The sequence below is a fragment of the Acidovorax sp. BL-A-41-H1 genome (genome assembly GCF_051942715.1).
This window is the reverse complement of sequence record NZ_JBPVJQ010000008.1, coordinates 111,814-155,361: the sequence shown is the minus strand read 5'-3', so window position 1 is coordinate 155,361 and position 43,548 is coordinate 111,814. Positions and strand designations below refer to the sequence as shown.

At 66.7% G+C, this 43,548-nt stretch carries 35 protein-coding genes, 1 tRNA gene and 1 pseudogene (1 of these 37 only partly in view); 11 read left to right on the top strand and 26 right to left on the bottom strand.

The genetic code is table 11. From position 1 onward, the window contains the following. Positions 1-10: 10 nt before the first annotated feature. On the bottom strand, positions 11-499 hold the full coding sequence (locus ACTPOI_RS22905) for an Lrp/AsnC family transcriptional regulator (protein ID WP_440113193.1): 489 nt from the start codon (positions 497-499) through the stop codon (positions 11-13). Positions 500-599: 100 nt separating this feature from the next. Between ACTPOI_RS22905 and ACTPOI_RS22900 the strand changes: the two genes are divergently transcribed. Further along, positions 600-1,502 carry an EamA family transporter gene (locus ACTPOI_RS22900; protein ID WP_440113190.1) on the top strand — a complete coding sequence of 301 codons (903 nt, stop codon included), beginning with the start codon at positions 600-602 and terminating at the stop codon, positions 1,500-1,502. Positions 1,503-1,541: 39 nt separating this feature from the next. Here ACTPOI_RS22900 and ACTPOI_RS22895 read toward each other — a convergent pair whose 3' ends face one another. The 15 genes from ACTPOI_RS22895 to ACTPOI_RS22825 form a co-directional block, all read right to left on the bottom strand. Beyond that, entirely contained in the window at positions 1,542-7,127 is a 5,586-nt protein-coding gene (locus tag ACTPOI_RS22895; RefSeq protein ID WP_440113187.1) for a DNA repair ATPase, read from the bottom strand. Positions 7,128-7,214: 87 nt separating this feature from the next. Continuing rightward, entirely contained in the window at positions 7,215-8,624 is a 1,410-nt protein-coding gene (locus ACTPOI_RS22890) for a hypothetical protein (protein ID WP_440113185.1), read from the bottom strand. Positions 8,625-8,682: 58 nt separating this feature from the next. Next, on the bottom strand, positions 8,683-9,255 hold the full coding sequence (locus ACTPOI_RS22885) for a zf-TFIIB domain-containing protein (RefSeq protein WP_440113182.1): 573 nt from the start codon (positions 9,253-9,255) through the stop codon (positions 8,683-8,685). 111 nt (positions 9,256-9,366) lie between these two features. Continuing rightward, a complete protein-coding gene (locus tag ACTPOI_RS22880; RefSeq protein WP_440113179.1) occupies positions 9,367-11,493 on the bottom strand; it encodes a hypothetical protein in 2,127 nt (708 codons plus the stop codon). A gap of 103 nt (positions 11,494-11,596) precedes the next feature. After that, positions 11,597-12,241, bottom strand: coding sequence for an OB-fold-containig protein (locus ACTPOI_RS22875; RefSeq protein ID WP_252659094.1), 645 nt, complete (start codon positions 12,239-12,241; stop codon positions 11,597-11,599). A gap of 68 nt (positions 12,242-12,309) precedes the next feature. Then, positions 12,310-12,750 carry a hypothetical protein gene (locus ACTPOI_RS22870; RefSeq protein ID WP_440113176.1) on the bottom strand — a complete coding sequence of 147 codons (441 nt, stop codon included), beginning with the start codon at positions 12,748-12,750 and terminating at the stop codon, positions 12,310-12,312. Further along, positions 12,747-13,490: a PspA/IM30 family protein gene (locus ACTPOI_RS22865; RefSeq protein WP_252659096.1), complete on the bottom strand. Its 744-nt coding sequence runs from the start codon at positions 13,488-13,490 to the stop codon at positions 12,747-12,749. Before ACTPOI_RS22865 ends, ACTPOI_RS22870 begins: the two co-directional genes overlap by 4 nt. A gap of 63 nt (positions 13,491-13,553) precedes the next feature. Further along, complete coding sequence (locus tag ACTPOI_RS22860; protein ID WP_440113173.1) at positions 13,554-14,030, bottom strand: YjfI family protein; 477 nt, start codon at positions 14,028-14,030, stop codon at positions 13,554-13,556. 192 nt (positions 14,031-14,222) lie between these two features. Then, positions 14,223-14,297: transfer RNA gene (locus tag ACTPOI_RS22855), tRNA-Arg, on the bottom strand. Positions 14,298-14,351: 54 nt separating this feature from the next. After that, positions 14,352-18,671: a translocation/assembly module TamB domain-containing protein gene (locus tag ACTPOI_RS22850; RefSeq protein ID WP_440113171.1), complete on the bottom strand. Its 4,320-nt coding sequence runs from the start codon at positions 18,669-18,671 to the stop codon at positions 14,352-14,354. 5 nt (positions 18,672-18,676) lie between these two features. Then, positions 18,677-20,617: an autotransporter assembly complex protein TamA gene (locus tag ACTPOI_RS22845; protein ID WP_440113169.1), complete on the bottom strand. Its 1,941-nt coding sequence runs from the start codon at positions 20,615-20,617 to the stop codon at positions 18,677-18,679. Between the two features lie 134 nt (positions 20,618-20,751). Then, positions 20,752-21,939 carry a vWA domain-containing protein gene (locus ACTPOI_RS22840; RefSeq protein ID WP_094291382.1) on the bottom strand — a complete coding sequence of 396 codons (1,188 nt, stop codon included), beginning with the start codon at positions 21,937-21,939 and terminating at the stop codon, positions 20,752-20,754. A gap of 21 nt (positions 21,940-21,960) precedes the next feature. Continuing rightward, positions 21,961-22,551, bottom strand: a complete 591-nt coding sequence (locus tag ACTPOI_RS22835) for a GNAT family N-acetyltransferase (RefSeq protein WP_440113167.1) — start codon at positions 22,549-22,551, stop codon at positions 21,961-21,963. A gap of 22 nt (positions 22,552-22,573) precedes the next feature. Continuing rightward, a complete protein-coding gene (locus tag ACTPOI_RS22830) occupies positions 22,574-22,810 on the bottom strand; it encodes a hypothetical protein (RefSeq protein WP_094291380.1) in 237 nt (78 codons plus the stop codon). A gap of 20 nt (positions 22,811-22,830) precedes the next feature. Next, the gene (locus ACTPOI_RS22825) at positions 22,831-23,685 is read right to left on the bottom strand and encodes an AAA family ATPase (RefSeq protein WP_440113164.1); all 855 of its coding nucleotides are present in this window, start codon (positions 23,683-23,685) and stop codon (positions 22,831-22,833) included. Positions 23,686-23,791: 106 nt separating this feature from the next. Here ACTPOI_RS22825 and ACTPOI_RS22820 point away from each other — a divergent pair, with 106 nt between their 5' ends. Continuing rightward, the gene (locus ACTPOI_RS22820; protein ID WP_094291379.1) at positions 23,792-24,454 is read left to right on the top strand and encodes a c-type cytochrome; all 663 of its coding nucleotides are present in this window, start codon (positions 23,792-23,794) and stop codon (positions 24,452-24,454) included. A gap of 240 nt (positions 24,455-24,694) precedes the next feature. Further along, the gene (locus ACTPOI_RS22815; RefSeq protein WP_440113160.1) at positions 24,695-25,957 is read left to right on the top strand and encodes a putative Na+/H+ antiporter; all 1,263 of its coding nucleotides are present in this window, start codon (positions 24,695-24,697) and stop codon (positions 25,955-25,957) included. A 21-nt stretch (positions 25,958-25,978) separates the two neighbouring features. Here ACTPOI_RS22815 and ACTPOI_RS22810 read toward each other — a convergent pair whose 3' ends face one another. After that, positions 25,979-26,413 (bottom strand): DUF1841 family protein, encoded by a 435-nt coding sequence (locus ACTPOI_RS22810; RefSeq protein WP_063458898.1) that lies wholly within the window; start codon positions 26,411-26,413, stop codon positions 25,979-25,981. 186 nt (positions 26,414-26,599) lie between these two features. Here ACTPOI_RS22810 and ACTPOI_RS22805 point away from each other — a divergent pair, with 186 nt between their 5' ends. Continuing rightward, on the top strand, positions 26,600-26,821 hold the full coding sequence (locus ACTPOI_RS22805; protein ID WP_199865904.1) for a hypothetical protein: 222 nt from the start codon (positions 26,600-26,602) through the stop codon (positions 26,819-26,821). 176 nt (positions 26,822-26,997) lie between these two features. On the opposite strand, the gene ACTPOI_RS22800 is transcribed toward ACTPOI_RS22805, so the two are convergent. After that, positions 26,998-27,798 (bottom strand): IclR family transcriptional regulator domain-containing protein, encoded by an 801-nt coding sequence (locus ACTPOI_RS22800; protein ID WP_094291378.1) that lies wholly within the window; start codon positions 27,796-27,798, stop codon positions 26,998-27,000. A 91-nt stretch (positions 27,799-27,889) separates the two neighbouring features. On the opposite strand from ACTPOI_RS22800, the gene ACTPOI_RS22795 reads away from it, so the two are divergent. The 5 genes from ACTPOI_RS22795 (at position 27,890) to ACTPOI_RS22775 (ending at position 32,405) form a co-directional block, all read left to right on the top strand. Further along, positions 27,890-28,591 carry a 3-oxoacid CoA-transferase subunit A gene (locus ACTPOI_RS22795; RefSeq protein ID WP_440113155.1) on the top strand — a complete coding sequence of 234 codons (702 nt, stop codon included), beginning with the start codon at positions 27,890-27,892 and terminating at the stop codon, positions 28,589-28,591. Between the two features lie 29 nt (positions 28,592-28,620). Next, a complete protein-coding gene (locus ACTPOI_RS22790; protein WP_422847655.1) occupies positions 28,621-29,271 on the top strand; it encodes a 3-oxoacid CoA-transferase subunit B in 651 nt (216 codons plus the stop codon). Between the two features lie 31 nt (positions 29,272-29,302). Further along, on the top strand, positions 29,303-30,514 hold the full coding sequence (gene pcaF, locus ACTPOI_RS22785) for a 3-oxoadipyl-CoA thiolase (RefSeq protein WP_440113152.1): 1,212 nt from the start codon (positions 29,303-29,305) through the stop codon (positions 30,512-30,514). Beyond that, entirely contained in the window at positions 30,511-31,254 is a 744-nt protein-coding gene (locus tag ACTPOI_RS22780) for an SDR family NAD(P)-dependent oxidoreductase (RefSeq protein ID WP_116747855.1), read from the top strand. Before pcaF ends, ACTPOI_RS22780 begins: the two co-directional genes overlap by 4 nt. A gap of 146 nt (positions 31,255-31,400) precedes the next feature. Next, positions 31,401-32,405: a Bug family tripartite tricarboxylate transporter substrate binding protein gene (locus tag ACTPOI_RS22775; protein WP_440113148.1), complete on the top strand. Its 1,005-nt coding sequence runs from the start codon at positions 31,401-31,403 to the stop codon at positions 32,403-32,405. Between the two features lie 123 nt (positions 32,406-32,528). Here ACTPOI_RS22775 and ACTPOI_RS22770 read toward each other — a convergent pair whose 3' ends face one another. Further along, entirely contained in the window at positions 32,529-33,884 is a 1,356-nt protein-coding gene (locus tag ACTPOI_RS22770) for a benzoate/H(+) symporter BenE family transporter (protein ID WP_440113145.1), read from the bottom strand. A gap of 66 nt (positions 33,885-33,950) precedes the next feature. On the opposite strand from ACTPOI_RS22770, the gene ACTPOI_RS22765 reads away from it, so the two are divergent. Further along, the gene (locus tag ACTPOI_RS22765) at positions 33,951-35,450 is read left to right on the top strand and encodes a PLP-dependent aminotransferase family protein (protein WP_440113142.1); all 1,500 of its coding nucleotides are present in this window, start codon (positions 33,951-33,953) and stop codon (positions 35,448-35,450) included. An 86-nt stretch (positions 35,451-35,536) separates the two neighbouring features. On the opposite strand, the pseudogene ACTPOI_RS22760 reads toward ACTPOI_RS22765, so the two are convergent. From ACTPOI_RS22760 to ACTPOI_RS22735, 6 genes and pseudogenes are all read right to left on the bottom strand, one after another. Further along, positions 35,537-36,696: pseudogene (locus ACTPOI_RS22760) on the bottom strand (ISL3 family transposase). Between the two features lie 162 nt (positions 36,697-36,858). Beyond that, a complete protein-coding gene (locus ACTPOI_RS22755; protein WP_440113139.1) occupies positions 36,859-38,100 on the bottom strand; it encodes an ROK family transcriptional regulator in 1,242 nt (413 codons plus the stop codon). Between the two features lie 13 nt (positions 38,101-38,113). After that, positions 38,114-38,566 carry an RbsD/FucU family protein gene (locus tag ACTPOI_RS22750; RefSeq protein WP_440113137.1) on the bottom strand — a complete coding sequence of 151 codons (453 nt, stop codon included), beginning with the start codon at positions 38,564-38,566 and terminating at the stop codon, positions 38,114-38,116. A 13-nt stretch (positions 38,567-38,579) separates the two neighbouring features. Then, positions 38,580-39,386 carry an ATP-binding cassette domain-containing protein gene (locus tag ACTPOI_RS22745; protein ID WP_440113135.1) on the bottom strand — a complete coding sequence of 269 codons (807 nt, stop codon included), beginning with the start codon at positions 39,384-39,386 and terminating at the stop codon, positions 38,580-38,582. Between the two features lie 2 nt (positions 39,387-39,388). Beyond that, positions 39,389-40,348 carry an ABC transporter permease gene (locus ACTPOI_RS22740; protein ID WP_440113132.1) on the bottom strand — a complete coding sequence of 320 codons (960 nt, stop codon included), beginning with the start codon at positions 40,346-40,348 and terminating at the stop codon, positions 39,389-39,391. A 164-nt stretch (positions 40,349-40,512) separates the two neighbouring features. Further along, complete coding sequence (locus tag ACTPOI_RS22735) at positions 40,513-41,526, bottom strand: sugar ABC transporter substrate-binding protein (RefSeq protein ID WP_015015733.1); 1,014 nt, start codon at positions 41,524-41,526, stop codon at positions 40,513-40,515. A gap of 136 nt (positions 41,527-41,662) precedes the next feature. Between ACTPOI_RS22735 and ACTPOI_RS22730 the strand changes: the two genes are divergently transcribed. After that, a complete protein-coding gene (locus ACTPOI_RS22730) occupies positions 41,663-42,721 on the top strand; it encodes a PfkB family carbohydrate kinase (protein WP_440113128.1) in 1,059 nt (352 codons plus the stop codon). A 3-nt stretch (positions 42,722-42,724) separates the two neighbouring features. Here ACTPOI_RS22730 and ACTPOI_RS22725 read toward each other — a convergent pair whose 3' ends face one another. After that, positions 42,725-43,548, bottom strand: the 3' portion of a protein-coding gene (locus tag ACTPOI_RS22725) for an NYN domain-containing protein (protein ID WP_440113125.1). It continues 685 nt past the right edge of the window; the window shows 824 of its 1,509 coding nt (coding positions 686-1,509); its start codon lies off the right edge, out of view; the stop codon is at positions 42,725-42,727.

Below are 43,548 nucleotides of genomic sequence, written 5' to 3'. Positions count from 1 at the left end.
GAGGCTGTAGTCAGATGCCGGGGCCGGTGTCCAGCGGCACCCGCAGCCCCGTCTTCATGCATTCCAGCGCCACCGAGGTCCGAAACCAGCGCACGTTGTCGTCGCCTTCAAACAGGCGCCGCGTCAGCGCCTGGTAGTCGGTCATCGAGGCCACCGTCACCACCAGCAGGTAGTCCGCCTCGCCCGTCACGCTGTAGCACTGCTGCACGGCCGCTTCGGCGGCGATGCGGGCGCGCAGCGGGGCGGTGCGGTCGGGGCGTTCGTTCTCCAGGTGCACCTCCACGATGATGGTCAGGGGCTTGCCGACCTTTTCCGGGTCGAGCACGGCCACGTTGGCGCGGATCACGCCGGTGTTCTGCAGCCGCTGGACGCGCCTCTGCACGGCCGGGGCCGAGAGGTTCACGGCCTGGGCGATCACGCGCTGGGGCGTGGTGTTGTCGGTCTGCAGGATGTCCAGGATGGCGAGGTCGAAGCGGTCGAGTACGGCGGGTGCGGTCATGCGAAACCTCGTGGGAGGGCGAGAACGGGCGAGTGAAAATTGCGTTTGACCCCTCAAATCAGAGTCAAAAACACGGCGTGAGCGAACTATATTTTTGCGCATGCCAGTTTCTTTCTCTACCTCTGCGGTGTTCCACCGTTTTCTCCCTTTTCTTGCCGTGCTCGGCTCCGTCACCGCGCTGGGCATTGGCACATCCTGGGCCAAGCACTGGCTGTTTCCGGCCGTAGGGGCGCAGGGCACCACGGCGCTGCGGGTGGGGTTCTCGGCGCTGCTGGTGCTGTTGCTGTGGCGGCCCTGGCGCTGGCACCTGAGCCGGGCCGATGCGAAGTCGGTGGTGCTGTACGGCGCGGCCCTGGGCGGCATGAACCTGATGTTCTACATGTCGCTGCGCACGTTGCCCTTTGGCCTGGCCGTGGCCATCGAGTTTGCGGGGCCGCTGGCCGTGGCCATCTGGTCGTCGCGCCGCGCAGTGGATTTTGTCTGGGTGCTGCTGGCCATCGCGGGGCTGGGGCTGCTGCTGCCGCTGGGACTCAACGGCAGCATGCTGGACCCGGTGGGCGTGGCCTATGCATTGGGCGCGGCGGTGTTCTGGGCGCTGTACATCGTGTTTGGCAAACGCGCGGGGCATTTGCACGCGGGGCATTCGGTGTCGCTGGGCCTGTTGGTGGCGGCACTGGTGGTGGTGCCGGTGGGCGTGGAGCATGCGGGCGCGGCGCTGCTCTCGCCCAGCCTGTTGCTGATTGGCGTGGCGGTGGCAGCGGTGTCCAGCGCAGTGCCGATTTCGCTGGAGATGATGGCCCTGAAGCGCCTGCCCAAGGAGGCCTTCGGCATCATGATCAGCATGGAACCCGCCGTGGCCGCGCTGGTCGCCATGGTGCTGCTGGGCGAGCATCTGAGCGCGGTGCAGTGGTTGGCCATTGGCTGCATCATGGCCGCCTCGATGGGCAGCGCGCTCACAGCGCGTGCGCCCGCAGCGCCAGGGGCGGCGCCGCAACCGGCCTGAGCACTGGCGCAGACGCAGCGCCTTGCGCGCTGTTCCGGCCTACTTGGCGGGCGGCGCGCCGCGCAGGTTGTCGATCATGCCCTCCAGCCGCTCCACCTCCTGGTGCATCTTGGCGTCGGCACCCACGCGGCTTTCCACTGCGCGCACCAACGGCATGATGAGCTGGCGGTAGGTGACAGATAGGGACAGCAGCGCGTCCACCATGCGTTGGCTCTGGGCCTGGTCGCTGTGGGCGTGCAGGGTTTGGGTGCTGGTCTGCAGGGCCTGCAGCGCCTGGGCCGTGGCGTCCAGGCTGGCGCGCATCTGGGCCTGGGTCTGGGTGGTGCCTTGTTGCAGGTGCTGGGCCAGTTCGGCCAGGCTAGCCAGCGCAGGCTCGATGCGGGCCAGTGCTGCAGCCTGCGCTTGTTGCGCGGGCGTGGGCTGGGCCAGGTGCTGCGCAATCGCGAGCAGGGGCTGGGCGACATGTTGGGTGATGTGCTGCGTGAGCTGCTCGGTGGCCTTGCGGGGCTGCAGGGCTTCCACGCTGCGGGCAATGTCCAGCAGCCCGCGCGTCACGCGCACGCTCGGGTCGTCCTCGGCGCCACCCATCTTGCGCTGGCGCTGGTAGTCGCCCCGGATCTGGTCCCAGCGTTCCTGTTCTTCGGGGGTGGGGCGGCCAATCAGTTGCGCCAGTTGCAGCAGGTTCTCTTCCGCGCCGGTGGTCAGCGTTTGCGCTTCGCCCCGGTAGTGGTCGCGCAGCAGGGCGTCCAGCTCATCGTCCTGCATCAGCGGCGTGACCTGCGGCGCCAGGCGCGACATGTTGCGGTAGCTGCCTTGCAGGCGAAACGGCGGCGCCTCGCGGTAGCGGTCGTCCTGCGCGGCCGAGGCGATGTAGGCCAGGTTCACCTTCAGCAGCACATCGCGCACCTTGAACAGGCGCTGCAGCAGGCCCTTGAGTTCCTGCAGCTCCACCGCGCTGTAGGGGTGGGCAAAGCTGTTGGTGTCGATGGCCTCGCCCTGTGCCATGCGCACCAGCAGGTGCACGTCCTGCGGCTCGCGCGCAGCCAGGGGCTGGGTCACGGGGTGGGCGGTCAGGCTGTTTTCGATGTACGACAGCGCAAACACCGCCTCGCGGCCCGAGAGGACGTCGCCCAGGTTGTAGATGTCGGCGCGGTTGGCCAGCATGTCGGGGATGCGGAAAACGTCGCCCGATTCGGTGTAGGGGTTGCCTGCCATCACGATGGCAAAGCGCTTGCCGCGCATGTCCCAGGTGCGCGGCTGGTCCTGCCACACGCCTTCGATGCGGCGGGTGCCGTCGGCCAGCGCGATGAACTTCTGCAGGAACTCGGGGTGCGTGTGCTGGATGTCGTCCAGGTACAGCATCACGTTGCTGCCCATGGCCAGGCCCAGGTTGAGCTTTTCCAGCTCTTGCCGCGCCGCGCTGTTGGGCGCGGTGCTGGGGTCGATGCTGGTCACGCCGTGGCCCAGGGCGGGGCAGTTGATGCGCACAAACACCAGGCCCAGGCGGTTGGCCACATATTCCATCAGCGTGGTCTTGCCGTAGCCGGGCGGCGAGATCAGCAGCAGCATGCCCATGCGGTCGGTGCGTGCGCTGTCGCCTGCGGCGCCCAGTTGCTTGGCCAGGTTGTTGCCCACCAGCGGCAGGTACACCTCGTCGATGAGCCGGTTGCGCACAAAGGTGGCCAGCGGCTTGGCCTGGAACTGCGCCAGGTGCAGGCGCGCTTTTTCTTGCATCAGCAGCTCGTGCCGCAGGGCCTGCAGCTGCGTGAAGCCACGCACCGAGTGGCTGCGGTGGTGGCGCACGCGGCGGCGGAAGTCGTTGAGATTGAACGCCAGTGCACCGTGCTGGATGCGCGCGTGTTCGCTGCGCAGCCCGGCCACTTGCGCATCCAGCGTGGTGTTGATGCGGCGGCGTGTGCCCTGAAAAGTGAGCGCCGTGGCCGCGTCGTCAATCCAGGCCAGGCCCGGTGTGGTGCTATCGGCCGTGGCTTGTGTGGCCGCAAATGCACGCAGCCAGCCGCGCGCCAGGCGCCAGCGTTCCAGCGGCTCGGCCGCATTCAGATCGCGCTGCCAGGCGCTGGCCAGACCGCCATGGTCCAGCGCGCGCTGCAGGGCTTGCACCAGGTCGGCGCCGGTGTTGCTGATGACCCACTGGGGTGTGACGGGGGACAGCTCAGCGGTGCCGATCTCGGTCTGCGCCAGTTCACGCACCAGGTACGCACCGGCCTCTTCCACCAGGGTGCGCAGCAGGGCCTCGTCGCTTGCATCTTCCGCGTTGCCGGTACTCAGTGCCTGGGCCAGTTCGGGCAGCCATTCCGCGGTCAGCACGGGGTGCTGCTCCACAAACTGGCGCAGGCCTTGCGCAGCTTCGGCCTCCAGCGTGTCGCGCAGGTGGGTCTTTGAAAACAGCTGGGCAATGTGCTGCGCGCTGCGGGCGCGGCGCGCCAGGGAGTGGCGGCTTTCCTCGCGCAAGCCCAGGTGCCAGTAGAGCTTGGCGAGTGCGCGCTCGGCCGGGCCATACACCAGCAGGCCAGCCGCGTCCTGGATGGGCGCCAGCACCCGCACGATGGCCAGGGCGTCATCGTCGTGGATGCCGCGCTGGTAGCCCTCCTGGTAGCGGCTGGCGGCAAAGCGGCGCAGCGAATCCAGCAGCACGGCGGGCGGGGCGGTGGGCTCGGTGCCATCGGTGCTGGCGTGCTCGGCCAGCTGCACCAGCAACTCGCTCCAGCCGGGCTCGGCCTCGCCGCGCTGCTGGGCCTCCAGCCACTCAGCAGCCAGGTATTCGGCGCGCGCCACTTGCGGCGTTTCAGACACCAGCGCCTGCTGCCAGAAGGGGCGCAACGCCTGCAGCCGCGCATCGTGTGCGGGGGCTAGGTAGTCGGTGCCGGTGATCTGCCAGGCCAGGCCGTCACCGTGGGCGACCAGGGTGAGGTCCAGCGGCTGCTTGTTGATGGTGAAGGTATGGCTGCCCAGCTTCAGGCCGCCCTCGGCGCCGGCCGACAGCTCCCGCTGGTCGCGCACCGCACGCACGGCCTGGTCGCGTGCGGTCTTCAGGCGCGTGTCGATGTCATCGGCCACCACGGCCGCGCCCAGGCGGCGCAGCTCGGCCACCTGCTCGCGCAGCTTGGCCAGCATGGGGTCGGATGCAAAGTAGCTGTGCACCTGGGCCAGCTCGTTGAAACCGGCGATGCGGCGCGGCACACCATCCAGCACGCGTGTGGCCGCATCGGCCAGCGCCTTGGCGCGGCGCTGCTGTGCATCCACCAGGCCCTGGCGGCGGGCCGACAGGGCCTCGTACACGCTCTCGCGCTGGGTGGCAATATCGGCCAGAAACTCTTCCTGCTCGGCAAAGCGGCCTTCGATGTCTTCCAACTGCGCGAGCAGGCGCGTCAGCGCTTCATCGCACTTTTCGGGCGTGTCCGACAGCTCCAGCGCGTTCTCCACGGCCTGGCCGAACAGCTTGAACTGCGCGCCAAACTCGGCGCGCTGCTCGGCCGCTCCCAGGTTACGTCGGCGTGCGCGGGCATCGGCGCGCAGGCGGTTGATGTCGGCGTATAGCAGCGCAATGCGGTCGAGGATGGTGGTGCGCTGCACCGCATCGCCGCCGGGCAGGCTGCCCAACTGCTCGCTGAGCAAATCGAGGCTGGCGGCTTCGGAATCCAGCGTGGTCAGGTGTTCTGCCAATTGGCTGGCTGTGGTGGCCTGGGGCAGGGCGGTGGCCACCTTGGTCAGGGCCTGGCGCTGGCCGTCAAAGGCTTTTTCGTCGGACAGGAACTGCAGCGCGCGCTCGCCCACACGCTGCTGCTCGGCCGTCAGTTGCGCGGCCATGGCGTCAATGGTGGCCAGATCGGCATAGCGCAGCTCGCGCAGCAGGTGCAGCTCGCCCTGGCGCTGGCGCAGGCGGTTCAATGCCTCCACAAAGTCACTGGGGCTGCGCCACAGTTGGCTGGCAATGGCGGTCATCAGCTCGCGCTGCTGGCCTTCGGCCTTTTGCAGGGCGCGGGCCGTGTCCTGGCGAATGCTCTCGACTTTTTCAAACTCGCCCAGCGTGGCCTGGGCGGCCTGCTCGATGCCACCCAGGTCGGCGGCTGCGTTCTGTACCTCGCCCGCGTCCAGCCAGAAGTAGGCGTCGCGTGCGCGCTGGCACTGGCGGATCAGGTCTTCGTACGCGGTGCGTGTGGGCACTTGCTCGCGCACCATGCGGGCAATGCCCAGCAGGTCCGAGATGCCGCGCACCAGGTCGGCATTGCCCACGCGGCCAAAGAAGCCCGTGCCTGCGGGCTGGCGGCTGGCATGTTCTTCGGTCGCAAACGGTGTGCGCCACAGCTGCATGGGGTGCACGCGCGTGGCTTCGCCGCGCGCGGCCTGGAACACCAGCATGCGCCCATCGGGGAAGGTGCTGTACCCGTCGGCCAGGATGGGCGGCGCGAGCGACTTTTCGATGAGGTTGTAGGTGAAGATGGCGTAGCAGCCCGCATCCAGCGTGGCCGGGCTGCCCTGGGGTGGTGGCACGGTGCCGTAGAAGATGTAGGCCACGTCCTCGCCGTTGGGCGAGCGCTTCATGCGCGTGAAGCGCAGCTGCTCGGTCAGCTCGGGCGGCAGGTCAAAACGCTTGGTCTCGCCCGACTGCAGGTAGTACCCGCCGGGGAAGATGATGCCGTGGTCCTCCGGCAGCTGCATGCACGACGCACCAATCGCGTCGATGCGCACCACCTGCTGCGTGCGCTGGTTGAACACCAGGTAGCGCGTGGTGCTCTCGCGGTAAGGGCGCACCTGCAGCAGGATCAACAGGCCCAGCTTGGCATACGCAAACTCGGCATCGCCCAGCGCCTGGTTGGCGTCGTCCACGGGCTCTTCGTAGATGCCCAGGCCGGTCTCGGTGTTGTTCTCGACCTTGACGGTGAGCGTGCCGCCCACCGTTTCAACAAACACCGTGTCCAGCACATTGATGTGCGGGTGGGCACCGCCCACATGGTGCTCGCGCGTCAGCGGCGTCCAGCTGAAGTCGTGGCTGGGCGGCGGCGTCAGGTCGCGCTCGCCCCGGTTGTCCACGTACTTCAGCGAGCCATCGCTCTCGCGCCGCCAGCGGAACACGCGGATGTCCTGCGCCTGCTGCCCGATCTGGAAGGCCGCCAGCAGAAACTCCGGCGTGGGCCGCAGCAGCTGCAGCGTGGCCTGCTTGTAATAGGTGTACAGCTCGTTGAAGTCGGCCACAAAACGTGGGTCGTCCAGAAAGCTGCCCACCATGGACACCTGCACCAGTTCATCGCTCTCGGGCGCGCCGTTGGCATCGTGGTGCGCCATCTCGTACAGCGCAAACACATCCTCAACTCGCGTCTCGCGCTTCAGCCCCATGAACACGTTGTAGCCAAACAGCAGCCGGTTGCCGCCGATGTAGGCCAGGTCGCGCGCCACGCAATTGTGCTCGGTGCGCGCACGCAGCCGCATCAGCAGCTGCTGGTCACGCTGGCCGAACTGTTCAATGCGTGCCGCATTCAGCGCCTGGGCCTTGGACAGCAGCTGGTCGCCCTGGGCTTCCAGGCGCTTTTTCAGCAGCTCGTAGCTGCTGCTTTCGGCCACGCTGGTGTCGATGGCGGCGTCTTGCGTGTCGGACTTGGAGGTCATGGCGGAACTTCGTTAAAAAGGCGCTGTGGCGCTGATCCAATGAGCGCTATGCGCTACCAAATTTGTATGCGTTGAGAAGCAAGGCGGCTACAAAATGAATGGCTTGCCTTCTCTCATCGCGGTCGCCAGCCACGGCATTAGTTCTTGCGCGTTGTTAGCGATTTTTTCGAACACTGGCAATTCCTCATGGCTCCAGAAGTAGACGGCGCCATACTCTCCGGTCCCGCCGTCGCATCGCACCAGAAAGCCATCTGGCGTGTGTGTATCACCTAGGATGGGAGCCATGCGTTCGGGATCAATGCCGCTTGCGTGGATGTGTTTCCAGATCTCCGCATGAAAGTCTGGGCTGCTTTTCGCGTGCAAGTTGAGCCACCCCATGAAGTCGGTGTGCCATTCGTTGCTTTGTTGCAGGTTGAAAAGACGGTATTCGTACTCGTCCGTTTCCACGCTTCCCCTCAGATGCGTACTCTGGCCGCTGGAGACCCAGGACAGGAAGTCCTGCGGCAGATTCGGATACCGTGCCCTCCATGCGGCCTGCTCTGTGTCGGCGAGGAGAGGGCTATCGTGATAGCGTAAAACGACACTGGCGCGGCGCTTTTTCTCTTTGGTCTGCGCTTCCTCGGACTGCGCGCGCATGTAGGCTCGATAGCCTTCCGTCTCGGTGACTTCCGGCATGGGACCAATGCCGCGATGATTCAGGGCGTATATCGGCCAAACCTCCTCGTTGCGATCCATAGCCACCAGGGCGCGAATCTGCAGTTCACGCAAGTCGCTGTCCCAGCAATTTGCGGAAATTCCGTATTCGACGATTTCCAGCGCAGCTTGGTACTGCCGCTGCTGTAACCGATGTGTCGCTAAAGTCGCGCATGCGCTGGACACTTGAGAGCCTGCGGTGCTGTAGTCGCCGAAGTAGTAGCAAACATATCTGTTCGGGTACTCATGCAACGACTCCATCTTGCGATAGATGTCAACGATGACTTCTGCATGCTGAACTGCCTGTTGTGCATGCACTTGTGCCAGCGCGCCCCCAGCATCGGTGGCCCAGTTTGCATAAAGACGGCGCAGCACGGTGTGGTGAAACATGCAGTCTGAAGGCTCAACGACGGAGTTGAGAAGGGTCTGGGCAATCTCGTAGTCTCCCAGCTCCACCCGCAACATGGCTTCGTCGAGCAAGAGTTCAGTGGCCGTCTTGCGCCGACCTTGCGGCTCCAAGAAGTACTCGGGAAATAGACCGTTGTTGTTGTCGAACAGCGGAATTGCCCCAGGGTTTGCGGCAATCCAGTCCAGATACTTCTGCACAACGATGCGGTCGCCGTCCGGCTGCGTCAGCCGAAGCACTTCGCCGCTGGGAAAAATAGTGGGGCTCGGAGCTTTTTTAGGTACGCAGCTTGAGATTCGGAAAGAAGCGGCGCCGTTAGCACCATAGGGAGCGATCGAGAGCTGGACAAGCATTGGCGGGTTGTGGCCGGGCAATTGCCAAGTGGATTTGAAGGTCATGCAGCTATCCAGTTCGAATTTCAGGCAAAGGTTGATACGCGTTGCCCGTCGTCTAATTTCAATTTCTCTGTGACGACGCTGCCGCTTCGGGCGCCTGCAGCAGCGCCAGGAGTTCGTCACGGTGCGGCTGCTCGGCCAGCCAGCGGCGGATGCGCAGCACCTCGTCCACGCAGGTGTCGCCGTGGCGCTGGCGCAGGGCCTGCATGCGGGTGGCTTGCAGCCGTTCGGCCTGCAAGCGGCGCTGGCCGCCGTCGGAGAGCAGGGTGTCCAGCTGCAGGGCCAGGCCGCGCTGCACCAGGGCCTGCCATTCGCAGGGGTCCAGCCACACCAGCTGGCAGGGGCCGCAGCGGTCCACGCGGAAGGCTTCGGCGGCGTCCACGGGCAGGCGTTCCATGAGGCGGGTACACGCGGGGCAGGCACGGGCGCGGCCATGGTCTGCGGCGGTGTCGGTGACTGTGGAGACATGCGCAGCGCTCAGCTCGGGAGCGCGGCTGCGCCAGCGGCGCCAGTCATCCATGTTCAGCAGCACTGCGCCACAGTCGGGGCAGGCGGCTGCGGGCAGGCCGTCCTCCAGCGCCACGTTTTTCAGCAGGGAGCGGTGGGTGCAGCTGCAGTGCAGGCGGGTGGTCATGGGTGTGATTTGCTATTGAAATATGAGCTGCTGGCGCTTTATTTCATTGGCTTTCAGGTGAAAGTTTCCTGAAAGCCTTGTGTATCAAGCGCCAGACGCTATGGTTTTTGCTTACTTGCGAAAGCTCTGTGCCAGTTGCTGCAAGGCCTGCTTCTGGCTGTCTGTGCCGGTCTGCATCACCCGCGCGATCAGGGCCGAGACGCTCAGGTTCTGCAGCTCACTGGCCGATCCGCCCGCCGCGCCCAGAATCTGTTTGACGTCTTCGACCACGTCGCGCTCGCCGCTCAGTTGGTCCTTGAAGGCCACCTGCAGCGTGTTGCTCTTGTTCACGGCCGCGTCGATGCCCTTGCCCACCGACAGCGCGCGCACAAAGCTGTCGAAGTAATCGCCCTGGCCGCCAACGATGTCGATGCGCGCGTTCTTCAGCGCCACGCCTAGCACTTCGGCCTGTTCCTTGGCGATGTGTTGTTGCGCCTCGATGTGCTTGAGCGTTTCAAGATGCGCGCGCTCCAGGCGCATGCGGTATTCCTCGTGCTCGCGGGTCTCGGGGCTCATGGCCTTCATGGCCTCGAACTTTTCCTTCAGGCCGCGCGCTTCGGCGTTGAACTTCACGTCGATGTTGTGCGCCTCGGCGTCGCCCATCTTGGCCAGGGCTTCGGCGTCCACGGTGCGCACCAGGGCTTCGGCCTGGCCGACCTTTTCCTTGCCTGCAGCCTCGGCTTCCATGCGGGCACGCAGGCCCATGGCGTCGGCGTGTGCCTGGGCTTCGGTCACCTGGGCTTCGGCACGGCCAATCTTTTCCTTGCCGCTGGCTTCGGCTTCCATGGTGGCCAGCTTGGCGCTGGCGCTGGCCATCTGCACTTTGGCTTCCGCCAGACCGGGCGCGGCGGTCAGCGCTTCAATGCCTTCGGCATCGCGCTTCTTGGCTTCTGCGTCACGTTCGGCGACCTTCAGGCGGGCGTCGGCCAGCACCAGGTCTTCGGCGGCCTTGTGGCGGGCCTTGCGTTCCTGCGCCTCGGCGGTCTTCACTTCCATGATGACCTTCTCTTCGGCTGCGGCCTCGGCGCCAATCACGATGGACTTGCGCGTGCGGTCGGCCTCTGCCACTTCCCGCACTTCCTTGATGGCTTCTTCCTGCTCGGCCACCGTGCGTTCGACCACGATGCGCTCGCGCACCACGTCGGCGATGGCCTTCTTTTGCACTTCCACGGCCTTGTCTTTTTCAATGCGCTGCAGCGTCACTTCCTTCTCGCGCGCCACCACTTCCAGCTCTTGCGCACGGGTTACGCGTTCCTGTTCGATCACCACGGCGCGTTTGCGGTTGTTCTCGGCCACTTCCTTTTCGCGCAGCACGTTTTCCTGCTGCACGGCCAGTTGCTGCTCAGACTGCAGGCGCGCCATTTCGGAGCGGGTGCGCTCCTCGGCCTGGATCTTGGAGGTTTCGGCTTCTTCGCGGGCCTTCACGGTGGCCACTTCTCGGGCCTGGCGCGCGGTGGCGTCGGCCTGCTGGCGTTCCAGCTCCAGCAGGGCTTCCTGTGTCTCCACATTTTTCTTCTTGATCTGCATTTCCTCGTTGCGGCGCAGCTCGTTGGTCACCACGTGTTCTACGGCCGTGAGCTGGGTGATCTTCTTGATACCTTGCGCGTCGAGGATGTTGTTGGCATCGAGCTTGGACAGCGGGGTTTGTTCCAGGTAGTCGATGGCAGCGTCTTCCAGCACATAGCCCGACAGGTCATCGCCAATCTGCTCGATGATCTTGTCGCGGAAGCGGTCGCGCGCCTGGTACAGATCCACAAAGTCCAGCGACTTGCCCACCGTCTTGAGCGCCTCGGAGAACTTGGCCGAGAACAGGTCTTCCAGAATCTCATGGTTGGAGGCGCGTGCGCAGCCAATGCCCTGGGCCACGCGCAGCACGTCTTCGGCCGTCTTGTTCACGCGCACGAAGAACTTCACCTTGATGTCGGCGCGGATGTTGTCCGCGCAGATCAGCCCCTGGTCCCCCGAGCGGTCGATCTCGATGGTCTTGACCGAGATGTCCATCAGCTCGGCTTTGTGAATGATGGGGTAGACCATGCGGCCGGTGAAGGTGACTTCGGGTTCGGAGCGCAGGGTGTTGATGATGAGCGCGTGGCCTTGCTCCACCTTGCGGTAGAACTTCGCGAACATGGCGAACATCGCCAGGATCAGGAAGACAAGAACGCCAACGGCAATCAGGATGACCATGAAGGATTGCTGCATGAGAACACTTTCTGCTGAAAGGGTGGAACTGAAGAGAACAGTGAAAAACGGAAAACAGGGCAACCGGCGTCTTGCGCTGCCCAGGTGCCAGGAATGGGCTCGGTCACTCGGGTGGGAGGGGCATCACCAGGTACCGGTGGGCGCCCGCGTCGTATTCGGTGATCAGGGCGGTGTCGCCGCGCTTGAGTGTGTTGGGGCTGGGTGACCACACGCGGACATTGATGCTGGCGCCGCGCTGGGCCACTTCGGCCCGGCCTTGGCGCTCGTCCACCACGCCGGTCAGCACCTTGCAGGTCTGGCCCACCAGCGAGGCATTGCTTTGCGCCGTGTGGTGCACAAACAGGCCCCGCAGCGGCCGCACGATGCGCGCCGTGATCACCAGCGACAGCGCGGCAGACACGGCGAGGATGGCCAGACCCGCCACCCAGCGCAGGATGTCGGTAGGGATCCACGCCTGCAGCGTGACGGCGGCAAGGCACGACAGCGTCCAGCCCACCAGCACCAGCAGGCTCACCACGATGGAGAACGGAACGCCGCTCAGGCCGAAGGCCACCACGTAGCTGGCGATGGCGCCCAGGTCGTCGGCGCTGGCGTCGGCGTGGGCTTCGATGTCCAGGTCAATGCCGCTGGATTCGAAATCCACCATGCCCACGATGGCCAGCAGCCAATACACCAGCACCACGCCCAGCAGCACGGTGTAGATGGCGGTCGGAAAACTGGTGGCCGCCGCGATGAGATTGGCAAACATGAAATTCCCTCCTGTTCCTCGTATGTTGTGTCTGTGTCGAGGACTGTTTGATGAAATCCGCGCCCGGTTCAGGGCCCGCTTTTTCCTTTTTCCTTGCGTGGCTGGGGGGGGTGTTCCGCGGTTTTGATGTCGCTCCCCTTGGCGGGCTTGCCGGGCCGCGCTGCCTGCGAGGGGGCGGCGGGCACCTGCTCCACAAAAGCGATCAGCTCGCGCGTGGCGGCCTCTTTGATGCCCAGGCGGTCGTCGGGTGCCAGGCCATAGCGCCCGGCGAGCAGCGTGTAGTCACCCGTGTCCAGCGTCACGGTCAGGCGCGGGCGCTTGGGGCGCGCGGCCACGGGCAGTTTCAGCACACTGCGGATCTGGGTGGAGGTGGACACATTGGCGTGGAAGGCCGCGACCCGGATAGCTTCCATCACCGCCTCTTCCACATCAAAGGCGACCTGCACGGCGCGCAGGGCGGGCTCGGAGCCCTGCCAACGCACCGGCTTGCGCGGTGCTGCGGGGCTCATGGTGCGGCGGGGGGCGTGGTGGTGGTTGTTCCGGTGGCAGCGGCCGCTGCCGCCTGCCGCGCCTTCAATCGCTCCATCACCTGCGCAGCGCGCACCTTGTCGCTGTCGCCAATGCCTGCGTCGGCCAGTTTGCGCTCCAGCGCGCGGTGGCCAAACTCCTGGTCCAGCTGCTCGGCGGCGGCCATGCGGTCGGCCAGGTCTTCGTGGCGCTTCTTGATGCGCTCCAGCGAGTCGCGGGCGCTGGTCAGCTGCGAGCCGGTGGCGCCGATGCTCTCGGAGATGCTCTGCGTGGCACGGTACACGCTCTCGGTGGTCTTGGCGATGCCGATCTCGCGCTCGTGCTCGCGCACACGGGTCTCGGCCGCGCGGATCAGGTCCTTGAGGCGCGACACCTGCATGGCGTAGCTGGCGTGGGCCTGGGTCTGCGCGTTCAGTTCGGTTTCGAGCCCCGCCACCCGTTCGGCCACTTCCAGCGCCAGGCCTTCCTCGGCCTTGTTCAGCGCCTGCACAGCCAGGTCTTCATGGCGCAGCAGATCGGCCTTGATGCGCTCGATGTCGCGCGCCGTCTGCATCTGCTTGGCCATCACGCCGGTCAGCTCGGTCTTGGCCTCGGTGATGCTGTTTTTGGCGTCGATGATTTCTTGCTCATAGATGCGCGTGGCGTTGCCATCGACCACGCTCTGGCCCAGTTCACGGGCGCTGCCGCGCAGCAGGGTGACGAGTTTCTTGATGACCGACATGGTGTTCTCCTGTCAATGTCGAAAGAGCTTTGGGGAAGAAAGGTGGGCGGAATGCGCCGGGGCTCAGTGCAGGAATTCCGCCAGCGCGTCGAGTGCATCCAGCGCGTTGTCGCTGAGCACGGCCACTTCGTGCGCCACGTCTTCGGCGCGGGCCGCGCGGCTCAGGGCGCCCACCAGTACGAAGCGGCCATCCACGCGGCCAAAGGCCGACAGGGGCACGGAGGGGTTCAAATCGAGCAGCGCTTCCATCAGCTCGGCACGCCGTTCGGGCCGCACATCGGCGTCGGTCCACAGGTAGCACAGGCAGATCATCTGCATGTCCGAGCAGGTCACGAAGATGGGCAGCTCGTCGCGCCCTTCGATGCTCACCTGCACCACGGGCACATCACCCGCAATGGGCTGCAACTGCACAGCCACACCGCCCATGAGCGCCGAGGTCAGAACGTCCAGGTTGTTGAGTTGTTCCAGCAAAGTGGCCACGGCGTCTCCTTCATCCTGCGGGTGGGGCAGGCGGCCGGAGGAAGGTCCGTGTGCCTGCATGGATCAGGAGAATAGGGATGCAGACATATCATGTCAACATCATCATTTGTGACCAAATGCAAGTGCGGCGAAACGGGGCGCCAGGGATGGCCATCAGCACGTACCGCAGGATATGGGTGCGTGGTTTGCTATCAATTTAATAGCTATAAGCGCTTTATGGTCGCGCGGCAGGGCCGTTTTTTGTCAAGACTTTGGTCCCCTCGACAGGAATCGAACCTGTATCTAGCGCTTAGGAGGCACTCGTTCTATCCATTGAACTACGAGGAGACAAGCCGCCGCGCATTGTAGTGGCGCGCGGGGGCCCCTTTGGCCGCCGAAGCCTCAGTCGTACTTCACCGTATAGATGATGTCCACCGCGCTTTTCTCACCCGTCTGCCCGCGCAGCGTGAGGCGGCGGGAGAGGTCGTAGAAGATGTAGAGCGTGCCCAGTGTGCCCGACAGGCTGCGCTCGTACGTCACGTACAAATCCTTGGACAGGCGCTTGCCGAAGGTGAGGGCGGCGGTGCTGGCGTCGTCGCCCGGGGTGGCGCCGCGAAAACCGATTTCGTCCAGGCCCACGCGGCTGGCGATGTTGGCGGTGCCGGTGTTGCCGCCCTTGCGGCCGAGCAGGGCCAGGGCGGCTTGTTGCAGCACGGCGGCTTCGGCACCGCCTGCGGTGGCGTTGCGGCCCAGCACCACCCACGAGAGTTTTTCGGCGTCGGGCAGGTCGGGGTCGGAATAGAGCTTGACGCGGGGCGCCTGCGCGCTGCCCGTGACCTGTACGCCCGCGCGCACGCTGATGTTGGGGCGCAGCGCCAGGATGTCGAGCGAGGGGTTGTTGTAGGGGCCGTTGAAGCGGATCAGGCCTGTCTCCACGTCCAGCATCTGGCCCCAAGCGCGGTAGCGGCCTTCGTCGGTGCGCACCTCGCCGGTCACGCGCGGCGGGGCGCCGGGCACGGCGCTGCTGCGGATGTCCACCTCGCCCGTCAGCCGGGTGGTGATGCCATGGCCGCTGAGCGCAAAGTCGCGCCCCAGGTTGAGGGTGATGGCGATGTCGGGCGGCTTGGCGGTTTCTGTCTGGGCCGCTACCTGGTTGGCCTTGGCGGCGGCCTGGGCCTTGGCCTGGTCTTCGCGGTCTTTGGCGGCAGAGCGCACGACCACGTCGGAGCCCAGCGTGGGCGCGGTTTCATCGGGCAGGATGATGGTGGCGCGGTCGGTGGTGAGCTCGCCGCGCAGGCTGATCTGGCCCTGCTGCAACTGCGCCTGCAACTGGCCCGACACGCTGACCTGCCGGTCGGCGCGCACCAGCACCTGCAAGGCCTTGGCCTCTGCCTGCAGGGCCATGGTGATGCCCGACAGGCCGGTGGTTGCCGCAGCGCTGTCGCCCCAGCCCACGCTGCCGGTGGCGGTGAGCGTGCCGCCGTCTTGCGGCGCGGCAGTGCGATTACCGCTGAAGCCTGCAATGCGCGCGCCGCTGCCGCGCCCGCCCTGCAGGCGGAACTCGGTGATCTGCAACTGGTTGCCTTGCAGCGTGGCGCGCAGGCGGCCGCCCTGCAGGTCCACGCCATCGACCACGGAGCGCACGGCCATGTCGTCGGCGCCCAGCGTGCCGGCCCAACGCGGCGCATTGCGCGTGCCCGACAGGGTGGCGCTGGCGTCCAGCGTGCCGCGTACGCGCCAGCCGGGTGGCGCCAGGGCCGACCACACCCCCACGTCGGGCAGGCGCGCGCGCAGCGTGCCAGCCAGGGGCGCATCGGGCGCCCAGGCAGGGGCGGACCCTGGTGGAGCACTGGGCGTGAGGCGGGTGCTGACGCTGGCCTGCACCTCGCCAGCCCGATCGCTGGCCCAGGCCAGCTGGGCGCGCAGGGCTTCGCCGTCGATCTCCATGGTGACTTCGGCCTGGCGCACACCGGCGGCGGTGCCTGGTGCATTGGCCGATCCCGCAGGGCTGGCCGAAGCCTCGGTGGCGATCACGGTGGTGGCGCCAGCGCCCATGCCCTGTCCGCTGCTCTGCACAGCGGTGATGGCGGTGGCATCGCCCGCCAGGATGTGCAGGTCGCCACTGGCCCGGCGCAGGCTGGCACTGGCGCGCAGGGGGCCCTGGGTGGTGTCCACATTCCATTGCCCGTCCAGCACGATGCTGGTGGCCAGGCCCATGCGGGCCAGCAGCGGCTGTGTCGGGCGGCCTGCGGCAGAGGGGTTGTCGCCGAGGCCCAGGGCATCGACCCAGGCCATGGGCAGACTCAGCAGCGTGCCTTGGGTTTGCAGTTGCAGCGGGTTGGCACCGGTGGCCATGCGCAGGGGTTGCCACCGCAGCGTGGCGGTGCCGGGCAGGGGGCCAGTCAGGCGGGCCTGGCCTGCCGAGGCCTGCAAGGTGTAGCCCGCCGCTGGCGACGACGCACTGGGGCTAGAAGGGGCGCGCGTGGTGAGGGACAGGGGCTCGGCCAGTTGCAGCGTCCAGGGGCCGGGGCGGGCGGCATCTTGCGCCACCAGCCGCAGTGCGCTGATCTGCACCTGAGCGCGTGGTGCGCCTTGCGCGGGTGTGCCCAGCCCACCGGTGGCGCGGGTGTGCAGGACCAGCCGCTGCATCTGCCGGGGCTGGGATGCGTTCAGGCGCGCTTCGCCGTCCAGCACCAGCGTGGCCTGCGCCAGGGTGCCAGTGAGGTCGGCCTTGACAGCGCGCAGCTGCACGGCGGTGGCGCCGCCTGCTCCCTGGCCCGGAGGCAGGGACAGGTCCAGCTGCGGGGTGACGAGCGCGGCTTGCAGCTCGAAGGGGGTCTTGTCCGATGGTGGTTTATTGCCCGTGCTGGTGCCGCTGGCGGATTCCAGCTGCCGGGCCAGCGTTTGCCAGCCGCCTTTCCAGCGGGCGGTCAGTTGTGCGGCGCCCTGGGCGGTGGCGCCTTGCAGGGCCTGTTGCAGTGGAGTGCCCACCAGCGGCAGGCTGGCCAGCCAGCGCTGGGTCTGGCCCACATCGGTCCATTGCATGTGCAGGTCGCCCGCACCGGTCTGTGGGGCGATGCTGCCTTGTGCGCGTGCTGTGGCGCCCGGCACGGCCAACGTGACCTGGCCCTGGCCCGACAGATCGCCAGGGGCCACGCGCAGCTGGGTGGCTTCGACGCGGGCTTGCAACGCGTCCAGCAGCAGGCGCTCCAGCTGCAAGCTGCCACTGCGCTGGGTGGGCGAAGGCGGGTGCCAGCTGCCTTGGGCGGCGAGCGTGTTGATGCGCAGCAGCGGGGCGCGCTGGGTGGTTGATTTGCCCGATGCCACAACGCCAGAGCCGGTGGCCCGGATGTCTGCCGTAAAACGCACCACCTCGCCCTGCATCTGCGCTGCCACGCGGCCTGCCAGCGGGGCGGCCGCCCAGGCGGTGTGCAGGGCGTCGGGGCGCAGGTTACGCAGTTCGGCCTGGCCCTCCAGCGCGCCGGTGGCGGGGGTGTAGCTGCCGTGCAGGGTGACTGCGCCGGTGCCCGCATTCACCGTGGCGCCGGGCACCGTCCAGCGGGTGCCGTCGTACTTCGCGTCGGCCTGCAGCGTGGTGATGGGCAGGCGGGTGTGGTCCCACGGGCCTGCCAGTGCGTTGCGCAGTTGCGCCTGCAGGGCCCAGCCGGTGCTGCTGGTGGCCGCGCCTGGGGTGGGGCCAGCCTGCACGGTGCCATGCAGCTGCGTGGCCGGGGCCTGGGGCCAGAGGGCTGCGAGGTTGACGGCGCGCAGCGTGGCCTGGGCCGATTGCAGGGGCTGTGAGGCCCATGGGGCCAGCGTGGCCTGCACCTCGGCCTGCATGGGGGCGGCGGTGGCGGGCGGTGGCGGTGTGGCCTGGGTCTCTTGCGCGGTTGTGGGTTGGATGCGCGCCTGCAGTTGCAGCTGCGCCGCCGCCGTGGCCAGCGTGCCCTGCAGCGTGGCGTGTGCGCCCAGCTGGATGGCGGAAGTGCCGCCAGGCACGGTGGTGCGCACCGTGCCGTCCACGGTGGCGTTCAGCGCCAGGGGCGCCTGGGCCTGCAGCGTCAGCCGCGCGTTGTATTGGCCCTGGGCCAGCTCCACGCCGCCGATGTTCAGGCGGTGCTCAGTCCCATCAAAGTGATAGTCGCCCGCCAAGCCCCGGGCTTCCACGGCCGGTGCGCCTGCCCACTGCAACTGGTCCACGCGAAACGCCACGCCGATGTGCAAGGGCAGCACCAGCTCGGTGGGGGGCGTGGGGGGCTCAGCACTTTGCGGGCCGCCCAGTGGCGTGATCTGCACGCGTGTGGCCAGTACGTCGCCCAGCTCCAGCCTGCGCTGCAGCAAGGGCGCCAGCTGCCAGCCCAGGCGCAGGTCGGTCACTTCGACGGACAGGCTGGGGCTGCTCCAGCGCAGCCAGCCGATGCGCCCACCGCTGCGCAGCGAGCCGGTGACTTCGCGGCTTTCCAGTTGCTGCTCGGCGGGCAGGTACTGCGCGGCGCGGGCCAGCGAGGTGGCCAGCGACGTGCCGTTGCCCGCCCACCACCACAGGAGCGCGCTGGCCGTGAGCAGCAGGGCCACCAGCGCTACCAGCAGCCAGCCCAGGGCCCGCAGCGCGCGGTAGGCACCTGGTGGGCGCGGTGGGCGGGGGCGCTGGGCCGATGAGGACCCGGCGCTGAAGTCGGACGCACGGGCGCGCGGTGCGGGATGGGGCGGGGTGCTGCTCATCGCCATCAGAAGCTGAACCCCAGCCGCAGGTGCAGCCGCAGTTCCTGGGTCTTGATGCCATAGGCCAGGTCGGCCTGCAGGGGCCCCACGGGGCTGCGCCAACGCACGCCAGCCCCCACGCCCACGCGGGGGCTCAGGTCGCCCACCTTGTCGGCCACGGCGCCGGCATCAACAAACAGCGTGCTCTCCCAGTCGGTCATCTGGCCCTTGTAGACGATGGGGCGTTGCCATTCCACGCTGCCCACGGCCAGGTAGCGGCCACCGTAGAGCTGGCCGTTGTCGGTGCGCGCACCGATGCTGCGGTAGCCGTAGCCGCGCACCGTGGTGTCACCGCCGGTGATGAATAGCTGTGTCACAGGGATCTGCGCGCCATCGCGGGCGAGCACGGCCCCGGCCTCGGCCCGCAGGGCCAGCCGGGCGTTGCGGCCTGTGCCTGCATCGTCGGTCACGCGCCCGGCGGGCACGAAGGATTGCCAGCGCACCAGGGTGCGCACAAACGGGTCGCGCTCGGGCCGCAGCGTGGTGCCCAGGCCCAGCTCCACGGCGATCCCATGGCCGCGCGTGGGGGCGGTGAGGCTGTTGAAGTAGCGGCCTGTCCAGCCGTAGTTCACGCTGAGGGCCGTGCTGGTGTCAGACGGCGACTGCACGTTGGCGGCCAGCCCCTGGCTGTTGGCGTAGTCGTATTGCACAAAGTAGTTGCGGTCGATGTGCCGGGTGCTTTTGCTGCGGCCTGCGCGCAGGCGGCTGCTGTTCACGTCGTAGTCGCCGGTGGGTTCGCGCTGCAGCTCGCCGCCCGCAAACCAGCGCCAGCCCCGGTCGTCCGGCAGGTCGGTCCATTCGCTGCTGGCCTGCTGGGTCTCGCGGTCCACTGCGAGCTTGCTCACGGCGCGCCAGCCCAGGCCGGGCATCTGGTTGTGGATATGTTCCAGCGACAGGCGCGCGCCGCTGTCCGTCGAGAACCCTGGCCCGAACACCAGCTTTTGCACCTTGGCCTCGCGCACCTGGGCCACCACGCGCGCAGCCTGCGGGTCGGTGCCCTCGGTGTCGAGCGTGAGGAACACGGCGTCGTAGTAACCGCTGCTGGCCAGCCGCAGCTGGGCGTCCAGCATTTCGGCCTCGTCGTACACGGCGCCAGTGGGCAGGCGGGCCAGGCGCCGTGCGCCATCGGGGTCGTAGCGCTGGCTGCCCTCCACGCGCAGCGGCCCGAAGCGGTAGGCAGGGCCGGGTTCGTAGGTCACGCTGAGATGGGCTTCGTGTTTGTCGGCGTCGATCTCGGCCCGGCTTTTGTCAATGCGGGCGGTGGGGTGGCGGCGCGCCTGCAGCTGGCGCAGGCCATCGTTCTTGGCCGCGTCCCAGGCAGACTGGGTGAAGGGCTGGCCGGGTGCCAGTGACCAGTTGCGCTGCACGCGCTGCTGCTGGCGGGTGCTGGCGTCCGGGGGCTGATTGCCTGTGGCTTCGGCGGCTGCCGTGCGGCCGGGGCTGAAGAGCACTTCTGCGCGGGCCACCTGGGTCTGCGGGCCGGGTTCCACGGTGACGACCACGGCGCGTGGTGCGGTGGGGCTGTCGGGCGTTTCGGTCAGCTCCACGGTGATGGTGGGCGCAAAGTAACCCATCGTGCCCAGCAGCTCGCGGGCATTGGCGTCGGCGGCGCCCAGCAGGCGCTGCAGCTCGTTGGCATGCAGGTCGGGCAGGTGGCGAAAGCGCTGCAGCTCCAGGTGGCGTTCCAGGGTGTCTTGCACAGTGGCCGGTGCGCGCACCCGCAGGTCGAACGCAGGTGTGGCGGATTCGGCAATGGCTGCGGTGGAGGCCTCCTGGTGGTCGTCGCCTTTCTCACTGCGTGGCAGCAGGCTGCACCCGCTCAGGCACAGCGCGCCGATAAGCAGCAACGCCGACCATGGGGCCGGCGTTGGGGGATTGGCGCAGGAGCGCAGGACGCGAAAGGGCACGGCTACAAAGGATGGGGTTGGACGGTGGGGGCTCGCTGTTTAAAACCAGCCCGCCGCCACTATGCACTGAAAAGCATCCCGCCCGTGTCAGACAGCGGCGCGCAATGGGCTCTTTGTGCCGCCAACCGCTGTGCTTACTTCGACAGCAGCCGCATGGTTTCTTCCAGCCCCTTGAGCGACAGCGGGTACATGCGATTGCCCAGCAGCTGCTGGATGATGCTGATGCTCTGGCGGTATTGCCACACGCCCTGGGGCTCGGGGTTGATCCATGCGTGTTTGGGAAACGCGTGGGTCAGGCGCTGGATCCACTCGGCGCCCGCTTCCTCGTTGTTGTATTCCACACTGCCGCCGGGCTGCAGGATCTCGTACGGGCTCATGGTCGCGTCGCCCACAAAGATCAGCTTGTAGTCGCGGTTGTACTTGCGGATGATGTCCCAGGTGGGGAACTTCTCGGCGAAGCGGCGGCGGTTGTTCTTCCACATGAAGTCGTACACGCAGTTGTGGAAGTAGTAGAACTCCAGGTGCTTGAACTCCGACTTCACCGCGCTGAAGAGTTCTTCCACGCGCTGGATGTGTTCGTCCATGGTGCCGCCCACGTCCATCAGCAGCAGCACCTTCACGTTGTTGTGGCGCTCGGGCACCATCTTGATGTCCAGGTAGCCCGCGTTGGCGGCCGTGCTGCGGATGGTGTCGGGCAGGTCCAGCTCCAGTTCATGCCCCTCGCGCGCAAACTTGCGCAGGCGGCGCAGCGCCACCTTGATGTTGCGCGTGCCCAGCTCCTGTTGGTCGTCGTAGTCCTTGTAGGCGCGCTGCTCCCACACCTTCACGGCGCTCTTGTTCTTGCCCGCGCCGCCAATGCGCACGCCCTGCGGGTTGTAGCCGCCGTGGCCAAACGGGCTGGTGCCGCCCGTGCCGATCCACTTGCTGCCGCCTTCGTGGCGCTCCTTTTGTTCTTCGAGGCGCTTCTTCAGCGTCTCCATCAGCTCGTCCCAGCCCATCTTCTCGATGGCGGCCTTTTGCTCGGGCGTGAGCTCGTTTTCCAGGATCTTGCGCAGCCAATCGGCCGGGATTTCCTTGGTGAAATCGGCCACCATCTCCACGCCCTTGAAGTAGGCGCCGAAGGCCCGGTCGAACTTGTCGTAGTGCTTCTCGTCCTTGACCAGCGTGAGGCGCGAGAGGTTGTAGAAATCGTCCAGGCTCCACGCGTCGTCCGACTTGGGGCCCACCACACCGGCCTGCAGGGCTTCGAGCAGGGTGAGGTATTCCTTGACCGACACGGGCAGCTTGGCCGAGCGCAGGGTGTAGAAGAAGTCGATCAGCATGTTTTTGGCTCCTTGCGCTCGTCAGGCGGGCGTGTTGCGCTCCAAAAGGTATAGCAATTGGGCGCGCGCCTCAGGCCACTCGCCCGCGCGCATGCTGTACATCACCGTGTCACGGATGGTGCCGTCGCGGCGCAGCGCGTGGCCACGGATCACACCGTCTTTTTTGGCGCCCAGGCGCTCGATGGCCTTTTGGGATGCGAAGTTGTAGTTGTCGGTGCGCCAGCCCACCACATTGCAGCCCAGGGTGTCGAAGGCGTGGCCCATCATCAATAGCTTGCAGGTGGTGTTGATATGGCTGCGCTGCACGCTCTGGCGGTACCAGGTGTAGCCAATCTCCACCCGGCGCGCGGCGGGCAGGATGTCGTGGTAGCTGGTGCTGCCCAGCACGGCGTTGGTGGCCTCATCGACCACGGCGAATGCAAAGCGGTCACGTGTGGCCAGGGCGGTTTCGATGTAGGCGCGGGTGTCCTGGGGCTCGGGCACCGAGGTCACGCGCAGCTTCCATAGCTCGCCGTCGGCGGCGGCCAGTCGCAGGCCTTCCTCGTGCGAAAGGGCCAGGGGCTCCAGGCGCACACCCCGGTCGCGCAGGGTGATGGGTTCTACAAAAGCCATGGCTGTTGCTCCGGACGCTGCCTCAGTCCTTGGCGGGCTTGCTGCGGCGGCTGGCCTGCCAGCGTTTGGCGGCATGCAGGCCCAGGCCACCGCCCAACCCGACCAGGGCAATGCCCAGCAGAGCCGGGGTGCCATAGCCTGGGGCAAAGATGTCCATGCCAAGCCACTGGCCCAGCCAGAAGCCAGCCAGTGCGCCGCCGACAAAACCGACGGCGTCAGAGATGCCGTCTGCGAGAGACGGGGTATTGGGGGCGCTCATGGTGCGGCTTGTCCGAAAAATCAGCGGTTCCGCTGGTTCATGAACACCAGCTTTTCAAACAGGCTCACGTCCTGCTCGTTCTTGAGCAGCGCACCCACCAGCGGGGGCACGGCCACCTTGTTGTCCGCGCTTTGCAGGGCCGTGAGCGGGATGTCTTCGGCCACCAGCAGCTTGAGCCAGTCGATCAGTTCGCTGGTCGAAGGCTTCTTTTTCAGGCCGGGCAGATTGCGCACGTCATAGAACGTCTTCATCGCCACGCTGAGCAGCTCGCTCTTGAGTGTGGGGAAATGCACGTTGATGATCTGCCGCATGGTTTCGGCTTCGGGGAACTTGATGAAGTGGAAGAAGCAGCGGCGCAGGAAGGCGTCGGGCAGTTCTTTTTCGTTGTTGGAGGTGATGAACACCAGCGGGCGGTGCTTGGCCTTGATGAGTTCACGCGTCTCGTAGCAGTAGAACTCCATGCGGTCGATCTCGCGCAGCAGGTCGTTCGGGAACTCGATGTCGGCCTTGTCGATCTCGTCGATCAGCAGCGCCACGGGGCGGTCGGCCGTGAAGGCCTGCCACAGCACGCCCTGCACGATGTAGTTGCGGATGTTCTTCACGCGCTCGGCGCTGTCGCCATCGTTGAGCTGGCTGTCGCGCAGGCGGCTCACGGCGTCGTATTCATACAGGCCCTGCTGGGCCTTGGTGGTGGACTTGATGTGCCACTGCAGCAGCGGCATATCGAGCGCCTGGGCCACTTCCTCGGCCAGCATCGTCTTGCCCGTGCCGGGCTCGCCCTTGATCAGCAGCGGCCGTTGCAGCGTGATGGCAGCGTTCACGGCGAGCATCAGGTCTTGGGTGGCGACGTAGTTCTGGGAGCCTTGGAATTTCATGGGGGAAAACACCGGATCGTTGATGAATGGGCTTGACAGGGCGCTGGCTATAATCAACGGCTGATCAGAGCCCAGAGCTGAACTTCCACGAGATTGTGCGCGCAAAATGAACAAAACGCTGACCACGCTATTTGCCCTGGCTGTCGCTTCCGTGACCGCCGTCTCCCATGCCCAGGAAGCCAAAGGCGACGTGGAAGCCGGCAAGCAAAAAATTGCCATGTGCATCGGCTGCCACGGCATCGTTGGCTACCAGGCCAGCTTTCCCGAGATCCACAAGGTGCCCATGATCTCGGGCCAAAGCGCCAAGTTCATCACCGCAGCCCTGGTGGCCTATCAGAAGGGCGAGCGCAAGCACCCCACCATGCGCGGCATCGCTGAATCGCTGTCCGAGAAGGACATCGCCGATGTGTCGGCCTACTACGAACAACATGGCAAGACCGGTGCCGAGCTGCCCGCCAAGCCCGGCCGCGAGCCCAGCGTGCAAGTGGCCGAGCTGCTCAAGAAGGGCGCTTGTGTCTCCTGCCACGGCGACAACTTCGCCAAGCCCATCGATCCTTCCTACCCCAAGATCGCGGGCCAGCACGCCGACTACCTCTTTGTAGCCCTCAAGTCCTACAAGGTCGAGAAGAACGCCAATGTGGGCCGCAACAACGCCATCATGGGTGGCGTGGCCAAGCAGTTCACCAATGCCGAGCTGAAGGCCCTGGCCAACTACATCAGCAGCGTCGATGGCGACCTGCACGTGGTGCCCCAGTCGCGTTTCCGCTGATACGGCCAATTGGTCCACGCACCCCAAAGCCCGCCTTGGCGGGCTTTTTTCATGGGGGTGCGGGCGCAGGCGCCCCTCACCGGTGAGCGGGCCCTTGCCAAAGTCGCGGGCGAGCCTGAACGCGCCCAGCGCCTACAAGGGGTTTTGGTGGGCCTTTGTAGAATAGGCGCGGGTGTCGCAATCATGGGGTTCGGCAGGTTCATGCGCTGGTCGGGCCGCCGCGCGGCTTTTCTGCGACCCATGAACTCCTCTCCGACCCTGATCCAAGTGATCGGCGCCGTCCTGTTCGGACTGGCCATCCTCCACACCTTCTCCACCAAGTTCTTCGAGCATCTGGCGCACACGCAGCCGCGGCATGCGGGCATCTGGCATTTGCTGGGTGAGGTGGAGGTTGTCTTCGGCTTCTGGGCCATGGTGCTCATGCTGTTCATGTTTTCCATCAGCGGAAAACAGGAGGCCACGGCCTACCTGGACTCGCGCAATTTCACGGAGCCCTTGTTCGTGTTTGCGATCATGGTGATCGCTGCCACCCGCCCCATCCTGGAGCTGGCCGGGGCTGTGGTGCGCGCGCTGGCGGCCCTGCTGCCCGTGCAGCGCGGCATGGCCATGTACTTTGTGGTGCTGGCGGTGGTGCCCCTGCTTGGCTCGTTCATCACCGAACCCGCAGCGATGACGCTGGCGGCGCTGATGCTGCGCGATACGCTGTTCTCGCAGCCTCTCTCCAGCCGCCTCAAGTATTCGACACTGGGCGTGCTGTTTGTGAACATCTCGATCGGTGGAACCCTCACGCCTTTTGCGGCGCCGCCGGTGCTCATGGTGGCTGCCAAGTGGAACTGGGACATCTGGTTCATGGTGTCCCACTTTGGCTGGAAGGCGGCAGTGGCCGTGCTGATCAACGCGGGCATCGCGATGCTGATTTTCCGCAACCAAGTCGGGCACATGGGCCGCAAGATGCCTGCCTCCGAGTCCCCGGTGCCATGGACCGTGACGTTGGTGCACCTTTTGTTCCTGGTGCTGGTGGTGGTGTTTGCCCACCATCCCGCCGTGTTCCTGGGCCTGTTCCTATTTTTCATGGGGTTCACCACGGCTTACCAGCGCCACCAAAGTCCGCTGATCCTGCGCGAGGCACTGCTGGTGGCGTTCTTCCTGGCCGGGCTGGTGGTGCTTGGCGGCTTGCAGCAATGGTGGCTGCAGCCCGTGCTCATGAAGATGGACGCCAATGCCGTGTTCTTTGGTGCAGCAGCACTCACCGCCTTCACCGACAACGCAGCGCTGACTTACCTGGGCTCGCTGGTCGAGGGCCTCAGCGACGAGTTCAAGGTGGCCCTGGTGGCGGGCGCCGTGACGGGAGGCGGCCTGACTGTGATTGCCAACGCGCCGAATCCTGCCGGGGCATCGATCCTGAAGGAGAAGTTCTCGCAGGGCGTTATCAACCCGCTGGGCCTGCTGCTGGGCGCGTTGCCACCCACGCTGGTGGCGGTGCTGGCGTTCAGGTTGTTGTGACCGCCATGACCCGTGCGGGGCTCAGTCCCGCGTGGCGCGCCGCTGCACGCAGGCGATGTAGGCCTCGCCATCGGGCGGGCGGCCTGCGCGCTGGCTCTCCCACAGCATCTCGCCCAGGCAGTCCATGGCCGCATGGTGGGCATCGTGCAGCGAATCGAGCCGCGCCGTCAGCAGCTCTACCGCCTGGCGGATGCCGCGCGGCTGGTCGATGCTGCACTGCTCGCTGATCGACAGGTGCATCGACAGGTGCAAAAACGGATTGGTCTGGCCGGGCGTTTCGTCGTAGTTGCGCGCCACGGCGGCATCGGCATCCGACAGGTCGGCGTGGTATTCGGGGTGCTCGGCGATCCACAGGCTGGCCAGCGTCTCGATGGCCTCCATGGGGGCGCCGCTCTGGGTCTTGGCGTGCACACCGCACAGAAAGCGGCGCACATCGGCTTGGGAGGGGCTGAACATGGGGCGTGAGGGTAGCACGCGCCTTTTTGCCTTGGGGGCTGCAGGGTCGCGCCTGTGCGCTACGCCGTGCTGCGGCCGCGTCCTACGCGCCCTGGGCGGGGCGGCTCCTACATTGGCTGGGCGCAAAGACACGGAGCCGGGTCCGCTTTGTCGCAGTCCTTCAAACCCGGCATGGGGAGAAATGCCATGAATGCAATGCGAATCGTTGGTGTGCTGTTGCTGGTGCTGGGCCTGGCCGGTTTTCTGACCGGGGGCTTCAGTTTCACCAAGGAGAGCACCCAGGCCAAGCTGGGCCCGCTGGAGCTGACCGTCAAGGAGAAGGAGTCCGTCAACATCCCGCAGTGGATGAGCCTGGGCGCCATGGTGATCGGCGGCGTGGTGCTGGTGCTGGGCTTTCGCAAGCGCTGAGGCGTTTCGCTGGGCCTGTGTCTTGGGGCGCGGGCCCGTTGTGCCTCAGTCCATTCAGCGCAGCGAGCGGTTGGTGTTGATGCCCCGCGCCTTGCACCCACGCACGGCAAGGGCCACCGGGGTTTCAGCCCCGGCTGCTCGTTGCGCTGAGTGCGCGATACACCCGTCGCCGGATCTCAGCCGCGTGGCGCACCCATCATGCGTGAGATGGTCCGAGCCGCGCTCAGCAGTGCGGGCAACAGCGTCTCCTGCATCATGGCGGCACTCGTGCGGTTGGCCTGACCGCTGATGTTGAGCGCCGCCACCGTCTGCCCTGTACGATTGGTCAGCGGCGCAGCAATCGATATCAAACCCTCTTCCAGTTCCTGGTTCACCAGGCACCAGCCCTGCTGCCGCGCCTGGCGGATGTGGGCCAGCAGTGCATCGACATCGGTGGTGGTGTGTTCAGTAAAACGCTGCATGGGGTGGCCCTGCAGCCGGGCCTGCAGTTCGGCGTCCGGCAACCCGGCCAGCAGCATGCGGCCCATGGACGTCCAGCACGCGGGCAGGCGCGAGCCCACGCCCAGCGTGGTGCGCATGATCTTGTGTGTGGGCACGCGCAGCACATAGACGATGTCCAGGCCGTCGAGCACGGCGGCCGATGACGACTCGCGCACCTCTTCCACCAGGTCCTCCATCACCGGCTCGGCCAGGTTCCAGATGGGCAGCGACGAGAGGTACGCAAACCCCAGGTCCAGGATGCGCGGGCTCAGGCGAAACAGCTTGCCGTCCGTCTCCACATAACCCAGCGTCTGCAGCGTGAGCAGGATGCGGCGCGCACCGGCGCGCGTGAGGCCCGTCTGCGCGGCGACTTCACTCAGGGTTTGCTGCGGCGTGGCCGCGCTGAACGAGCGGATCACCTCCAGCCCGCGCGCGAACGACTGCACATAGCTGTCGCTCGGTTTGGGGTCTTTGGCTTCAGGGGTTTGGGAATTCATACGTATGCCAACTATAATTCTTTAAGCGAACATTTGTTCTATATGCGAACAAATTTCAAAGAGACAACAGAGAAACCAAGAAAGCGTTGCAATGATCAACAAACTGGCGGACTCGGTGGCCCAAGCCCTTGCGGGGGTGAAGGATGGTGCCACGGTGTTGATAGGCGGGTTCGGCACGGCCGGCATTCCGGGCGAGCTGATCGATGGCCTCATCGCCCAAGGGGCGCGTGACCTCACGGTGGTCAACAACAACGCAGGCAACGCCGACCAGGGCCTGGCCGCGCTGCTCAAGGCCGGGCAGGTGCGCAAGATCATCTGCAGTTTTCCGCGCCAGGTCGATAGCTATGTGTTCGACGGCCTGTATCGCAGTGGCAAGCTGGAGCTGGAACTGGTGCCCCAGGGCAACCTGGCCGAGCGCCTGCGCGCTGCGGGCGCGGGCATTGGCGCCTTCTTCTGCCCCACGGCCTATGGCACCGAACTGGCTGCGGGCAAGGAAACGCGCGAGATCAACGGCACGCACTACGTGCTCGAATACCCCATCCACGGCGATGTGGCCCTGATCAAGGCCGAGAAGGGCGACCGCTGGGGCAACCTCACTTACCGCATGTCGGCGCGCAACTTTGGCCCCGTGATGGCCACCGCTGCCAAGACCACGATTGCCACCGTGCACGAGGTGGTGGAGTTGGGCGCGCTGGACCCCGAAGCCATTGTCACGCCCGGCATCTATGTGAGCCATGTCGTGAAGATCGCGCGCACGGCCACGCAGGCGGGTGGATTCAAAAAATCAGCATGAAATTGGCACCTACCGCCTGAGGAGTAAGCGTGAGTAGCTATCAAAAGCGTAGTAAAGACGAACTGGCGAAACGCGTGGCGCAAGACATCCACGACGGTGCCTACGTCAACCTGGGCATCGGCCAGCCGACCCTGGTTGCCAACCACATCCCCGAGGGCCGCGAGGTCATCTTGCAAAGCGAAAACGGCATCCTGGGCATGGGCCCGGCGCCCGCGGCGGGGCTGGAGGACTATGACCTCATCAACGCAGGCAAGCAGCCAGTGACGTTGCTGCCCGGCGGCGCGTACTTCCACCACGCCGACAGCTTCGCGATGATGCGCGGCGGACACCTCGACATCTGCGTGCTGGGCGCCTTCCAGGTCAGCGCCACGGGCGACCTCGCCAACTGGAGCACGGGCGAGCCCGGCGCCATCCCCGCCGTGGGCGGCGCGATGGACCTGGCCATCGGCGCCAAGCAGACCTGGGTGATGATGGACCTGCTGACCAAGCAGGGCGCGAGCAAGATCGTCACGCAATGCACCTACCCGCTCACCGGTGTCGCGTGCGTGAAGCGCATCTACACCGATCTGTGCACACTGGCCTGCACACCCACCGGGCTGCAGCTCATCGACACCGTGCCCGGCCTGTCGCACGCTGAGCTGGAGCAACTGGTGGGCCTGCCCATCCGTGCAGCCGCCTGAATTCAACCCCTAGAAACGAGGAGACAAAACCATGAGCCCACAACGCCAAGCCTTCATCTGCGACGCCATCCGCACCCCCTTTGGCCGCTACGGCGGCGCGCTCTCCAGCGTGCGCACCGACGACCTGGGCGCCATCCCCATCAAGGCGCTGATGGACCGCAACCCCGGCGTGGACTGGGCGGCGCTGACCGACGTGCTGTATGGCTGCGCCAACCAGGCCGGTGAAGACAACCGCAACGTGGCCCACATGAGCAGCCTGCTGGCGGGTCTGCCCATCGACGTGCCCGGCGCCACCATCAACCGCTTGTGCGGATCGGGGCTCGACGCCGTGGGCACCGCAGCGCGCGCCATCAAGGCGGGCGAGGCCGGCCTGATGATCGCGGGCGGTGTGGAGAGCATGAGCCGCGCCCCCTTTGTCATGCCCAAGGCAGAGTCGGCCTTCAGCCGCAATAACGCGGTGTATGACACGACGATCGGCTGGCGCTTCATCAACAAGCTGATGAAGGAAAAGTACGGTGTGGACTCCATGCCCGAAACCGCCGAGAACGTGGCCACCGACTTCAAGATTGAGCGCGAAGCCCAGGACCAGATGGCCCTGCGCAGCCAGCTCAACGCCGTGGCCGCCGTCAAGGCTGGCCATCTGGCGCGCGAGATCGTGCCGGTGCTCATCCCGCAAAAGAAGGGCGACGCGATCATCGTGAGCCAGGACGAACACCCCCGCGAGACCAGCCTGGAAGCGCTGGCCAAGCTCAAGGGCGTGGTGCGGCCGGATGGCACGGTGACGGCGGGCAACGCATCGGGCGTGAACGACGGCGCCTGCGCGCTGCTTCTGGCCGATGAAGCCAACGCTGCCAAATATGGCCTCAAGCCCCGCGCCCGCGTGGTGGGCATGGCCGTGGCCGGTGTGGCGCCGCGCATCATGGGTTTTGGCCCCACGCCTGCCACCCTGAAGGTGCTGGCGCAGACGGGCCTGACCATCGACCACATGGACGTGATCGAGCTCAACGAAGCCTTTGCCGCGCAAGGCCTGGCCGTGCTGCGCGCTCTGGGCCTCAAGGACGACGACGCCCGCGTGAACGCCTGGGGCGGCGCCATTGCACTGGGCCACCCGCTGGGCGCCAGCGGTGCGCGCCTGGTCACCACCGCCGTCAACCGCCTGCACGAACATGCGGGCCAGTACGCGCTGTGCACCATGTGCATCGGCGTGGGCCAGGGCATTGCCGTGATCCTGGAGCGCGTGTGACCGTGATTGAGCGCAACCCCACACCGGTCACTGTCATCACGGGTGCCAGCAACGGCATCGGCCGCGCGATTGCCGAAGCCGTGCTGGCCCAGGGCCACGCCGTGGTCAACCTGGACTACGTGCTGCCCAGCTGGAGCCACCCGCAACTCACCTCGTACCAGGGCGACCTGACCGACGAGGCATCGACCCGGGAACGTGCGGCCGAGATTGCGGCCAAGCACAACGTGACGGCGCTGGTGAACAACGCGGGCGCCACGCGCCCCGGCACCATCGACACCGCCACCACGGCGCAGCTGGATGACGTGGTTGGCCTGCACCTGCGTGCGCCCATGCTGCTGGTGCAAGCCTTTTTGCCCACGTTGCGCGCCAGCGGGCAGGGCCGCATCGTCAACATGTCGTCGCGCGCCGCGCTGGGCAAGGGCGAGCGCATCGTCTACTCCGCCACCAAGGCCGGAATGATCGGCATGACACGCACGCTGGCCATGGAGCTGGGGCGCGACGGCATCACGGTCAACGCGATTGGCCCCGGTCCGATTGCCACCGAACTCTTCCGCCAGAGCAACCCCGACGGTGCGCCGCAGACGCAGCGCATCCTGAACAGCATTGCCGTGGGCCGCATGGGCACGCCCGACGACGTGGCGCGCGCGGCGCTGTTCTTCCTCTCGCCCGACAACGGTTTCGTGACCGGGCAGGTGTTGTACGTGTGCGGCGGCACCACGCTGGGAGTGGCGCCTGTTTAGCAACCTGAACTGATCTTCCCTGCCGCCCTGCAAGGGGCGCACCCCTGTTCTCGCCCGGAGGCCTCAGCGCCCGGTTGAGGCCACGGCGCGGCCGGATGTCGCGTCCGTGATACCCATTTCATCCACCTTCTTGAAGGAGACAAACCATGACCCGTTCCACCCACACCACCCGCCGCTTCGCGCTGTCGGCCGCCGCTGTCACCGCCCTCGCAGGTATCGGCCTGCTGGGCAGCAGCGCCGCAATGGCCCAGGTCTACCCCAGCAAGCCCGTCACCATCGTCGTGCCCTTTGCCGCAGGCGGCACCACTGACATCCTGGCGCGCATCATCGGCCAGGCGCTGACCACCGAGCTGGGCCAGTCCGTCATCGTGGACAACCGCGCAGGCGCGGGCGGCAACATCGGCGGCGCCATGGCGGCCAAGGCCCCGGCAGATGGCTACACCCTGTTCATGGGCACGGTGGGCACCCACGCCATCAACGCCAGCCTGTACAAGAAGATGCCCTTCGACCCCATCAAGGACTTTGCGCCGCTCACGCGCGTGGCCAATGTGCCCAACCTGCTGGTGGCCAACCCAGCCCAGCCCTACAAGTCGGTGAAGGAATTGATCGCCTACGCCAAGGCCAACCCCGGCAAGGTCAACTTTGGCTCGTCGGGCAACGGCAGCTCCATCCACCTGTCGGGCGAGCTGTTCAAGAGCCTGGCCAAGGTGGACATGGTGCACGTGCCCTACAAGGGCAGCGCACCGGCCGTGACCGACCTGCTGGGCAACCAGATCGGCATCATGTTCGACAACATGCCTTCGGCCATCCAGCATGTGCGCAGCGGCAAGCTGGTGCCGATTGCGGTGACCACCGCCAAGCGCTCGCCCGAGCTGCCCAACGTGCCGACCATTGCCGAAGCCGGTGTGCCCGGCTATGAAGCCACCTCGTGGTTTGGCATGTTTGCGCCCGCAGGCACGCCTGCGCCGGTGCTGGCCAAGCTCAACAGCGCACTGGTCAAGGTGCTGAACCAGGCCGAGGTGAAGAAAAAGATCAACGAGCAGGGCGCCGAGACGACCAGCGAAACGCCCGAGCAGTTTGCAGCCTTCATCCAGGCCGAGTCCGTCAAATGGGGCAAGGTCGTCAAGGAGTCGGGCGCAAGTTTGGACTGACCCCCTGAGTCGCTGCGCGCCTTCCCCCTGAAGGGGGGCGCCCCAGCACGGCGGGGCGGCCCTTGCGCGGGGGCCCTGGCTTTGGCCGCGCCAGTTACAACGTGGCGCTATCAGCGTGGCTGATCAGCGCCGCCCCAAGGTCCACCAGGTCAGCAGCCCCAGCGCCAGCCCCCAGCAGGCCGAGCCCAGCCCCAGCAGGCTCACATTGGAGGCAGTTACCACAAAGGTGACCAGCGCGGCCTCGCGTTCGCTGGGTTCTGCCAAGGCGCCGATCAAGCCGTTCTGGATGGCGCCCAGCAGCGCCAGGCCAGCCACGGTGCTCACCAGGGCTGCGGGCAGCAGCGCAAACGCGTAGGTGATGGCGCCCGCAAAGCTGCCCAGTAGCAGATAGAACACCCCGCAGGCCACGCCCGCCAACCAGCGCTTTTCGGGCAGCGGGTGAGCTTCTTCACCGGTGCAGATGGCAGCGGTGATGGCCGCCAGGTTGATGCCGTGGGCCCCGAACGGTGCCAGCAGCAGGCTGGCCAGCCCCGTGCCTGCGATGAGCTGGTTGTTGTGGGCGGTGTAGCCCGAAGAGCGCAGCACGGCCACGCCAGGCACCTGCTGGCCGGTGAGGCACAGCAGCGCCAGCGGCACGGCGGTGCTCAGTAGGGCAGTCCACGAAAACTCCGGCGTGGTCCACACCGGCAACGCCAGCCCCCAGGCCGAGGTGGAGGTGCTGGTGGCCGTGGTGGCGGGCGGTACCGCTGCCTGTCCCCAGCCCAGCCCCTGCCACAGCGCCACACCCAGCAGCAAGGTGAGGGCAATGGCATAACGCGCCGAGCGTTGTTTGAACAGCAGGTAGCCCGCAAACATGGCCCCCACCAGCCAGGGCGCGCCTTCCACCGTGCTGCGCGCCGCCCCAAACGCGTCCACGCCAAACCGCAGCAGAATGCCCGCCAGCATGGCGGCGCACAGGCTGCGGGGGATGTGCGCCATCAGCCGGTCAAAAACCCCCGTCCACCCAACCAGCAGCAAGGCCGCTGCCGCCAGCAGGTAGGCACCCACCACCTGGCTGTAGGGCAGGGCCACCAGGGCGGTGGCCAGCAGCGCCGCGCCGGGCGTGTTCCAGGCGCAGACCACGGGCACGCGCTGGCGCCAGCTCATCCACACACCACACACTCCGGCGCCCATGGAGATGGCCCAGACCCAGGATGTGACCTGTGCCGCTGACAGGTGCCCGGCCTGTGCGGCCTGCAGCACCAGCAGCAAGGGGCCCGCGTACGAGATCAGCACAGCCACCAGGCCCGCCACCACGGCGGGAAACAGGTCGTGGGCCGTGGCTGTCCAGCGGGTGCGAGTCGTTTCATCCTGCCGCGCCGGGGGCGCGATGGCGGGCGCGATGGCGGGCGCGATGGCGGGCGCGGTGCTGGCAGCGCGCAGGGCAGCGGGCGCGGTGGCCGACGCTGTGCGGATGGGGTAGGGCTGGGGCGTTGTCATGGCGCCATGGTGCCCGCAGGCCACCCGCTGTGTGGGCACAGTCTGCCCGGGGTTTATGCTGTACAGATGGCTCCATCGACATCTGTACTGCAGCACAGTTACCTGCAGCTTGCGCAGCAAGTGCGCCGCGACATCACCTTGAAACGCTATGCGCCGGGCGAGCGCCTGCCTTCGGTGCGCGCGCTGGCCGCCGCGCAGGGCGTGAGTGTGGCCACCGTGGTGCGCTGCTACCGCCACCTGGAGGCACTGGGCGTGGTGCAGGCGCGGCACAAGTCCGGCATGTATGTCGCAGAGCCCACCCCGGCCCGCGCGGCGCCAGGCGCGACGGACGGCGCGGGCCCGCCGAGCTTGCCAGTCCTGCAGACCCGCGCGCGGCCTGCGGTGCCGCCGCCCGTGGAGTTCGACCGACTGGTGTCGCTGGAGCACCGCATGACCCAGCTGTATGCGCTGACCACCCAGCAGCCCCTGCAGTGGGGGCTGCATCTGGCCAACGCGGCACCCGCGTGGTACCCCACCGAGGCCCTGGCCCGCATCGCCCAGCGCCTGCTGCGCAGCCAGCCGGAGATGCTGGGCACCTACCCCACCGGCAGCGGCCTGCCCGCGCTGCGCACCGAGCTGGCGGCCTGGATGGCGACCTACGGGCTGGACCTGCAGCCTGACGAACTGCTGGTGACCAACGGCAGCACCGAGGCCCTGAACGTGGCGCTGCGCGCCGTCACCCGGCCGGGCGACGCCGTGGTGGTGGAGTCGCCCGTGTACTTTGGCCTGCTGCAGATGCTGGGCAACCTGGGCCTGCGCGCCATCGAGCTGCCCTGCACGCCGGGCGAGGGCATGAGCCTGGAGGCACTGGAATACGCGCTGGAGCACCAGAGCGGCGTGCGTGCCGTGGTTGCAATGCCCAACTTTCAGAACCCGCTCGGCCATGTGATGCCTGACCGCAACAAGCGCCGTTTGCTGCGCCTGGTAGAGCAGCACGACCTGGCGCTGATCGAAGACGATGTGTTTGGCGACCTCTCGCACACGCCGCACCGCCCTCAGCCCGTGAAAGCCTGGGACCGCCATGGTCGCGTGATCTATTGCGGCAGCAGCAGCAAAAGCTTGGCGCCCGCGTTTCGCCTGGGCTGGACATCGGGCGGGCGCTGGCATGCGCGCATGGAGTCGCTCAAGCTCAGCACCTCGCTCGCGGCGCCGTGGCTGGAGCAGGCGGTGATGGCCGAGTTCATGCGCTCTGGCGGCTTGCAGCCCCACCTGCGCCGCTTGCGCGAGCGGCTGGCACAGACCACGCCGCGTGCGGCCGAGGCCGTGCGCAAGCACTTTCCGGCGGGCACGCGGGTGCACAGCCCCGCCGGGGGCTGGTGGCTCTGGCTGCAGCTGCCCGAGCCCGTGGATTCACTGGCCTTGCTGCAATGCGCGGTGGCGCAGGGCATCGCCTTCACCCCCGGCGCACTGTTTTCCACCAGCGCCAAGTACGCCAGCTACCTGCGCCTGAACATTGCCCGCCCCTGGACGCGCGAACTGGAGCAGGCCGTGCGTCAGCTGGGGCAACTGGCGGCCGGTGTGCGATAGGTCCGGCGGGCGGGTTCTTGGCCCGGTTGCTCGAAGGGGCTCTCTTCCATTTCGGGCCGAAAGCCACATCCCCACAAGAGCCATGGTCAGGCCCTTGCTTTTTGCAAAGGACAGCCCGGCAGGTGAGTGAGCTTTCCCGCAATCAGGAACGCCATGGCGATGAAGTGATCGGTGGTGCCATAACCACGCGCCTTGGCCTTGGCTGCTTGCAGCAGTGAGTTCACCGCCTCCACATAGCCGGTGTGCAGGTGAGGGGCATCAAACGCCTGGAGTATTCCCGCCCAGTGCTGCTGGATGGTCTTGGCCAGATCAGTGAAGGGCCGCAAGCGGCTGCGTTGTGCCCATCGCAGCCACTTTTTGATTGCCAGCTCGCTTTGTGCAGCCTGAGTCTGAGCGAGCGCACTGCGGTAGATGTCCCGCAGCGCCTCCTTCATCCGCCACGCCCTGGCGGTCTGTTGAGCCAGTGCTCGCCCCTGGCCTCTTCCCGCCGCACTGCGTCCGCTGTCCGGTTGGCCATCTGCACCACATGAAAGCCATCGAAGGCAATGGCCGCTTGGGGCAAGTGCTGGCCAGCTCCTGCGATGAAGGCCTTGGACATGTCCATGCACACCACCTGGATGGCCTCGGGTCTGCCTTGGTGGCTTTTGAAGTCTTCGGTAAATCTCTGAACCGTGCTGGCATCCTTGCCGGGGGTGGCGTAGATCAGTCGCGCTCGCTCTAGATCGTGCACCAGGGTGATATAGCTATGGCCTTTGGCGCAACTGGTCTCATCGATACCAATGACCGCCACCTGCGCGTAGCTCTCCTTGGCGCGCGCCAAGCCAACATGGGCATCGATCTGGCGCCACAAGGCGTTGTCCGCGCAGCGCAGGATGCGCGCACATGCGGCCACCGGCATCTCACGGGCCAGCGTCAGAGCCAGCGCCTCGAACATGAGCGTGAAGCGGCTGCTCTCTCGCGCCCAGGGAACACTCAGCTGGCTCGTAGAGCCGCAGGCGCTGCACGACACCCGAGGCAGCGCGCAGTGCACGTAGGCTTCAAACTGAAAGAAATCAAGATGCCGCCAGCTGCGCTGGCGGTGGTCATGCAGTTTCTGGTCAGCTGCGGCGCAAACGGGGCAAGCGGCACTGCCGGATTGCCAGACCACGTACAGGTCGATGCGGCTGCGCTCGACATCCAGTGCAACACGCTCCACAGCCGAGGGCGCGGCCAGCCCCAACGCTTGGCAGAACAACGCTTCTTGCATCGGGAGGGCTCCTGTTCAGGGGGTGTCAATGGATTTATTTGAACTGTAGTGTTCCACCCGAAACGGAAGAGAGCCAAAAAAACAAGCCCTCCCGCCCGATGGATAAGCGCCGATAACTCCACATTTGATAGCGCCCAGCCCATCAAAGCTGAGCGACCGCAGCTACGCTTTGAGAAAGATGTCCGTGTCCGGCGCAAAACACGCATGCAGCGGCAGCAGCGCCCCGCCCAGCGCCCGCGCGTCCGAGCCCATGGTGCCCAGCTCCAGTCGGGGCGGCTGGTGCAGGCCTTCCCAGTTGTAGTCGGCCAGCGCATGGCGGGCGCTCTCGCACAGTGCCTGCAGCAGCTCGGGGGCAGCGGCGCCATCGACCACCACGGCGTCCAGGTCCAGGAACGCCGTGGCCGAGACGATGCAGTGCGCCAGGCCCGCCGCAGCGCGCGCAATCCAGCCCCGGCTGTGTTCCAGCCACGGGGCCTGCAGCACCCGCTTGTCGTAGGCGGCCATGGGGTCGAGGCCGTGTTCGCGAAAGCGCTGCTCCAGCTCCCACAGCGAGGCCTGGCTGATGAGCTGTGCGGGGGCCTGGCCCGGCTGGGCGGGTGACAGCGGCAGCGAGGCCACCGCACCGGCATTGCCATGCAGGCCCCGGTGCAAGTGCGAGTTGATGACCAGCCCGCCGCCCACAAAGGTGTCCATGAAGAGGTACAGAAAACTCGGGATGTCACGCCCACGACCCTGCAGCAGCTCGGCCACGCAGGCGGCGGAGGTGTCCTTGGCAAAGCTCACGGGCAGTTCGGTCATCTGCTGCACCTGCTCGGCCAGGTCGATGTTGTTCCAGGCCTCGGACTGCGCCTCGGTCAGCCCCAGCATGCGGTGCCAGCCGCCGAGCTGGAACGGCGCGGCCACGCCCACGCCCACCACACGCGAGCGCAGCGGGCCCAGGCCGTCGAGCAGCTGGTTCAGGTGCGTGCGGATGGCGGGCAGCAGCACGTCGATGTCAGGGAAGGCGTAGTCGAGCACGATGCGCTCGCGCACATGGCCGGTGAAGTCCACCAGCAGCCAGTCCGCGCTGCGGCGGCCGATCTTGATGCCGATGGCAAACGCGCCGTCGGGGTTCAGGCCGATGGGCACCGAAGGCTGGCCTACACGGCCGCGCACGGGGGCTTCGCGGCGCAGCAGCTGGTCTTCGTCCAACCGAGCGGTGATCAAACCGATGGTCTGCGCCGTGAGGCCTGTGACCCGCGCCATCTCGGCCTTGGCCAGGCTGCCGTGGGTGCGCAGCGCCTGCAGCACCACGCGCTCGTTGAACTGGCGCAGCCCCACGTGGTTGGAGCCGCGCTGGCGCAGCAGCGCGGGGCTGGCGGCAGTGTTGTCAACGGCGGTGGGAGATGCGTCGGTGTCCAGCATGGTGATGAAACGGTCAAGCGTTCAGAGTGTCGCCGATGACGCCCTTGCGCAGCAGGAAATTGCCCCAGGGCTGGCGTTCGCCAGTGACGACGATCGCATAGGCCTTTTTGACGCGCTCGTAGAACGCATACCGCTCCACGCCTTCGGCCTGCGCGCTGGCCACGCCCTCGCGCGCCAGCACGTCCATGGTTTCGCGCTGCAGGGCTGAGCGGTACGGCACCTCGGTGCCACCCACCTGCATGTAGGCCACGGGGTGCGTCACGTCTTGCGCCAATGGCAGCACACTGGCCACCGCTTGCACAGCGCGTGCCATGCCAATGCCCGGCAGGCGCAGCACGGGCTTGCCAGCCCCAAGGCTCATGGCGGTGAAGTTGGCGTCGGCCAAAACAATGGCATCGTCATGGCCCATCTCGGCCAGCACCTTGAGCAGGTCGGGGGTCAGCAGGGGATCGATGTTCTTGAGCATGGGGACAGCACTTTCAGGCGAGGCATTCGGCAGGCAGTTCGGAGGCCGCCATGGCGCCCGTCATCACGGCCACGGTGTCGCTCATGCTGATCTTCTTGGGGTTGACCACGGCCGCGCGCTTGCCCAGCCGGGCGATGTGGATGCGGTCGGCAATCTCGAACACATGGGGCATGTTGTGGCTGATAAGGATGACGGGCAGGCCCTTGTCGCGCACACGGCGGATCAGCTCCAGCACCATGTTGCCCTCCTTCACGCCGAGGGCGGCGGTGGGCTCGTCCATGATGACGACATGGCGCGCAAACGCTGCTGCACGCGCCACGGCCACGCACTGGCGCTGGCCGCCCGAGAGCGTCTCCACCGCCTGCGTCATGGAGCGGATGCCGACCTTCAGCTCGGCCATGCGGGCCACGCTTTCTTCCAGCATCCTCTTCTTGTCGAGCATGCGCAGCGCGCTGCCCAAGAGGCCCGGGCGGCGCAGTTCACGGCCGAGGAACAGGTTCTCGGCAATCGTCATCGCCGGGGCCACGGCCAGGTCCTGGTACACGGTTTCGATGCCCGCGCGGCGCGCGTCGATGGGGCTCTTGAACTGGATGCGCTGGCCGTCGAGCAGGATCTCGCCTTCGTCGGGCACGGTAGCGCCCGACAGCGCCTTGATGAGGCTGGACTTGCCCGCGCCGTTGTCGCCGATCACCGCCAGGATTTCCCCGGCGCGCAGTTCAAAGTCGGCGCCATCCAGCGCCGTGACCTGCCCATAGCGCTTGACCAAGCCCTTGGCCTGCATGACCAGCGGGGCGTTCGCGGTGTGTGTGGAGGTGGTCATGATCAACGCACTCCTTTGCGCGAGAGTTGGTCGGTGGCCACGGCCAGGATCACGAGGATGCCGGTGACCAGGATCTGGTACACCGACGACACACCCATCAGCGTGAGCCCGTTGCGGAACACGCCCACAATCAGCGCCCCCACCAGCGTGCCCAGGATGACGCCGCGCCCACCAAACAGGCTGGTGCCACCCAGCACCACAGCGCTGATGGCGTCGAGGTTTTCGGTCTGGCCCGCGTTCGGGTCGCCTGCCCCAGTGCGCGCCACCGACAGCAGCGACGCAATGCCGTAGAACAGGCCGGCCAGCACATACACGCCCAGCAGCACCTTGTCGGTGGCAATGCCGGTGAGGCGCGTTGCCTCGGGGCTGTTGCCCACGGCGTACACATGGCGGCCCGGTGCGGTCTCGCGCAGCGCAAACCAGGTGATGAGGTACAGCACCAGCATGAGCACCGCGCCCCACACGATGGCAGTCTGCCCCAGCTGGAAGGTGTTGCCCAGTGCGGTCATGCCCGCAGGGATGTCGGTGATGGTCTGCGCGCCCGAGTACAGCTGTGTGGCGGCAAACGCAATGTTGAGCGTGCCCAGCGTGACGATGAAAGGCGGCAGCTTGATCTTGGTGACCAAGAGGCCGTTGATCAGGCCGAACAGCATGGTCACCGCCATACCGCACGCAATCGCCACGGGGGCCGAGAGGCCGTAGTCCGCCGCCATCTTGGTCATCACGATGCCGCCCAGTGCCATGACCATGCCACACGACAGATCAATGCCCGCGGTGAGGATCACCAGCGTCTGGCCGATGGCAATCACCGCCACCACCATGACCTGCTGCAGGATGAGCGCGAAGTTCTGCGCCGACAGGAAACGCTCGCTCTGCGTGGCAAAAAAGGCGCACGCCAGGATCAGCGCGATGAACGGCCCCAGCGTGGCCAGGGGCGGTAGTTTGGAAGCGGTCGAGGACATGGCGGCTCCGTGCGGGTGGATGAGGTGACTCTCAGAGAGAAGGCGTGTTTTCAGAGCTGCTCGCAAAACTCAGCGAAGCGGTTCTGGCTAGGCGCTGCGTCGCAGGCAGCACGGTAGTACGACAAGACGCAGCAACGACGCCAGAAGAGTTTTTCGAACGGCTCTTACTTGGCGCCCCAGCACAGGTCGGTGCCAGTTTTCACATCCTTGCTGTCCACGCCCGCCATGGGCTTGGCAGCGATCAGCGTCACGCCGGTGTCGGTGTAGCCGCTGACCTTCTTGCCGGTCTTGGCGTATTCCACGCCGGCCGCCACGCCCATGGCCGCCATGCGCAGCGGGTACTGCTGGCTGGTGGCGGCGATCACACCCTTGCCCACGTCGGCAATGCCTGCGCAGCCGCCGTCCACCGAGACGATGAGCACGTTCTTCTCCTTGCCTGCGGCCTTGAGCGCGTTGTAGGCACCGGCAGCGGCGGGCTCGTTGATGGTGTAGACGATGTTGATGTCGGGGTTCTTCTGCAGGCAGTTTTCCATGCCGGTCTGGCCCTTGGCGCGGTCACCAAAGCTGTCGGCCATGCAGACCACTTCGGCGGGGCGCGACAGTTCGTTGCTCTTGGCGTCGTTCGCCTGCAGGCCAAAGCCCTTCAAGAAGCCGTTGTGCCGCTGCGCGCCCACGGGGTGGCCGGGGAACAGGTCCAGCGTGGCGATCACGGGCTTCTTGCCTGCAGCGGCGGCCTTGGCGTACTGGCCGATCAGCTCGCCGGCCTTGTAGTTGTCGGTGGCAAACAGCGCGTCCGTCGCGTCCATGGGCTCGGTGGGGCTGTCGAGTGCAATCACCATCACGCCGCGTGCCTGCGCCTTCTTGATGGCGGGCACGATGGCCTTGGCGTCGCTGGGGGTGATGAGGATGGTCTTGGCACCGGCAGCGATCAGGTTCTCCATGGCCGTGACCTGACCCGCGTTGTCGCCGTCGGTCTTGCCTGCGGCCGACACCAGCTTGGCGCCCAGCTTCTTGGCCTCGGCCGTGGCGCCCTCTTTCATCTTCACGAAGAAGGGATTGGTCTCGGTCTTGGTGATGAGGCCGATGACGGGCTCGGACGCCTGTGCCTGGGCCAGGCCACAGGCCAGGGCGCCGGTGAGGGCAAGGGCAGAAAGCGCGAAAGCGGGGGTGCGTTGCATGGCGTTGTCTCCGGGTGTTGGGATGGCAGATTCCTGTCGGCCCCGTGCTGCGCGGCTGGCAGGTGAACCACTCTTGTCGGGTGGATGGGATCGAACTATAGTGGCCGACAAGTTAATAAATCAAGTGGATTTACTTATGGTTTTCCCTATCCAGTCCGCCGGCTCTGCCCCCACCCACACCCCACGGCCGCTGCGCGTGGCCACGGCGGGTGAGGCCCTGTTTGACCTGATCGAAGAGCCGGACGGCCGCCTGAAGCCCTGCGCGGGCGGCGCGGTCTACAACCTCACCCGCGCGCTGGGCCTGCAGGGCGTGGGCACGCTGTACCTCAACCCGCTGTCGGGCGACATGCTGGGGCGGCAACTGGCGCACGACTTGCACGATGCGGGCGTGGCCCTGGCAGCGCCCACGCCGGTGCGTGCGCCCAGCGCGCTAGCGCTGGCCGCGCTGGACGCCGAGGGCAAGGCCAGCTACAGCTTCTACCGCGATGGCGTGGCCGACCGCCAGGTGACGGCAGCGGCACTGACGGCCGCCTGCGCCGCGTTGCCTGAGCTGCAGGTAGTGGCCACCGGCTGCCTGGCGCTGGTGGCACAGGACGCTGCCGTTTACCAGCCCTGGCTGGCAGCGCAGCGCGCAGCAGGCCGCATGGTGGTGGTGGATGCCAACCTGCGCCTATCGGCCGTGGACGATGCGGAGGCCTACCGCGCCAATGTGATGGCCGCCCTGCAGCACGCCCACCTCATCAAGGTGAGCGACGACGACCTGGAAGCGCTGGCGGTTCCGGGCGCCAACGCTTTGGAACGCGCCCACTATTTGCAGCAGCAAACACAGGCCCAATGGCTCGCCCTGACCCTGGGGCCAAACGGCGCCTGGCTGCTGCAGCGTGATGGGCTGGCCGTGCATGCGCGCGAGGAGGCTCCGATCACGGTGGTAGACACGGTGGGGGCGGGCGATTGTTTTCTGGCGGGGTTGATCACGGCCTTGCTGGCCGGGCCCGAGCGGGGGGCGGAAGCGCTGGCCCAACGCGTGGGCGGCTTGACGGCGCCCGTTTCGGAGGCCCGGCTGCGCGCCGTGCTGCACCACGCGCTGGCCAGCGCCAGCCACTGTGTGGAGCGGGCGGGCTGCACGCCGCCGCGGTACGAAGAAGTACACGAGCGGCTGGCGCTGCGGCGTTCAACGACCGCAGCGGGCCGGTAACCCTTACTCAGCTGGCTTGGCTGCCGGTTTGCGGGCCCGGCTGCGGGGGCGGGCAGCGGGTGCCTTGGCGGGCGTGGTGCCTTCTGCCTCTGCGGCAGAGGCCTCGGGCGCAGCGGCGGGCGACTCGGCGTTGGCCGCATCGCCGGCATCCACCCCAGCACGCGCTCCGCGTGCACGGGGCGTGGCCGCCTTGCGGGAGCTGGCGCCCGACTTTGCGCTGTCTCCACTGCGAGCGCGGCTGCGGCGAGGGGTGGCAGCTTCGGAGCCATCAGCCTCGATGGACGCACCACCTACCGGCGTGTTCTCACCCTCTTCCACTTCGGAGCGCAGCTCTTTTTGCGGTGTGGTGGTGGCGCCGATCTCCGGCTCTGGCGGCACCGCTTCAGGAGCCACAGGCTGGCTGAAGTAACGGCTGGCCGGGCGCTCGGAGGGGGCATCGGCCTGCTCGGACTCAGCGTGTTCGTTGCGTTGCGTGGGGCGCGTGTCTGCACGGTCAGCGCCCTCACCACGACGCCCCTGGCTGCGGCCCGGCGCGCCCTGCCCTTCGCTGCTGTCAGAGCGCAGATCAGGTGCCGTCGCCACCGCATGAAAGTCATGCCGCGTGGCGCCGCCCTGGCTGGCGCGCTCATGGGTACGCTCTCCAGTACCTTCAGGCCGTGCGGGCGCGGATGGGGCGCTCGACCCACCATGGCTGCGGTACACATACGCTCCCGACTTTTCATCGCGCCCAAACTCCAGCAACCCACGCGCCTGCGCCTCTTCCAGCAGGTTGCCGAAGGTGCGGAAGCCGTAACGCCCCTCGCTGAAATCGGGCTTGCGGCGCTTGA

Excerpts from the sequence above, each read along its gene's own strand:
- ACTPOI_RS22835 (WP_440113167.1), bottom strand. The coding sequence starts at position 22,551 with ATGGCTTTTGTAGAACCCATCACCCTGCGCGACCGGGGTGTGCGCCTG.
- ACTPOI_RS22805 (WP_199865904.1), top strand. The coding sequence starts at position 26,600 with ATGAATGCAATGCGAATCGTTGGTGTGCTGTTGCTGGTGCTGGGCCTG.
- ACTPOI_RS22905 (WP_440113193.1), bottom strand. The coding sequence starts at position 499 with ATGACCGCACCCGCCGTACTCGACCGCTTCGACCTCGCCATCCTGGAC.
- ACTPOI_RS22775 (WP_440113148.1), top strand. The coding sequence starts at position 31,401 with ATGACCCGTTCCACCCACACCACCCGCCGCTTCGCGCTGTCGGCCGCC.
- ACTPOI_RS22820 (WP_094291379.1), top strand. The coding sequence starts at position 23,792 with ATGAACAAAACGCTGACCACGCTATTTGCCCTGGCTGTCGCTTCCGTG.
- ACTPOI_RS22830 (WP_094291380.1), bottom strand. The coding sequence starts at position 22,810 with ATGAGCGCCCCCAATACCCCGTCTCTCGCAGACGGCATCTCTGACGCC.
- ACTPOI_RS22895 (WP_440113187.1), bottom strand. The coding sequence starts at position 7,127 with ATGACCTCCAAGTCCGACACGCAAGACGCCGCCATCGACACCAGCGTG.
- ACTPOI_RS22890 (WP_440113185.1), bottom strand. The coding sequence starts at position 8,624 with ATGACCTTCAAATCCACTTGGCAATTGCCCGGCCACAACCCGCCAATG.
- ACTPOI_RS22765 (WP_440113142.1), top strand. The coding sequence starts at position 33,951 with ATGGCTCCATCGACATCTGTACTGCAGCACAGTTACCTGCAGCTTGCG.
- ACTPOI_RS22885 (WP_440113182.1), bottom strand. The coding sequence starts at position 9,255 with ATGACCACCCGCCTGCACTGCAGCTGCACCCACCGCTCCCTGCTGAAA.
- ACTPOI_RS22880 (WP_440113179.1), bottom strand. The coding sequence starts at position 11,493 with ATGCAGCAATCCTTCATGGTCATCCTGATTGCCGTTGGCGTTCTTGTC.
- ACTPOI_RS22840 (WP_094291382.1), bottom strand. The coding sequence starts at position 21,939 with ATGCTGATCGACTTCTTCTACACCCTGCGCTCGGCCAAGCTGCCCGTG.
- ACTPOI_RS22860 (WP_440113173.1), bottom strand. The coding sequence starts at position 14,030 with ATGCAGGCACACGGACCTTCCTCCGGCCGCCTGCCCCACCCGCAGGAT.
- ACTPOI_RS22800 (WP_094291378.1), bottom strand. The coding sequence starts at position 27,798 with ATGAATTCCCAAACCCCTGAAGCCAAAGACCCCAAACCGAGCGACAGC.
- ACTPOI_RS22810 (WP_063458898.1), bottom strand. The coding sequence starts at position 26,413 with ATGTTCAGCCCCTCCCAAGCCGATGTGCGCCGCTTTCTGTGCGGTGTG.
- ACTPOI_RS22850 (WP_440113171.1), bottom strand. The coding sequence starts at position 18,671 with ATGAGCAGCACCCCGCCCCATCCCGCACCGCGCGCCCGTGCGTCCGAC.
- ACTPOI_RS22770 (WP_440113145.1), bottom strand. The coding sequence starts at position 33,884 with ATGACAACGCCCCAGCCCTACCCCATCCGCACAGCGTCGGCCACCGCG.
- ACTPOI_RS22730 (WP_440113128.1), top strand. The coding sequence starts at position 41,663 with ATGGTTTTCCCTATCCAGTCCGCCGGCTCTGCCCCCACCCACACCCCA.
- ACTPOI_RS22740 (WP_440113132.1), bottom strand. The coding sequence starts at position 40,348 with ATGTCCTCGACCGCTTCCAAACTACCGCCCCTGGCCACGCTGGGGCCG.
- ACTPOI_RS22795 (WP_440113155.1), top strand. The coding sequence starts at position 27,890 with ATGATCAACAAACTGGCGGACTCGGTGGCCCAAGCCCTTGCGGGGGTG.
- ACTPOI_RS22735 (WP_015015733.1), bottom strand. The coding sequence starts at position 41,526 with ATGCAACGCACCCCCGCTTTCGCGCTTTCTGCCCTTGCCCTCACCGGC.
- ACTPOI_RS22870 (WP_440113176.1), bottom strand. The coding sequence starts at position 12,750 with ATGAGCCCCGCAGCACCGCGCAAGCCGGTGCGTTGGCAGGGCTCCGAG.
- ACTPOI_RS22825 (WP_440113164.1), bottom strand. The coding sequence starts at position 23,685 with ATGAAATTCCAAGGCTCCCAGAACTACGTCGCCACCCAAGACCTGATG.
- ACTPOI_RS22875 (WP_252659094.1), bottom strand. The coding sequence starts at position 12,241 with ATGTTTGCCAATCTCATCGCGGCGGCCACCAGTTTTCCGACCGCCATC.
- ACTPOI_RS22900 (WP_440113190.1), top strand. The coding sequence starts at position 600 with ATGCCAGTTTCTTTCTCTACCTCTGCGGTGTTCCACCGTTTTCTCCCT.
- ACTPOI_RS22750 (WP_440113137.1), bottom strand. The coding sequence starts at position 38,566 with ATGCTCAAGAACATCGATCCCCTGCTGACCCCCGACCTGCTCAAGGTG.
- ACTPOI_RS22755 (WP_440113139.1), bottom strand. The coding sequence starts at position 38,100 with ATGCTGGACACCGACGCATCTCCCACCGCCGTTGACAACACTGCCGCC.
- pcaF (WP_440113152.1), top strand. The coding sequence starts at position 29,303 with ATGAGCCCACAACGCCAAGCCTTCATCTGCGACGCCATCCGCACCCCC.
- ACTPOI_RS22815 (WP_440113160.1), top strand. The coding sequence starts at position 24,695 with ATGAACTCCTCTCCGACCCTGATCCAAGTGATCGGCGCCGTCCTGTTC.
- ACTPOI_RS22865 (WP_252659096.1), bottom strand. The coding sequence starts at position 13,490 with ATGTCGGTCATCAAGAAACTCGTCACCCTGCTGCGCGGCAGCGCCCGT.
- ACTPOI_RS22745 (WP_440113135.1), bottom strand. The coding sequence starts at position 39,386 with ATGACCACCTCCACACACACCGCGAACGCCCCGCTGGTCATGCAGGCC.